A 56904-nucleotide genomic window follows, 5' to 3' on the forward strand; every position below is an offset into this window, starting at 1 on the left:
GGCGAGCATAGCCAGAATGAGCGCAACGCCGCGTTGCAGGCGCTGCGCGACGGGCGCGCGCGGGTGTGCGTGGCGACCGATGTCGCCGCGCGCGGCATCGACCTGCCGGGGCTGACTTTGGTCATCCATGTCGAGCTGCCGCGCGATGCCGAGGCGCTGCAGCACCGCTCGGGGCGCACCGGGCGCGCGGGGCAGAAGGGCACTGCCGTGCTGATCGTGCCCTATCCGCGCCGCCGCGCGATCGAACGGCTGCTGAAATCGGCGCGGATCGATGCCGACTGGACACCGCCACCGGGGCCGGAGGAAATTCTGGCCAGCGACCGGGCGCGGCTGCTGGAGGCGCTGCTGACGCCCGCCGAGCTGGACGAGGAAGATCGCGCACTGGGGGCAGAGCTGCTGGCCCAGCGCCCGCCTGAGGACATTGCGGCGATGCTGGTGCGCGCGCACCGGGCCGCGCTGCCGACCCCCGAAGAACTGGTGGAGCGCGGGCCGCTACGCGATGAGGGGCGGCCTGAGGGCAATCGCCGTGCGGGATTTGACGATGTCGTCTGGTTCCGGCTCGACATCGGCCGGCGGCAAAATGCCGATCCGCGCTGGATCCTGCCGCTGCTGTGCCGGCGCGGCCACATCACCAAGCAGGAGGTGGGCGCGATCCGAATTGGCCCCAACGACACCTATTTCCAGATTCCGCGCGCGCTGGCGGGCAAGTTCCAGGCCGCGCTGAAGCGCAGCACCAGCGACGATGGCGGGGTGATCGAACCAGCGCCCCAGGGGCCGGCGGCAACCCCGCGACACCCGCGCCCCAGCACGGCCCCGGCGCATGCCCGGCCGCGCAAACCCGTCGGCAACCGGGGCCCGCGCCGCTAGGGGTGATTGGTTCTGCTTTAAGCGGCAACGGCCCGCTTCCCGGGTGAGGGAGCGGGCCGGCAACGTGATTATTTCAGCCTAACTGAAACCAGGCCGAAATGGTCTTGCACCCCCGCCGGAACGCAACCGGGCGAGGGTGCAAGTAGTGCAAGGTGGGTCTAGCCGACCACCCTCAGATTTTTGCCGCCGACAGGATCGGCCCGCCCTTGCCGTTCTGCACCAGGATGGCGGTCTGCAGCCCGGCGGGTGCTGCCGGCAGGCTGTACTGCGCGGCCTTGCCCGACCAGCTGCCGATCTGGACCAGCTGCTTCACGATGTTGCGGTGGGGAATGTTGACGCCTTCATTCTCGCCGGCCTTCACCGCGACGTTCAGCGTGCGCGGGTCATAGCGCACGGCCCAGACGATGGCGTGCGCGGCCTTGCCGGCGCCGATGGCGACACCGCTGCCCTGTGCGGCGATGCTGGGGCCGTCCTTCACCACGTTGCGGGCGATGGCGGCGTTCAACTCGCTTTCATGGCTGCCGAGCACGGCATCACGGCCGTTTACGATCACCTGAGGCGTGGCCACCTGCGGCCGGCCGGCGGTGCGGGCATAATCCCATTGGCGCGCGGTATAGGCGGGATCGGCGAAAATGTCCTTCCAGCCCAGATCGTCCCAATAGGTGACCGCGAAGGACAGCGGGATCACGTCACGCCGGTCGGCCAGACGGTTCACCACCCGGTCGGCGGGCGGGCAGCTGGAGCAGCCCTGGCTCTGGTAAAGCTCGACCACGACCGGATGGGCCGGGTCACCCGTCTGGGCGACGGGGGCGCTGCGGGCGCCGGGCTGGTTGCTGGCAGGGGTCGCGACGGCGCCCGAACAGGCGGCCAGCGCAAGCGCGGGCAGGGTGGCAAGCAGGATGCGCATGGGGGCACTCCATTGGTTGGTGCAGGGGTTGCGGCATCAGCGCCGCACATCCCTCATTCGCAACCACGCGACGGCGGGTTACGCCGCTGTTGATTGCGCTTTGCCAATCACCAGCGCAGCAGCCGCGGCCCCACCAGTGCACCTGCCAGCATGGCCAGGCCAATGCCCAGCGAATACCAGGTCAGCGTGAAGATCGCGGTATGCTCGTCGCAGCTCAGCCCATAGAGCGTGGCCGCCGCCGCCCCCGCCGCCAGCCCGAGTGCGGCGCCCGTCACTCGCAGTCGCACCGGCGCCAGCGCGCGGAACGACCATAGCAGCCCGGCCAGGATCGGTATCGACAACAAACCCACCGTCACCGGGCAGGTCATTGCCGAATGGCCCATCATCATGTTTTCCCACTGGCTGACCGGGGTGGTGGCCAGTTCATAGCCGGCGCCCGCTGCCATCAGCGCAACCGGCACCACCGCAAACCACAGCGCGCGCGGTGCCCGGTCCGGCCGCGCCGCCTGCACCATGGCCGCCACGCCGACCAATGCGAGCGTGATCGTGTAGCTCCATTTCATCAGGAACGACCGGGTCATCATCGCGCTCGACATGTCGGGGCGCAGGCCGATGATCAGCACCGCCACCGCTGTGATCGCTGCACCCATGGCGAGCCCGGTCAGGATGCGCATTTCGACGGCATGGCGCCTGACCGGCCGGGTGTCATCGGCAAGTGCTGCAATCAGGTCGTCGGTACGCATGTTACTTGCCCTTCAGCCGTGCAGCGAGTGCCTTCAGCCCGCGATGCACGGAAATCTTCACATCGGACTCGCCGATGCCTTGGGCGCTGGCGGCCTCTGCAACGCTCAGTCCCTCGATCCGGGTGTGGCGAATGGCATCGGCCTGCTTTGCCGAAAGGCCACCCAGCAGCGCCTCCAGATCAAGCCTGGCCGATGCCGCTTCGTGCCCGTCCTCGGCAATCAGCACGGCTTCGAGCTCGTCGAACGGCACCGTCTGGCGGCGTCTGCGGAAATGGTCGATCAGCTTGTAGCGTGCCACGGCATAGGCCCAAGGCGCGAACGGACGGGTGCGATCATAGGTCGCGCGGCGCGTGTGAATCGCGATCAGCGTTTCCTGCACCAGATCCTCCACGTCATCCCCTGCACCGGCCAGCCGCCGCGCAAAAAACGATCGCAGCAGCGGCGCCAGCGCGGACAGAAGGCGGTTCTGGGCGGTTGCGTCACCGTCCAGCCCACGCACCATCCAGTCTTTCAACTGGTCGTCCCGCGCTTGGCGCTGCGGCTCCGATACTGCCATTCGGATTCCCTGTGCTGCCGGTTACACCGCTCGGACCCCGGGGCCTGTCTAGTCCAGCATCGCCCAATCGGTAAAGCCTGTGGGGGGCCGCGCTTTGCCAAGGATTGTTGCGACGGCCGGGCCTCGCTATCCCGGGGTCAAGCAATCAGGAGAGGATCATGCGCGAAGCCGCCATTGTCAGCACCGCCCGCACCGCCATTGGCAAGGCCTATCGCGGCGCCTTCAACGCGACCGAGGCGCCGGTGCTGGCCGCGCATGTGATGAACGCGGCGACCGAGCGGGCCGGCATCGATCCCGCCCGTATCGACGAGCTGTTCTGGGGCGTGGGCAATCAATGGGGAACGCAAGGCGGCAATGCCGGGCGGATGGGGGTGTTCGCCGCCGGCCTGCCGCTCAGCGTCCCCGCCTTCACGCTGGATCGCAAGTGCGGCTCGGGGTTGACGGCGGTGGCGCTCGCGGCGCGCTCGATCATGTGCAACGAGATCGACGTGGCGCTGGCCGGCGGCATGGAATCGATCAGCTTCACCGTCACCAAGGATGCGCCGCGCTATCTGAACCGCTCGGTCACTGATCGGGTGCCGGCGGCCTATGTGCCGATGATCGAAACCGCCGAAATCGTGGCCGAGCGCTATGGCATCACTCGCGAGGCGCAGGACCATTATGGCGCGCAGAGCCAGCAGCGCGCGGCGCGCGGGCTGGAAACGGGCGCCTTTGCCGAGGAGATCGTGCCGATCACCGTCGACCGCGCGATCATCGATAAGGAAGGCAACAAGGTCGGCACCGAGACGGTGACGGTGGCGCAGGACGAGGGCATTCGCCCCGGCACCAGCTATGAAGCGCTTGCCGGCCTGAAGACGGTGTGGCCCGGCGGGCAATTCTCCGGCCCCGGCCGCCACATCACCGCCGGCAATGCCAGCCAGTTGTCGGATGGTGCGGCGTGCCAGCTGCTGATGGACCGCAAGATGGCCGAAGCCGAGGGGCGCGAGATACTGGGCATTTATCGCGGGTTTCAGTCCGCCGGCTGCGCGCCCGACGAGATGGGCATCGGCCCCGTCTTCGCCATCCCCAAGTTGCTGGCGCGCGCGGGGCTTTCGGTTGCCGATATCGGGCTGTGGGAACTGAACGAGGCCTTTGCCTCGCAATGCCTGTATTGCCGCGACCATCTGGGCATCGATCCCGAAAAATATAACGTCAACGGCGGTGCCATCGCGATCGGCCATCCGTTCGGGATGACCGGCAGCCGCCTGGTCGGCCACGCGCTGATCGAGGGGCGCAAGCGCGGGGTGCGCTGGGTGGTCGTCTCGATGTGCACAGCGGGCGGCATGGGCGCGGCCGGGCTGTTCGAAATCGTCTGAGGCGCCCGCTTCCCCGCGCCAGCCGACCCGGCTAAGCGCGGCTGATGCCGGCCTCTCATCAGCCTGGAAACGAAGCGCCGGGCTGGTGGCGGCGGCGCGGCGCGGGGCTGCTGCTGGCGCTTGCGGTCGAGGCGCTGATCCTGCTGGCGCTGCTGAAGCTGGCCTGGCCCGACATCCCGCGCTTTGCCGGGCGCGCCGAAAAGACCTTCGAGCTGATCAACCCCAGCGAGGACCGGTCGGAGAAGCAGGCCGAAGCAACCAAGCAGCCCGAACAGGCCGAGCGCCGCGCTGCCCAGCCGCCGGCTGCGGCGCGCACCCCGCCGCCACCGCCCGAGACGACGCCATCGCCGACGCGGCTTGAGGACATTCCCGGCTTCATCAAGCTGAGCCGCGAGGAGTATCGCGCAAGCGACATCGGCAAGATGAAATCGGCCGACCCGCCGGCCGCACTGGCCGATGCCGGCGGCGGCGCGAGCGGCGACAGCGTGCCGGTGGGCAATGCTCCCAATGGCGAGCCGCTCTATCAGGCCGAATGGTTCCGCGAGCCCCGCCAGGCCGAACTGTCGCCCTATCTCGCCAAGGCGCGGACGATGCCCGGCGGCTGGGGGCTGATCGCCTGCCAGACGGCGCCGCGCAACCGCGTGGAAAACTGCCAGATACTGGGCGAGGCGCCGGCCGGGTCGCGCATGGGCTATCAGGTGCGCGAGGCCGCGTGGCAGTTCCAGGTGCGGCCCCCGCGCAAGGGCGGCAAGCCGCTGATCGGCGCCTGGGTGCGGATCCTGATCAGCTTGCGTGACGGGTGAAGCGGCGCCGCCTCAACGAACCAAAAACCCCTACTCCACCAGCCGTGTCTTGATGACCGGGTGGCTTTCCAGCGTGCGGTGGACCGGGCATTTGTCCGCAATCACCAGCAGCCGCGCGCGCTGCGCCTCGGTCAGCGCGCCGGTCAGCGTGATGTCGCGGCTCAGCACCTCGATCTTCGGCCGCCCCTCGCCGGGTTCGGCGCAATCGGCCGAATGGCAGCGCTGGTGGTCAAGCGTGACCGAGATCTGTTCCAGCGGAATCCCCTCGCGGTCGGCGACCAGCTTCACCGTCATCGCGGTGCAGGTGCCCAGCGCCGACAGCAGCAGGTCATAGGGGGTCGGCCCCAGATTGGCCCCGCCGACGGCCAGGGGTTCGTCGCCCAGAAAGCTGTGGCCCGACGAATCGACGATCACGGTGAACTTCGCGTCGGTGGAGGTGACGCGCACATGCCCCTCGTCGGGCAGGTCGACGGTGTCGGCCGGCGGCAGGAACGGCTCCACCCAGGCGGCGATGATCGCAGCGGCATAGCCCGCCGGGCCGGCCTGCGTCATCAGATGGTCCGCCCCGTCGAGCGAGACAAAGCTCTTGGGGTGTTTGGCAGCGGTGAAGATCGCGGCGGCATTTTCGATGCCCACGGTCGCGTCGGTCGGCGCGTGCAGCACCAGCAGCGCGCGCTTCAGCCGGGCGAGCCGGGCGGCCTGGTCCTGCCCCTCCACCGCGTCGAGGAAGGCGCTGCTGACGGTGAAGGGGCGCCCGCCAATGGCAATCTCTGCCAGGCCCTGTGCCCGCACCTGCTCGACACCGTCCCCCAGCTGGTGGAGGACATGCGCCGGATCGAACGGCGCGCCGATCGTCACCACGCCGCGCACCTCTGGGATATGTTCAGCCGCCGCGATCACTGCCGCGCCGCCCAGCGAATGGCCGATCAGGATCGACGGCGCGCCGATATCGCCGCGCAGAAAATCGGCGGCTGCCACCAGATCGCCGACATTGGCGGCGAAATGGCTGTCGGCAAACGCGCCTTCGGATTTGCCAAGGCCGGTAAAGTCGAACGCCAGCGTGGCGATGCCGCGTTCGGCCAGCGCCAGGCCGATCCGCCGCGCGCCATGGCTCTGGATCGTGCAGGTGAAGCAATGCGCGAACAGCGCCACCGCGCGCACCCGCCCGGGCGGCAGCTCCAGCCGGCCATGAAGCCGGGTGCCGGCGGCGTTGGTGAAGCTGACGTCGCGCCGCATGGCTTGTTCCTTCGTAAATCGCTAAACCATCAAAAGCTTATGGCAGCGGCGAAAGGGCGGCAAGATGGCGGGCACGGCATTGGTGACGGGCGCGTCGGCGGGGCTGGGCGAGCGCTTCGCCCGGGCGCTGGCAAAGGACGGGCACGACCTGATCCTGGTCGCCCGGCGGCGTGACCGGCTGGACGCACTCGCCGCCGAAATCAGCGCGCAGCAAGGGCGGCAGGTGCATGTCTTCGCGGCCGATCTTGCCGCGCCCGGCGCAGTCGACGCGCTGATGGCGGCAATCGCGGCGGCCGGCCTGCCGGTCAACACGCTCATCAACAATGCCGGGTTCGGCCTGCGCGGCGGTTTCACCCAGCTCGACCGCGCCCGCCAGCTGGAAATGATCGACCTCAACTGCCGGGTGCTGGTGGAGCTGTGCCACGCCGTGCTGCCCGGCATGGTGCAGATGCGCGCCGGCGGCATCCTCAACATCGCGTCGACTGCCGCGTTTCAGCCGGGGCCGTGGATGGCGGTCTATTATGCCAGCAAGGCATTCGTGCTGAGTTTTTCCGAAGCGCTGCATGAGGAAGTGAAGGGGCAGGGGGTGCGCGTTGCCTGCCTGTGCCCGGGCGCCACCCGCACCGAATTTGCCGATGTTTCCGACATGGCCAGTTCGCGGCTGTTCAAGATGTTCGCCGGCGACGCCGACGCGGTGGTGCGCGACGGCCTTTCGGCGCTGGCCGGCAATCGCGCGGTCAAGGTGTCGGGGCTGGTCAATCAGTCGATGGCGGCGTCGGTGCGCTTCACGCCGCGCCCGCTGGCACGCTGGCTGGCGGGCGCGCTGCAAAAGCCCGATTCATAAGGGGAGTACGCTCAGGCCGCGCAGCGCAGCCACAGCGCGGTCGCATCGTCGGAGGTCTTGAACCGCGGATAGCGCACGCAGTCGGCATCTTCGGCCTCGATCGCGCGCAGCCGGTGGCCGATGCCGGCCAGCCCTTCCCGGTGCAGCGCCGCCATCAGCGTGGCGGCGTCGATCGCGTCGAACTGGTCGATCAGCGCAGCGAAGCCGTCGGTCATCAGCAGCAGCTCGTCGCCATAGCCGCACGGCACGGTGCCGGTGCCCAGTCCGGCGACCCCGGCCAGATCGACGCTCAGCACCCGCCGACCAGGCTGCGCGCGCGTCGCCCGAAGGGAGGCGATGATCGGCGCCGGCCGGCTTTTCAGGCCCAGGCCATGTTCGGTGAGGCTGGCGGCGTGCGCCGCCTCATCCGCCTTGCCCTGTGCCAGCGGGCCGACCCGTTCGACGACATCGCCGCGCTTCACCAGCGCCGTGCAATCGCCGGCCCAGGCGAAATCGACGCGCCCCTCGCTGGCGCGCGCGGCCAGGAAAGAGGCACTGGGCAGCTCCCAGTCACCCAGCGGCGCGCGCGTGCGCACCGCCTCGAACCGGCGGGCGATCCGCGCGAACAGCCCCTTGCAGACCGCCTCCAGCCCGGCATCGCCGGCGGCGGCGAGCGCGGCATTGGCCTCCTGCGCGATCCAGGCCGCGCCGCCGCGCGTGCCGACCAGCCCGGGTTCGCCCAGATCGGTCGCGCCGTCGATCACCCAGGCCAGCGCATCGCCCGCGCCGGCGCGGTCGTCATTGGGCGTGAGCGGATCGCCGCACAGCGAAAGCGATTGCAGGACGTCGAAGCGCATGCTGGTGCCGTAGCGCCGGCGTGTTACGGATTGGGGACGGCGGTCTGCAGGGGATGGCAGGCATGGGCATGGCGCGACGGATATTGGCCTATGGCGCGGCGCTGGCGACGGCGGCGGTGGCGCTCGCCACGGTTGAATATCAGCGGCTGGTGCGGCCGGCCGCTGGCGACATGGCACTGTTTGTGATCGCGGCCGGCTTTCTGGCGCTGGGGGTATGGATCGGCGCGCGGGTGCTCGGCCATCCGGTGCCGCGCGCGCCGGGCAATCCGGCGGCGCAGGCCGGGCTAGGCATCAGTGCGCGCGAGCGGCGCGTGCTCGACCTGCTGGCGGCGGGACAGTCGAACAAGGAGATTGCCCGCACGCTCGGCATCTCGCCCAATACGGTGAAGACCCATGTCGCGCGGCTCTATGAAAAGCTGGGCGCGAAGCGGCGGACCGACGCGGTCGCACGGGCGCGGGGGCTGGGCCTGATCGACTGAAATCGCTGGCCGGATGCCCCAAATCACCCCTTTGGGCGATTGCGCCGGCGCGCGCGGTGCGCATCATCGCCGGCATCACAACCGCGCAAAGGGGGCATGGACATGATCAACCGCATGATCGCCTATGGGCTGGCCGCCGGGCTGCTGACGGGCGGCAACCTGTTCGTGACGCTGCTGCTGTGGCGCGGCGAGGATGTCGGCAGCAGCGGCGCGATCATCGGCTATACAGTGATGCTGCTGGCCTTTGCTGCGATCTTCGTCGCGGTGAAGCGCCAGCGCGATGTGGCGGGCGGCGGGGTGATCGGCTTCTGGCCGGCACTCGCGCTGGGGCTGGGGATCAGCGCGGTGGCCGGCATTGTCTATACGCTCGCCTGGGAAGCGGGGCTGGCAGTGACGGGCATCGACTTTGGCGGCGACTATGCGCGGGCGACCATTGCGGCGCGGCGCGCGGCCGGCGCCAGCGCGGCCGAACTGGCGAAGCTGACCGCCGAAATGAATGCCTTCCGCGCCAGCTATGCCAATCCGCTGATCCGCCTGCCGATGACCTTTGCGGAGATTTTCCCGGTCGGCGTGGTCGTCTCGCTGGTCGCAGCGGCGCTGCTGCGCAATCCCCGTTTCCTGCCGGCACGGCGCGCCGATGCCCGGCAGTCCTGAGTCCATTCTCCCCTCCCGCCTGCGGGAGGGGAGAATGGACGCCACTCGCCTCTGGGCGTTCTCAATCCGCGAACAGCAGCACCGGCGTTTCGAGCAGTTTCTTCAGCGCCTGGACGAAGCTTGCCGCGTCCCAGCCATCCACCACGCGGTGGTCGCAGCTGATCGACAGGTTCATCAGCTTGGCGCGGACAATCTCGTCGCCCATGAACACCGGCCGTTCGACAATCTTGTTGGGGCCGATGATCGCCACTTCGGGCCGGTTGATGACCGGCGTCGTCGCGATCCCGCCCAGCGGCCCGAGCGAGGTGACGGTCAGCGTGGAGCCGGACAGTTCTTCGGACTTTGCCTTGCCGGTGCGCGCGGCCTCGGCCAGGCGGGCAATCTCGGCCGCCAGCTGCCACACATTCTTGTCCTGCGCGTCGCGGATCACCGGCACCATCAGCCCGGCATCGGTCTGCGCCGCCATGCCCAGATGGACGCGGCCATGGCGCGTCACCACGCCCGCCTCGTCATCATAGCGCGCGTTGATCATCGGAAAGTCGGGAATGGTGCGGCAGATCGCGACGATCAGCAGCGGCAGCATGGTCAGCTTCGGCCGGTTGCCGCGATTGGCGTTCAGGTCCGCGCGCACTGCCTCCAGCGCGGTCACGTCGATTTCGTCGACATAGGTGAAATGCGGGATGTGGCGCTTGGCGGCGGCCATATTCTCGGCAATGCGGCGGCGCATGCCGATCACCTTCACCGGCTGGTCGTCGCGCGCGCGGCTGGCATGCGGCGCGTGATAGCCCTGGCCGCTGCTGTAACGCAGATAGGCGTCGAGATCGGCATGGCGGATGCGGTCGCCCTCGGCCGGCTTCACCTGTGCGAGGTCGATGCCGAGGTCCTTCGCGCGCGCCCGCACGGCGGGGGAGGCGAGCACCGGGAGGGCCGGGGCCGCCGGCGCTTCCGGGGCGGCGGGCGGCGGGGGCGGGGCAGGCGGCGCCTCCTGCACATCGCCCCCTCCACCCTGCTGCGCAGGGTCCCCCTCCCCGTGAACGGGGAGGATCGGAGTGCTGGCCGCCGCCTGTTCAGCGACGGGCTCCGCCTCGGCAGCTTCCGCGTCGCCCTCGGTTTCGATCACCACCAGCATCGCGCCGATCGGCACCTGCTCTCCCACCTCGCCGGCCAGTTCGACCACCACGCCGGCGACCGGGCTTTCCATTTCCACGGTCGCCTTGTCGGTCATCATGTCGGCGATCTGCTGGTCTTCCTCCACCCGGTCGCCGACGGCGACGTGCCACGCCACAATCTCTGCCTCGGCAATGCCTTCGCCGATATCGGGCAGGCGGAAAGTGAAACGACCCATCTGAACACTCCGTTCGTCTCGCGCGGGTGCCCCCACGCCATCATGTTGCGCGCTCGCCAGCTAGGGCGCGCCCGTCAATCCTTCAGCAGCTTCTTCAAGGCTTCGCCGATCCGCACGGGGCCGGGGAAATAGGCCCATTCCAGGCTGTGCGGATAAGGCGTGTCGAACCCCGTCACCCGTGCGACCGGCGCTTCCAGATGATAGAAGCAGCGCTCCTGCACCAGCGCGGAAAGCTCTGCACCGAAACCGCTGGTGCGGGTGGCCTCATGCACCACCATGCAGCGCCCGGTCTTCTTCACCGACGCCTCGATCGCCTCGATGTCGAGCGGCACCAGCGTGCGCAGGTCGATGATCTCCGCATCCACGCCGAGCGCCGCGGTCACCGCCACGCACACATGCACCATCGTGCCATAGGCCAGGATCGTCACGGCCTCGCCCGCGCGCACGACATTGGCCTGGCCCAGCGGAATGCGGTAATAGCCGCTGGGCACCGCGCCTGCCGGGTGCTGCGACCAGTTCTGCGCCGGCTGATCCCAATAGCCGTTGAACGGCCCGTTATAGAGGCGCTTGGGCTCGAAGAACACGACCGGGTCATTGTCCTCGATCGCGGCGATCAGCAGCCCCTTGGCATCATAGGGCGTGCTGGGGATCACCGTTTTCAGCCCCGCGACATGGGTGAAGATGCCTTCCGGGCTCTGGCTGTGTGTCTGGCCGCCGAAAATGCCGCCGCCCATGGGCGAGCGCACCGTGATCGGCGCGGTGAACTCGCCGGCCGAGCGATAACGCAGCCGTGCCGCCTCCGACACCAGCTGGTCCAGCCCGGGATAGATATAGTCGGCAAACTGGATTTCGGGCACGGGCCGCATGCCATAGGCGCCCATGCCGATCGCCACGCCGATGATGCCGCATTCGTTGATCGGCGTGTCGAACACGCGCGTCTTGCCATATTTGGCCTGCAGCCCGGCGGTTGCCCGGAACACCCCGCCGAAATAGCCGACATCCTCGCCCAGCACGACGACGCCCGGATCGCGCGCCATGGTGATGTCGAGCGCGGAATTGATCGCCTGGATCATGTTCATGCGGACGGTGTCGCCCGCGTCGCCGATCATCTCCGCCTCGATCATTTGTGCCGCCATGGCCGCCCCGATGCCTCTTCCTCTGCCAGCATCTGGTCGCGCTGCTCGCGCAGATGCCAGGGCAGTTCCTCGAACACGCCTTCGAACATCGTCTCGAACGGCTGGTGCAGGCCGTGGCCGAGAATGCCGTTGGTCTCCGCCTCCTTCTGCGCGGCCTTCACCATTTCGGCCAGTTCCTTGTCCTGCGCGGCATGGGCGTCCTCGTCCCATTCGCCAAGACCGATCAGATGGTCCTTCAGCCGGCGGATCGGGTCGCCCAGCGGCCAGGCGGTCGCTTCCGCGGCCGAGCGATAGGCGCTGGGGTCGTCGGAGGTCGAATGGCCCTCCGCGCGATAGGTGAACAGCTCGATCAGCGTCGGGCCATGGTTGGTACGCGCGCGCTCCGCCGCCCAGGCGGTGGCGGCATAGACGGCAAGCGCGTCATTGCCGTCAACGCGCAGGCCGGCAATGCCATAGCCCACCGCGCGCGCGGCAAAGGTGGTCGCCTCCGCCCCGGCAAAGCCCGAAAAGCTGGAAATCGCCCATTGGTTGTTGACGACGTTCAGGATCACCGGCGCGCGATAGACGCTGGCAAAGGTGCAAGCGGAATGGAAATCGCCTTCTGCCGTCGATCCTTCGCCGCACCAGGTGGCGGCAATGCGCGTGTCGCCGCGCGCGGCCGACGCCATCGCCCAGCCCACTGCCTGCGGATATTGCGTGGCCAGGTTGCCGGAGATGGTGAAGAAGCTCGCTTCCTTCGACGAATACATGATCGGCAGCTGCTTGCCGTCCAGCCGGTCGCCCTTGTTCGAATAGATCTGGTTCATCATGTCGACCAGCGACCAGTCGCGCGCGATCAGCAGCCCCTGCTGGCGATAGGAGGGGAAGCACATGTCGTCGCGGTCCAGCGCATAGGCGGCGGCGACCGCCACTGCTTCCTCGCCGGTGGACTTCATGTAGAAGCTGGTCTTGCCCTGGCGCTGGGCGCGGAACATGCGCTCATCAAACGCGCGGACCAGCGCCATGCTGCGCAGCATGCGCCGCAGCATGTCGGGCGACAGCTTGGGGTCCCACGGGCCGACGGCGCGGTCCTGCTCGTCGAGCACGCGGACCAGCGAATAGGCAAGGCCGGTAAAGCTCGACGGGTGGGCGCCGGTGTCCGGGCGCGGCTGGGCGCCGGCGGGCGGCACTTCCACATCCAGAAAGTCGACCGCGTCGCCGGGGCGGAAGCGCGGCTCCGGCACGTGCAGCGAAAGCGGCGGCAGATTGGCGCGCGGGTGGTCGCCGGACATGCGCTCTCCTAAAAGGCGGGACTCAAGGGGCGGGCCACGCCCCGGCGCGCTTTGCGGCCGGCGTCATAAAATTTCAACGGGTTTTTGTGGTGGCGGCCGCCGCCGGCTCTGCCAGCCCGAAAAACTCAGCGCCCGCCGAAATGGGCGAGTGCCGCGCGGGCAATCTCCTCGCCCCATTCCTGCACGAAATGGCCGCCGCCCTTGATCATCAGCGGCTCCGGGCAGCCGCGGATATTGGCCCGCAGCGCCGCCATCTGGGGCGGGCCGAGCACCGGATCGGCATCGCCCACCGCCATGAAGCAGGGACCGTCCCACTGGGTGGACCAGAACGCCACTGCCGCGCGGCCATAGGCGGCACCGGCCATGTCGGGGTCAACCGGCACCAGCGCCGGCCACACCTGAGCGCCCGCCTTGTAGCTGGCATCGGGATAGGGCGCGTCATAGGCGGCGATTTCGGCGGGCGTCAGGTGCGGCGTGCCGCGCGCGATGAGTGCGCCGATCGGCAGGTCGGGCGTCGACAGCGCATAGTTTTTCCACGCCATGAAGCCCGCGCCCGGCGACTGGCCGGTGCCGATGCCGGTGTTCATCACGATCAGCCGGGCAATGCGCGGCCGGATGCTCTCCGCGACGGGCAGCGTCAGGCCGATCAGCCCGCCCCAATCCTGCACCACCAAAGTGATATTGGTCAGGTCCAGCCGCTCGATCAGCGCGATGATGTAGTTGCGGTGGAAGTCGAAGCTGTAATCTTCCTGCCGCACCGGCTTGTCGGAGCGGCCAAAGCCGAAAAAGTCGGGCGCCACCACCCGCGCGCCGCTGTCCAGAAATACCGGGATCATGCGGCGGTAGAGATAGCTCCAGCTCGGCTCGCCATGCAGGCACAGGAACACCTGCTCCGCGTCGCGCGGCCCCTCGTCGATGCGCGCGGCGCGCATCCCCTCATAGCCGGGCAGGTCGTCGATATAATGCGGTGCCCAGGGGAAGCCCGGCAGGTCGGCGAAACGCTCATCGGGGGTGCGCAGGGTGTCGATCATGGGGAGGCTCTCCGAATCGTTTTTTGCCATCATTGGCTTGGCGGATGCGATGGGCAAGTTGTGCGCATCCGTCATGCCGGACCTGTTCCGGCATCCACCGGTGCGCCGGGTGTGCCGCTTGCCGCCAAAAGCACCGCAGTGGACCCCGGCACAAGGCCGGGGTGACGCAAGCCTTCGCTGCTAAACCGCGACCACCGTCTGCTCGATCGCGCCGAAAATGCTGTGGTGGCGGTCATCCTCGGCCCAGATGCGCACGGTGTCGCCGGCCTTCAGGAACGGGGTGCGCGGCGCGCCCTCGGCAATGGTTTCCACCGTGCGGATTTCGGCAAGGCACGAATAGCCGACGCCGCCCTGCGCAATCGGCCTGCCCGGGCCGCCATCCGCGCCCCGGTTGGAGACGGTGCCCGAGCCGATGATGGTGCCCGCGCCCAGCGCGCGCGTTTTCGCCGCATGCGCGATGAGGGTGCCGAAGTCGAAGGTCATGTCCACCCCCGCCTCCGCCCGGCCAAAGGGCTGGCCGTTCAGGTCGACGCACAGCCGGCGGTGGAGCTTGCCGCCCTGCCACCAGTCGCCAAGTGCATCGGGCGTCACGAACACCGGCGAAAAGGCGCTGGCGGGTTTCGACTGGAAAAAGCCGAAGCCCTTGGCCAGTTCGCCGGGAATGAGGTTGCGCAGCGACACATCGTTGGTGAGGCCGACCAGCCGGACCGCGGCGAGCGCTTCGTCGCGGCTGGCGCCCATCGCGACGTCGCCGGTCACCACCACCACTTCTGCTTCCAGGTCGCAGCCCCAGGCCTCGTCCTTCAGCGGAATCGGGTCGCGCGGCCCCAGAAACCCGTCCGACCCGCCCTGATACATCAGCGGATCGTGCCAGAAGCTGTCGGGCATTTCGGCGCCGCGCGCCTGCCGGACCAGCGCGACATGGTTCACATAGGCAGAGCCGTCCGCCCATTGATAGGCGCGCGGCAGCGGGGCGGCCGCGTCATGCTCGTGAAACCGCTCCAGCGGGATCGCCTGATGCGCCAGATCGGTCGCCAGCGCGGCAAGCGCGGGCTGCACCCGGTCCCAGTCATCCAGGGCGGCCTGCAGCGTCGGCGCGATATGGCCGGCATCGGCATACCAGGCCAGATCGTCCGACACGACGACCAGACGCCCGTCGCGTCCATGTTTCAGGCTGGCCAGTTTCATATCGCTCTCCCTTTTCCTATCCCTATCCCCGGGCGACGGGCGAAGTCGAGATGCGTTTGCGCCTCGGCCGCGCGCCCATACTGCCAAGGGGGATTGACCCGACCAGTTTCACCCAGCAACTTCTCCGCCAAACTTCACTGGAGAGAGAGATGCTCGACACCCTGCCCGGCCGCTTTGCCTATAATCAGGACCATGAGGCGTTCCGCCAGACGGTGCGCCAGTTCCTGCAGAAGGAAGGCGTGCCCAACGTCAACAAATGGGAGCAGGACCGGCTGGTCCCCAAGGAATTCTGGCGCAAGGCGGGCGAGGTGGGCATGCTGTGCCCCACCGTGCCGGAGGCTTATGGCGGCCTGGGCCTGGACTTTGGCTATAACGGCATCGTCAATGAGGAGATGGCGTATCTGGGCGTGCCGGCCGGGTTCACGCTCCAGTCCGACATCGTGTGCGACTATCTGGTCGCGTACGGCTCCGAAGAGCAGAAGGCGCAGTGGCTGCCGCGCCTCGTCTCCGGCGAGACGATCACCGCCATCGCGATGACCGAGCCGGGCACCGGCAGCGACCTTCAGTCGATCCGCACCAGCGCGGTGAAGGACGGCAATCATTACGTCATCAACGGCAGCAAGACGTACATCACCAACGGCCAGAATGCCGATCTGATCCTGGTCGTCGCCAAGACCGACCCCGACGCCAAGCCCGCTTACAAGGGCATGTCGATCATCCTGGTGGAAAGCGACCGCGAGGGCTTCAAGCGCGGCCGCAAGCTCGACAAGATCGGCCAGGATGCGGCCGACACCAGCGAGCTGTTCTTCGAGGATGTGCGCGTGCCGATGACCAACTGCCTGGGGCAGGAAGGCATGGGCTTCATCTATCTGATGAGCCAGCTGCCGCAGGAGCGGCTGTCGATCGCCATCGGCACGCAGGCGAGCGCGCAAAAGGCATTCGACGAGACGGTCGAGTTCACCAAGACGCGCAAGGCCTTTGCCGGCATGGTGTTCGATTTCCAGAACACCCGCTTCGTGCTGGCTGATCTGAAATCGAAGCTGCAGGTCGGCTGGGCGCATCTCGACTGGGCGATCAAGCGCCATCTGGCCAAGGAGCTGACGCCCACCGAAGGCGCCGCCGCCAAGCTGTGGCATACCGAGCTGCAATGGGAAGTGATGGACAAATGCCTGCAGCTGCACGGCGGTGCGGGCTATATGAACGAATATCCCATCGCCCGCATGTGGCGCGCGGCGCGGGTCAGCCGGATTTACGGCGGCACCAACGAGATCATGAAGGAACTGATCGGCCGCTCGCTCTGACGCGGGCATCGTCCGAAGCCTGATCCGTCAACCGGATTGGACGAAAAATGTCGTCCAATCCGGTTGACACTGGCAGCGTACGCGCCCAACACTCCCGCCTTCTCGCGCTCGACACATGGGAGAAGCGGATGGCGAACGGGGTCAGGCTGGCGGTCACGCTGGCAGTGGCGGCAGGGCTGGTGGCAGCGGGTACGCCGCCCGGCCAGGCCAAGGAAAAAGAAGCCCCGCCACCCAAGCCGTCCCCCGGCAAAGCCTATAGCCGCGATCCCTATCCCAGCACCTACAAGCCCTATGGCGGGGTGCCGACCGTCATCACCAACGTCACCATCTTCGATGGCGAGGGCGGCCGGATCGATCGCGGGCAGATTTTGTTCGCCGATGGCAAGATCGTCGCGCTCGGCGAAACCGTCAGCGCCCCTGCCGGTGCGACGGTGATCGACGGCACCGGCAAGGTCGTCAGCCCCGGCGTGATCGACATTCACAGCCATCTGGGCGACTATCCCAGCCCCCAGGTGCAGGCGCTGTCCGACGGGAACGAGGCGACCGGCCCCGTCACCGCCGATGTGTGGGCCGAACATAGCGTATGGCCGCAGGATGCGGGCTTTTCGCGCGCGCTCGCCAATGGCGGGGTGACGACGCTGCAGATTCTGCCCGGCTCCGCCAATCTGTTCGGTGGTCGTTCGGTGGTGCTGAAGAATGTCTATGCCCGCACCGTGCAGGGCATGAAGTTCCCCGGCGCGCCCTATGGCCTGAAAATGGCGTGCGGTGAAAATCCCAAGCGCGTCTATGGCAGCAAGGGGCGCCAGCCTTCCACCCGGATGGGCAATATCGCGGTCGACCGCGCCACCTGGGCGCGCGCCGCAGAGTATAAGCGGCGCTGGGACAAATATGAAAAGGATGGCGGCGATCCGCCCGCGCGCGACATTGCGATGGATACGCTGCGCGGCGTGCTGGCGGGCGAGATTCTGGTCCAGAACCACTGCTACCGCGCCGACGAAATGGCCATCGTGCTCGATATGGCCAAGGAGTTCGGCTATAAGGTGACCACCTTCCACCACGCGGTGGAAGCGTACAAGATCGCCGATCTGCTGAAGGCGAACGGCACCTGCGCGGCGGTGTGGGCGGACTGGTGGGGCTTCAAGATGGAGTCCTATGACGCGATCAGCGAAAACCTCGCCATCCTGCAGAACAGCGGCGCATGCGGCATGATCCATTCGGACGACGCCAACGGCATCCAGCGGCTCAATCAGGAAGTGGCCAAGGCGCTGGCCGCCGGCCGCCGCGCCGGGTTCGACATTTCCGACGCCACCGCCTGGACCTGGCTCACCTACAATCCGGCCAAGGCGCTGGGCATCGCCGACAAGACCGGTAGCCTGAAACCCGGCAAGATGGCCGATGTCGTGCTGTGGAACGGCAACCCGTTCAGCGTCTATGCCCGGCCCGAAAAAGTGTGGATCGACGGCGCGCTGCTCTATGACATGAACAATCCGGCGCTGCGCCCGGTTTCCGATTTCGAGCTTGGCCAACCCGGCGCGGGAGACGTGAAATGATCCGCTATGCATTGAGCTGCGCCGTGCTGGCGCTGGCCGCGCCCGCCGCTGCCCAGTCGGTGGCGATCACCAATGCCCGGCTGGTGATCGGCGACGGTTCCGCCCCCATCGACGGCGGCACCGTGGTCATCCAGGGCGGCCGGGTGACGGCGGCGGGCAAGGGCGTTGCCGTGCCCGCCGGGATCGAGGTGGTCGATGCCGGCGGCAATTATGTGACGCCGGGCATCGTCGCCGGCTTCACGCGGATCGGCATTGTCGAGGTCGACGCGGTCGACCAGACCAATGATTCGGGCGCGAACGGCTCCCCCTTCCACGCCGCGATCGACATTGCGCCGGCGGTGAACCCGCGCACCAGCGCGATCACGCTCAACCGTGCCGAGGGCATCACCCGCGCGATCGTGGCGCCGGAAGCGCGCGGATCGATCTTTGCCGGGCGCGGTGCCGTCATCCGGCTGGCAGTGGCCGGCGATCCGGTCAGCGCACCGCGTGCCTTCCAGTTCATGGAATATGGCGAAAGCGGCGCCGGTGCGGCCGGGGGCAGCCGCCCGGCGGCGCTGGCCGCGTTCAGGAACGCGCTGGCGCAGGCACGCGACTATGCCAGAGCCCCCGCCGCCTACCCGGACAATGGCCGCGATGCGCTGCTCAACCGCGCCGATGCGGCGGCCCTCCAGGGCGTGGTGATGGGCCGCGAGCCGCTCCTCATCCATGTCGAGCGCGCGTCGGACATGCTGGCGCTGATCGCGCTGCGCAAGGATTACCCGCTGCTCAAGATGGTGTTCGTCGGCGCTGCCGAGGGGTGGATGGTGGCAAGCGAGCTGGCCGCCGCCAAGGTGCCGGTGATCGCCTCCGCGCTCGACGATCTGCCGGAATCGTTCGAAAAGCTGGCCGCCACCCAGTCCAATGTCGGGCGGATGCGCGCCGCCGGCGTGCTGGTGGGCATCGGCACGATCAACGACAATGACGCGCGCCAGGCCCGGCAGGAAAAACAATATGCCGGCAATCTGGTCGCGCTGACCAAGGTGACCGGCGCGACCGGGCTGGACTGGAACGCCGCCTTTGCCGCGATCACCTCGAAACCCGCCGAAGCCATTGGTATGGCAGGAGAAATCGGCTCGCTGCGGCCCGGGCGGCGCGGCGATGTGGTGATCTGGTCGGGCGATCCGCTGGAACTGAGCAGCGTCGCCACCAAAGTCTATATCGATGGTGTAAATCAAACACTCCACACAAGGCAGGCCGAGCTCCTGAAACGCTATCGCCAGCCGCAGGAAGGCGCGCTACCAAAGGCCTATGAGCGCTGACGGATGAGCGTTGGCGCCGCCGTAATGGGGTGCCGATGCGTCTGGGTTGGCGGTGGACAGGATTGGGGCTGGCAGGGATCGCGGCGCTGCTTGCCGCGTGCAGCGGTAGCGGCGGCGGTGCCACGTCTGGCACGGGCGGCGGCACCACCGGCGGCGGCACGGCCGACACCTGTTCGCTCGTCGCGCGGCAGGACTGGGCCGCCGCCCAGCTGCGCGAATGGTATCTGTTCCCCGAAACGCTGCCCACCGCGCTCAGCCCGGCCGGGTTCAGCACCGTTGGCGACTATATCGACGCGCTGACCGCCACCGCGCGCGCCCAGCGCCGCGACCGCTTCTTCACCTTCATCACCTCGATTGCGGAGGAGAATGCATTCCTCGCCTCGGGCAGCAGCGCAGGCTTCGGCTTCCGCGTCTCCACCGACACGATTGCCCAGCGCGTGTTCATTGCCGAGACGTTTGAGGGGACCGCAGCGTTCGCAGCCGGGGTCGATCGCGGCGCGGAGATACTGGCGATCGGCACCAGCACCGCCACGCTGCGCGCCGTCAACACGATCATCGCGGCGGAGGGGAGCGCCGGCATCACCAACGCGCTGGGGCCGAGCACGGCGGGGCTCTCCCGCGTGCTGCGCGTGCGCGACACGGCCGGCACCCGCGACGTGACGCTGACCAAGACCGATTATGCGCTGCTCCCGGTATCGCCCCGTTATGGCGCGCAGATCATCAATGATGGCGCGCGGCGGGTGGGCTATCTGAACCTGCGCACCTTCATCTCCAGCGCCGACCAGCCGCTGCGCGACGCGTTCAACACTTTCCGCAACCAGGGCATCACCGACATCATCATCGACTTCCGCTATAATGGCGGCGGGCTGGTCTCGACATCGGAACTGATGGGCGATCTGCTGGGCGGCAACCGCGCCGCGTCAGAGGTGTTCAGCTTCACCACCTTCCGCCCGGAAAAGGCGGCCAACAACTCCACCCGCCTGTTCCGGCCGCAGCCCCAATCGGCAGCGCCGGTGCGGCTGGCGTTCATCGGCGCGGCCGGCACCGCCTCTGCCAGCGAGAATGTGATCAACAGCATGCAGCCCTATTTCCGGCGCAACCTGGCGCTGGTGGGCACCAACACCTTCGGCAAGCCGGTCGGCCAGATCGCGGTCGACCGGGCGCAGTGTGACGACCGGCTGCGCATCGTCGCCTTTGCCAGCCAGAACAGCGCGCGGCAGGGCGATTTCTATGACGGCCTTGCCCGCACGCTCGACGTGACGTGCCAGGCAGCGGACGATTTCTCACGACCACTGGGCGACCCGCAGGAGGCGTCGGTGCGGGCCGCGCTCAACTTCCTGGCCGGGCAGAGCTGCACCGCGATTGCGGCAGCGGGCGGCACCGGGCTGGAGCCGCAATCGGCCACCGCCACGCTCGCGCCGCCCCCGCCGCTGCTGCTGATGCCGGACCGGCCGGACCCTGCCCAGCGCTATGTGCCGGGGTTGTTCTAGCGGCCGTCGCCCCGGACTTGATCCGGGGCCCCGCTGCCTTGGTGACGGTGAAAGTGGTTCTGGCTGGAACCACCTCAGCGCTTCATCGCCTCCAGCAGGCGCTTCACTTCCTGCGAGCGGCCGCGTGGCAGCACGAGCACATCCTGCCCGCTCGCCACGATGATCAGGTCGCTCACCCCGACCGCGGCAATGCGCAGCCCGTCGGAGCGGATCAGGCAGCCGCTCGTGTCGAGCGCGACCACGTCGCCGCGACAGGCATTGCCGTCGCCATCGCAGTGCGAGAGCGCGTGCAGCGCGTCCCAGCTGCCGACATCGCTCCACCCCATGCTGACCGGCACACAGGCCACGCGCCCGGCCTTTTCCATCACCGCATAGTCGATCGAGTCGGCGGGCGACGCGGCAAAGGCGTCGGCATCGGGATAGATGCGGCTGCCCTGGTGGCGGGCGCGGTCCATTGCCTGGCCGGCGGAAACGCGCATCTGGGGCGCGTGCGCGGCCAGCTCACCCAGATAGATGTCGGCGCGGAACATGAAGATGCCGCCATTCCAGTAATGATTGCCGGCGGCCAGCATTGCCTCTGCCGCCGCGCGCGCGGGCTTTTCGACGAAGCGAGCCACGCGGTGCACCCCCGGCGCCACCTCATCGGCCGCCTGGATATAGCCATAGCCGGTTTCGGGCGCGTCGGGCGTGATGCCGAACGTCACCAGCCAGCCTTCGCGCACCAGCGGCAGCGCGCGCGCGATCGCGGCGTGGAAGGCGGCGACATCGTCGATCACATGGTCCGACGGCATCACCAGCAGCGGCGTTTCATCGCCGCCGGCGGCAATCGCGGCGAGCGCGATGGCAGGCGCGGTGTTGCGGCCGATCGGCTCCAGGATCAGCGCCGAGGCGCCGGCCGCCACCGCGCCCAGCTGCGCCTCGATCGTGTCGGCGTGAAAGGCATTGGCCACGACGATCGCCGGCGCGAACTGGGCATCGTCCGCCGTGCGGCGCGCGGTCAGCTGCAGCATGGTTTCGTCGGCAGTCAGCGGCAGCAGCTGCTTGGGGCTTTCCGCGCGCGACATCGGCCACAGCCGGGTGCCCGCCCCGCCCGACAGGATGACCGGCACCACTTTTGCAGACGACATATTCTTCCTCCCCCCGCACAAATCTGCGGCTGCATAGCGGCGGCCGCGCCATCCGCAAACCGGGCATTTTCGGCGGCGAAAAACTCTTCTCCGCGCAACGCTTTGTTCGGCAATTTGTGTCACGGTTGCGCGGCTGGTGTCGGATTTGTTTACACTCGCACGCTAAGGGGTTGCGGCATGATCAGGCTGTTCAAGCATTATGTGCCCAATGCCGTGCTGCTGCTGGGGCTGCTCGACATCATCGTGCTGATGGGCGCGGGCGAGCTGGGCTGGGTGCTGCGTGCCGGGCAGATCGGCATGGCGGTGGAGCCGATTGTGGCGCGCCTGCCGCAGCTGGGCGTGTTCGCCGCCACGCTGATGACGGCGATGATCGCGGTCGGCGTTTATGGCACCGATGCGCTGCAGTCGCTGCGCGTGGCGACCGCGCGGCTGATCGTGGCGGTGTCGCTGGGCGTCATCATTCAGGCGACCGTTTTCTTCCTGGTGCCGGAGCTGACCTTCTGGCGATCCAACCTGCTCTACGCGATGGCGCTGTCGATCCTGATGCTGCTGGCGCTGCGCATTCTGCTCGGCAAGACCTTGGGCAGCCAGGCGTTCAAGCGGCGCATCGTCGTGCTGGGCGCGGGCCACCGGGCACAGCGGCTGAAGCAGCTGTCGCAGCGGCCGGGCTCGGGCTTTGTCGTCGTCGGCTATATCTCGATGAGCGAGTCCGCCCGCGTGATTCCGGAGGCGATTGCCCGCGACGCCATCTATAATCTGGCCGACCATGTCGTGCTGCTCAACGCCAGCGAAGTGGTGCTGGCGCTCGAGGAACGGCGCAACGCCTTGCCGCTGAAAGACCTGCTGCGCATCAAGACCACGGGCGTCCATGTCAATGAAATCTCTACCTTTCTGGAGCGCGAGACGGGCCGGGTCGATCTCGACAGCGTGAACCCCAGCTGGCTGATCTTTTCGGATGGTTTCTCGTCCGGGCGGATGCTGTCGGGCGTGTTCAAGCGGTTGTTCGACGTTACCGCCAGCATCGTGCTGCTGATCCTCACCGCGCCGCTGGTGCTGGTGACGGCGATCCTGATCAAGCTGGAGAGCAAGGGGCCGGTCTTCTATCGCCAGCGCCGCGTCGGCCTGTTCGGCCAGGGGTTCGACATCGTCAAGCTGCGCTCGATGCGGCAGGACGCCGAGGTGGGCGGCAAGGCGGTGTGGGCGGAAAAAGACGATCCGCGCATCACCCGCGTCGGCCGCGTCATCCGCAAGCTGCGCATCGACGAACTGCCCCAGGCGTGGAGCGTGCTGAAGGGCGAGATGAGCTTTGTCGGCCCGCGCCCCGAACGCCCGCAATTTGTCGACGATCTGGAACAGAAGCTGCCTTATTATGCCGAGCGGCACATGGTGAAGCCCGGCATCACCGGCTGGGCGCAGATCAACTATCCCTATGGTGCTTCGATCGAAGATGCGCGCCAGAAGCTGGAATATGACCTTTATTACGCGAAGAATTACTCGCCCTTTCTCGACCTGTTGATCCTGTTGCAGACGATCCGGGTCGTGTTGTTTCCGGAAGGGGCGCGGTGATCCTTTGGGTTCATGCGCTGGCAGCGCTGCTGTTCGCGCTGCTGGCCCTGCGTGAGGGGCGCCGCGCGGGCAGCACGGTGCCGCGCCTGGCCTTCACCGTCGGCCTGGCGGCCACCGCGCTATGGGCGCTGGCGGTGGCCGGGATTGGTGCGGCAGACCCGATGGCAGCACTTGCCGAATCGGCGCGCAACCTGGCCTGGCTGGGCTTCATGTTCGCGCTCGTCCGGCGCGACCGCCGCGCGGCGGAGGAAGCGGCGATCCTGACCATCTATGGCGTCGCCGCGCTCATCGTGGTGGCGGGCGGCGTGCTGGCCGCGATTGCGGCGGCGCTGCCCCCGGCGCAGGCGGCCGCGCTGCAGCCGACAGTGGTCGTGTTCCGCATGATGGTGGCGGTGGCCGCGCTGCTGCTGGTCCATCAACTCCATCACGCCGTCGCCCCCGATGCACGGGCAGGTGTCCGCCTGCTCGTGCTGGCGCTGGCGGACATGTGGCTGGTTGATCTTGGTATCTACGGAATAGTCTATTTTGGTGCCGGCGGTGGCGATACGCTGGTGGCGGTGCGGGGTCTCGCGATGGTGCTGGTCGCGCCGATCTTTGCACTCGCGGTGCACCGCAATGGCGACTGGTCGCTCCAGCTGTCGCGCACCATGGCCTATCAGTCGCTCACGCTGGGCGCGGCCGGGCTGTATGTAATGGCGATGGCGATGGCGATGAGCGGCATCGCCACGCTGGGCGGCGCGCAGGCGCGGCTGATCCAGACCGCGTTCGTCTTTGGCAGCACCGCGGCGCTGTTCGCGCTGGTTTCCACGCCCTGGCTGCGGGCCTGGGCGCGGGTGAAGCTGGCCAAGCACCTGTTCCGCCACCGCTATGACTATCGCAGCGAATGGCTGCGCTTCACCGACACGCTGGGCGAGCCGGGCGCGGGCGCGCCGCCGCTCGACGAGCGCATCATCAAGGCGGTCGCCGACCTGACCGATTCGCCCGGCGGCCTGCTGCTGGTGCGCGACGGGGCGGGGCTGGTGCAGCGCGCCGCGTGGAACTGGCCCGGCGCGGAAGCGGCGACCGACGCCCGCCTGCCCGATTATCTGGCGGCCACCGCGCGGATCGTGGCGATCGACGATGCCCGCAGCGGCACCGGCGACGCGGCCGAGGCCGCCGCCGTGCCCGCCTGGATGTGCGAGCGCAGCGATGCCTGGGTGCTGGTGCCGCTCATCCATTTCGGCCGGCTGACCGGCGCCATCCTGCTCGCCCGTCCGCCGATCGACCGCCGGCCGGACTGGGAGGACCTGGACCTGCTGCGCCTGGCCGGGCGGCAGGTGGCAAGCTATCTGGCGGAGGCGCGGGCGCAAGGCGCGCTGGCCGAGGCGGCGCGGTTCGACGAGTTCAACCGCCGCTTCGCCTTCATCCTTCACGACATCAAGAATCTGGTCAGCCAGCTGAGCCTGGTGGCCCGCAATGCCGAACGCCATGCCGACAATCCGGATTTCCGCCGCGACATGGTGGCCAGCCTCAACGAAACAACGGCGCGGATGAACAGCCTGCTGGCGCGGCTGTCGCAGCATCATCAGCGCAGTGCCGAGCCGCTGGCCCCGGTGCCGCTTTGGCCGATCATCGAGCGCGTCGCCGCCCGCCGGCGCGAGCATCCGGTGGTGGCGGGCGGCCTGCGCGATGCGGTGGTGCTCGCCGATCCGGCCCGGGTCGAGCAGCTGCTGGGCCATCTGGTGCAGAACGCGGTGGAGGCGAGCCCGGCCGCCGCGCCGGTGGCGATCGATGTCGCCGAAGCTGCCGAGGGCATCACCATCAGCGTCGTCGATCAGGGGGCGGGGATGAGCGCGGCGTTCATCCGCGATCAGCTGTTCAAGCCTTTTGTCTCGACCAAGTCGGGCGGGTTTGGCCTGGGCGCCTTCGAGGCGCGCCAGCTGGCCGAGGCAATGGGCGGCAGCGTGAGCGTCGACAGCCGCGAAGGCGCCGGCACCCGCTTCTGCATCACGCTGCGCGCCGCCGACAAGCGCGCGTCCCGGCTGGAGGAGGCCGCATGAAGAAACTCCTGATCGTGGAGGACGATCTGGGCCTGCAGCGCCAGCTGCGCTGGGCCTATGAAGGCTATCAGGTGCTGAGCGCCACCGACCGGGCCGGCGCCATCGACGCGCTGCGCGCCGAGGAGCCCGAGGTGGTGACGCTGGACCTGGGCCTGCCGCCCGATCCCGACGGCACCAGCGAAGGCTTTGCGACGCTGGCCGAGATTTTGCGGCTGAAGCCCGATACCAAGGTGATTGTCGCCTCCGGCCATGGCGCGCGCGACAGTGCTCTGCGCGCCATCGCCGAAGGGGCGTGGGACTTTTACCAGAAGCCGATCGACATCGACGCGCTGGGCCATATCGTTGCCCGCGCCTTCCATGTGCAGGCGCTGGAGGCGGAGAACCGGCGGCTGGCGGCGGCCACCGGCGGAGCGGGGCTGGGCGGCATCATCACCGCCGCGCCCGAGATGCACAAGGTGACCCGCACCATCGAACGGGTCGCCGGCGCCGATGTCTCGGTGATGCTGCTGGGTGCAAGCGGCACCGGCAAGGAATTGCTGGCCCGCGGGCTGCACGCCGCATCGCCGCGCGCCAAGGGCGCCTTCGTTGCGATCAACTGCGCGGCGATCCCCGAGACGCTGCTCGAAAGCGAGCTGTTCGGGCATGAAAAGGGCGCCTTTACCGGTGCGGTGAAGACCACCGAGGGCAAGATCGAACAGGCCCAGGGCGGCACGCTGTTCCTTGATGAAGTGGGCGACATTCCGCTGCCGCTGCAGGTCAAGCTGCTGCGCTTCCTGCAGGAGCGCGTGATCGAGCGGATCGGCGGCCGCCGCGCGATTGCGGTCGACACCCGCATCGTCTGCGCGACGCACCAGAATCTGGAAGCGATGGTCGCCGACGGGCGCTTCCGCGAAGACCTATATTACCGCCTGGCTGAAATCGTCGTGCGCATTCCGTCGCTGGCCGAGCGGCCGGGCGACGCCGTGCTGCTGGCGCGGCATTTCATGGCCAAGCACGCCAAGGCAATGCACTCCCCGGTCACCGGTCTGTCGGCCGAGGCGTGCGCCGCGATCGAGGCATGGGGCTGGCCCGGCAATGTGCGCGAGCTGGAAAACCGGCTGAAGCGCGCGGTGATCATGGCCGAGGGCAAGAGCCTCAACCCCGCCGATCTGGACCTGCCCGAGCCGGAGGCGCCGCTGCCGCTCAACCTGAAGGCGGTGCGCGAGGCGGCCGACCGTGCTGCCATCACCCAGGCGCTGGCGCGCACCCAGGGCAATATTTCGACCACGGCCAAGCTGCTCGGGATCAGCCGGCCGACCCTTTATGACCTACTGAAGAGCTATGACCTCCATGCCTAAGCTGTTCAAACTGGGCGCGATCGGCGCCGTGGCCGCGATTGTCGCAGGCGGCGCCGTCTATGCCGCGCGCTCCACCGCCAGCGAGAGCGTCGACCCGCGCGCCGCGCTCGACAAGAGCATGGCGCTCTTCAACCGGGGCGAGGCAACCGCAGCGCGCAGCTGGGCGCTGAAGGCCGCGCGCGCTGCGCCCCGGTCCGGCCTTGCCCATGCGGTGCTGGCGCGCACCTATCTGGCGCTGGGCGAGGGGCTGGCGGCGCAGGCCGAACTGGGCCGCGCCAAGGCCGCCGGCTTCGACATGAGCCGCACCCACCAGCTGATGGCCGAGGCACTGCTGCTGCAGGGGCAGCCCGACCGCGCGCTGGCCGAGGCGGCGAAGGCACCGCCGCGCTATGCCGGCTATGCCCTGCGCGTTGCCGCCCGCGCGCTTGCCGCCAAGCGCGACATGCCGGGTGCACAACGGCTGCTCGCCGGGGTGCTGGCGGCCGATGGCGGCAAAAGCGCCGCCGCCTGGGCCGATCTGGCGCGCGTACGCCAGCTGAGCGGCGATATCGGCGGTGCGATCATCGCCGCCGGCCGCGCGCTGCAACGCGACCCGAACAATGTCGACGCGCTCACCCTGCGCGCCGAGCTGGTGCGCGGCCAATATGGGCTGGTCGCCGCGATTCCGTGGTTCGAGCGCGCGCTGAAGGTCGACCCCTGGCGGCATGACACGCTGATCGAATATGCGGCAACACTGGGCGATGCCGGCCGCTACCGGGCGATGCTCGATGCGACCCGCCGGGCGCTCGCCGCGCGGCCGGGCAGCCCGCGCGCGCTTTATCTTCAGGCGGTGATGGCGGCGCGGGCCGGCAATACCGAACTGGCGCGCAGTCTGCTCCAGCGCACCGGCGGCGGGCTGGATGGCCAGCCGGGGCCGCTGCTGCTTTCCGGCGCGCTCGATTATGCCGATGGCGCCTATCAGCAGGCGATCAACCGCTGGCGCGCGGTGCTGAACATGGCGCCGATGAACCTGGAGGCGCGGCGCCTGCTGGGCGCGGCGTTGCTGCGCGCGGGCGACAACAAGGGCGCGCTGGCGGTGCTGCGGCCGATCGCGCTGCGCGGTGACGCCGACAGCTATACGCTCGCCTTGGTCGGCCGCGCGTTCGAAGCAAATGGCGAGCGCGACTGGGCAGCAACCTATCTCGACCGTGCCGCCATCCCGGCGCTGACGGCAGCGACCCAGTTCGGCATCGACGACGACCTTGCCCAGCTGCGCCTTTCCGCCGAGCAGGCGCCCGCCAACCCCATCGTCCAGATCGAATATCTGCGCGGGCTGCTGTTCCGGGGCCAGACGGCGAAGGCGCTGAGCCGGGCACAGGCGCTGGCCCGCACCTATCCCGGTGCCCCGCAGGCGCATCTGCTGGTGGGCGATGTGATGATGGCGCTCGGCCGGCCCGAGGAAGCCTCGCGCGCTTATGCCCGCGCCGCCGATCTGCGCTTTGACGAGCCGACCATGCTGCGCGCGGTGGAGGCGCTGCAACGCCTGCGCCAGCGCGACAAGGCGGCAACCGTGGTCGCGCTCTATCTGGCGCAGAACCCGGGCAACATCGCGGCCCGCCGGCTGACCGCGCACTGGCAGATCGCCACCGGCGCCTGGGATGACGCGATCGACACGCTGGAGGGGCTGCGCGGCGACCTGGGCAATCGCGATCCGGCGCTGCTGGCGGAACTGGCGGTTGCCTATGCCGGCAGCGGCGAGGATGAGGTGGCCGAACTCTATGCCGCCAATGCCTATCGCCTGGCGCCGATGAACCCGGCGGTGGTGGACAGCTATGGCTGGGCGCTGTTCCAGCAGGAAGCGCTCCCGCAAGCGGTGGAGCTGCTGACCAAGGCGGTGTCGATTGCGCCCCGGCACGCGCTGCTTCGCTGGCACCTGGCACAGGCGCTCGCCGAAAGTGGTGACGCAGCCGGCGCCCGCACCCATGCCCAGGCCGCGCTTGCCGACCCCGGTTTTGAGGATGCAGCGGCCGCTCGCGCACTGCTCAAGGTTCTGGACGCTAAGGGTTAATACCGGGTCCGTTACAATTCACGGCGTAGGTGGTTGACTCAGGCCGCATCTGCGCGCCCTGTACGGCCGCATCATGAAGAAAATGGCGATCACCGATTTGCCCGGCGCGTTTCCACCCGGGCCGGCGCGATGGCTGGTGGCCGTGGCGATTGGCGGTGCGTGCGGTGCGGCGGTGGGGCTGCTGCGGCTGACGCTCACTGGGTTGATGCCCGGCGTCGCGCCCTTTGCCTTTGTCTATCCCGGCGTGATGCTGGCAACGTTGATGGGCGGTTGGCTGGCCGGGCTGGTCACGGCCGCGCTGACCATCAGTTTTGCCTGGTTCTGGCTGATGGCGCCGGCCTCCACCGCTGCCATCACCCAGCCGCAACCGACGCTGATCGTGGTGATAACGGCGGCCACGCTGACGCTGGTGGTGGCCGAGCTGTTCCGGCGCCTGGTCAATGCCGCTGCCGCCGAACGCGACCGCCAGATCGCCGAGCGTGACCTGTTCCTCGCCGAGTTCGAGCACCGGGTGAAGAACAACTTCGCGACGGTTGCCAGCCTGCTCGAGCTGCAGCGCCGCCGCGCCGATCCGGCCGCGGCCGAGGCGCTGTCCGCCGCGCTCAACCGGGTGGAAAGCATCGCCCGCGCGCACCGCTATCTCTATCGCGGCCCCGCCGGGCCGGGCACGGTCGAGATGCGCGATTATCTGGGCGACCTGTGCAAGGCGCTGGGCATGGCGCTCACGCTCGGCAACCGCATCACGCTCGATTGCCAGAGCGACAGCGCTGCTTTGCCACGCGACCGGGCGGTGTCGATTGGGCTGATCGTCAACGAACTGGTGACCAACGCCGCCAAGCACGCCTTTGTCGGGCGCGACAATGGCCGCATCGCCGTGAGCTTCCGCCTGATCGCCGACGGCTGGACGTTGAGCGTCAGCGACGACGGCATCGGCATGGCCAGCACCCAGAGCGGCGATGCAGCGCCCGAAGGGGGGCTGGGCATCCGCCTGATCGACGCCTTTGCCCGGCAGGCGGGCGGCACCATGGCCTTTGCCAGCGATTCGACCGGCACCCGCGCGGTGTTGACGGTGGCGGGTTAGGGGGAGCGGGCCAGTGCCGCCTCAGCCCAACTTCTAACCCAGCGCTTCCACCTGCTCGGCCAGCGCCAGCCAGCGTTCCTCGGCGGCATCCTTTTCGCGGCGCGCGGCAGCGATGGCCTGCGTCAGCGCGGCAAAGCGCGCTGGATCGCGGGCATAAAGTGCCGGGTCCGCCAGCGCCGCCTCGTCGCGCGCAATCGCTGCGTCCAGTTCTTCGATCCGCCTGGGCAGCAGGTCGTAGTCGCGCTGATCCTTGTAGCTGAGCTTCACGCGGGCGGGTGGCGGCGGCGGGGGAGGGGTGGGCGCCGCCTTGGCGGGGGCACGCCTGGCGGCCTGGGCCGGGCGGCGCTTTGCCTCCCAATCGGCATAGCCGCCGACAACGATATCGACCGTGCCCGTGCCATCCAGCCCCAGCGTGATCGTTGCGGTGCGATCCAGAAAATCCCGGTCGTGGCTGACGATCAGCACCGTGCCGTCATAATCGGCGATCACTTCCTGCAGCAGGTCGAGCGTTTCCAGGTCGAGGTCGTTGGTCGGCTCGTCGAGCACCAGCAGGTTGGAGGGGCGGGCAAATTCGCGCGCCAGCAGCAGGCGCGACCGCTCGCCGCCCGACAGCGTGGCGATCTTCGCGTCGGCGAGGCCAGGGTCGAACAGAAATTCCTTCAGATAGCCGGCGACATGCTTCTTCGCGCCCAGTACCTCGATCCAGTCGCCGCCATCGGCCAGCACGTCGCGCACGCTCTTTTCCGGCGCCATCAGCCGGCGCTGCTGGTCGATGACGATGCCGTCGAGCGTCTTGGCGCGGCGCACCTCGCCGGCATCGGGCGCCAGTTCGCCGGTCAACAGGCGGATGAGCGTCGTCTTGCCCGCGCCGTTGCGGCCAACAATGCCGATCCGGTCGCCCCGGGTGACGCGCAGATTAAGGTCGCGGATGATGACGCGGTCGCCAAAGTGCTTGGTCACGCCCTTGGCGTCGATGACGATCTTGGTCTTGGTGTCGTCGGCACCGATGGAGAGGTTGGCGGCGCCTTGCGGCCCCAGCATCGCGGCGCGCTGCGCCCGCATTTCGTGCAGCTTGGCCAGCCGGCCCTGGTTGCGCCGGCGGCGCCCGGTCACCCCGCGCTGCAGCCAATGCTCCTCCAGCTTCAGCCGCGCATCGAGCCGCTCGGCCTGGCGCGCCTCCTCGGCATAGACCTGTTCGGTCCAGGCTTCGAACCCGCCAAAGCCGATCTCGGCACGGCGAATGGTGCCCCGGTCGAGCCACAAGGTCTGCCGCGTCAGCCGGGTCAGGAAGGCGCGGTCGTGGCTGATGGCGATGAACGCCCCGGCAAAGCGCGCCAGCCAGTTTTCCAGCCATTCGATCGCGGCGATGTCGAGATGGTTGGTCGGCTCGTCGAGCAGCAGCACATCGGGCTGCTGCGCCAGCGCGCGCACGATCGCCGCGCGCCGCCGCTCGCCGCCGGAAGCACGCGCCGCCTCGCGCGCCAGGTCGATGCCCAGCTGGTCGGCAATCGCGTCCGCTTCATGCGGGGGGGGGGCGTCGGCCCCGGCCAGCACGAAATCGCGCAAGGTGGCAAAGCCCGCGACCGACGGGTCCTGCTCCAGCAGCACCACGCGCGTGCCCGGCACGATGGTGCGGCGCCCTTCATCCCCCTCGATCGCACCGGCGATCAGCTTCAGCAGCGTGGTCTTGCCCGCGCCGTTGCGCCCGATCAGCGCCAGCCGGTCGCGCGCGCCGACATACAGGTCCAGCCCCCGGAACAGCCAGCCCGACCCCTGAACCAGGCCAAGATTTTCATAGGAGAGGACGGGTGCTGCCATGCCGCCCGGTTAGGGGTGTTGCACGCGCCCGGCAAGGGCGGGGCAGGCCGGCTCGGTCAGTGTGAACTGCGGAACGCCGGCGGTCACCGCCATGGTGCCGCATGGCAGCAGATCGGCGGGAAGCTGCGCCAGCCCGTCGCGCGACAGCCAGGCGGCGGTGCGCGCCAGCACGCCGGGCAGTGCGCGCTCGATGGTTGCCTCCATGCGGGGGCGGTCGCCAAGCCCGCCGGCACGATTGACCTGGATGAGCAGGGCGAGCAGCCCCGGCTGGCCGGCGGCACGCAGCTGCGCGTCGATGATCGTCGCGGTCAATTGCCCCTCGTCATAGGGAAACTGCCCGGCGGCCTGATCGGTCCAGAAGCGGTCGAAGCGTTGTTGCGGGGTCAGTGCCAGCGCGGGCGACGTCGCGTGCCGCTTCAGCACCTCGTTAAGCTCCTTGGTCCAGCGCGCCGCGTCCCAATCGCCGGTGCGCAGCATTGCCTGCGCGCTGAACCAGTCGTTAAACCCTTCCGTCAGCCAGTAGCGCGCGGCGTCGTCGGCCTCCGGGCTGAAGAACCAGCGATGGGCATATTCATGGCCCAGCAGCCGGGGCAGGCCGGAAAATGGCAGATTGGCGGTGCCTTCCAGCGCGAAACCGGCCGTGCGCCCGGTACCGCCATAGCTCAGGCGCTTGCCGCTGGGATTGGTGAGCGGCGTCAGCGTAACCAGAAACGGGATGGGCGCTGCGCCGAGCATCGCATTCTCGGCCTGCAGCACCGCCTGGGTGTGGTCTGCCAGCTGGGCATCGGTAAAGCCCCAGCGCCCCAGCAGCGCGAAGCGCAGCGGCGCACCCGCGACCGAGCGCTCGATCAGCCGCAGGTCCCGGCCGCCGATGAAAATGCTCTGTGCGGCCTGGCTCGCGGTCAGCTTTGGCACCATGTCCAGATTGCTGGCGACCCGCCATCCGCGCGGCACCGTGCCCCAGCGAAAGCGCGCGGGTGCATTGTCGCGGCCCGTGGGGATCACGATGACGCCCTCGCCATGCAGGCTGAACCAGCCGCGCTCGATCCAAGGCAGGGCCTTCAGATATTCCGGGCCGGGCGGCATCGGGTCCGGGTCGGTCACGCGGTAGCGGATGGTGATCAGCGCGCCGGGCTTGTGGCGGACATGTTTGCGCTCGGGGCGGTCGGTATCGGCCATCGTGCCGCCGGTCACGTGCCAGCCGTTCAGGTTGCGCCACAACGTGTCGCTGCCGGCCCATTCGCTGGGCAGGTCAAGGTCGGTCCCGCCATCGGCATCGCCGGTAAAGCGCAGGGTTATCGTCACCACCGGGCGCGCCTGCGCGCTGCCGATGTCGATGCGATAGTCGATCGGTCGCGCAATCGCGGCGGCGGGCGTACCCAGCAACAGGGCGGCGAGCAATGATTTCATCGGCATATCCCGCGCACGGCCCCGTCTTTCATTCATTGGCTATTCAATGCGGGCGCCCTATGCAAACGCCACGATGATGATGCGTGCTGCCTTTCTGACCATTGCTCTGTCGGCTCTGCCCGTGCTGCCGGCCGCTGCCGCCGACCAGCGCGGTGAGCGGATGGAGCTGATGGAGCAGACGCGCCAGGGCAAGCTCATTCCGGTGCGCGAGATCGAGCGGCGCATCGTGCCTGGCGTTCCGGGCGCGCAATATCTGGGCTTCGACTTCGATTCAGCCAGCGGCATTTACACCCTCAAATTCCTGCGCAATGGAAATGTGATCTGGGTCGAGGTCGATGGGCATAGCGGCCAGGTGATCGGGCGCAGCGGCAACTGAGCCGTGCGCAAACGAGAGGGTGAAGCGACATGCGCGTTTTGATCGTCGAGGACGAACCGAACCTGGGCCGGCAACTGAAGACGACGCTGGAGGGCGCGGGCTATGCGATCGACCTGGCGACCGATGGCGAAGAAGGGCATTATCTGGGCGCCAACGAAGCCTATGACGCGGTGGTGCTGGACCTGGGCCTGCCCGAGATTGACGGGCTGACCGTGCTCGACCGCTGGCGCAAAGAGGGGCGCACGATGCCCGTGCTGGTGCTCACCGCGCGCGACAGCTGGTCGGACAAGGTTGCCGGGCTCGATTCGGGCGCCGACGATTATGTCGCCAAACCCTTTCAGTCGGAGGAGCTGATCGCGCGGCTGCGCGCGCTCATCCGCCGCGCGTCCGGCAATGCCTCGTCGGAACTGACGGCGGGCGATGTGCGGCTCGACACACGTTCGGGCCGCGTCACCCGCGCCGGCGAGCCGGTGAAGCTGACCGCGCAGGAATATAAGCTCCTGAGCTATCTGCTCCACCACAAGGGCAAGGTGGTCAGCCGTACCGAGCTGATCGAGCATATCTATGATCAGGATTTCGACCGAGATTCGAACACGATCGAGGTGTTCGTCACCCGCATCCGCAAAAAGCTGGGGCAGGACGTGATCACCACGATCCGCGGGCTTGGCTACAGCCTAGAGGATCCGAATGGCTGACGCGCCCGCCCCGGCCGAGCTTGCCGACGCCGGGGCCGCGCCCGACCGCAGCCGCGGCACCGGCTCGCTCAGCCGGCGGATGATCCTGATTGCGGGCGTCTGGATCACGCTGCTGCTGGGCGTTGGCGGGGTAGCGCTCGACCGGGTGCTGACCTCCGCCATCACCCGCAATTTCGACGATCAGCTGGAATATGTGCTGACCTCGCTCATCGTGTCGGCCGAAATCGGGCCGGAGGGCGAGGTGATCTTCACCCGCGAGCCCGCCGACCAGCGCTTCATCGAGGCTTATTCCGGGCTCTACTGGCAGGTCAGCGCGCGCGGGCGCGACGATTTCCCCTCGCGCTCGCTGTGGGACCGGCGGCTGCGCTATGGCAGCGAGCATAACGACGTGCAGGTGCACCTCTATGACAGCGGCCAGTTCGCCGACGAGCCGCTGCGCGTGGTGGAGCGCGACGTGGTGCTGCCCGGCTCCAAGGTGCGCTGGCGGTTCAAGGTCGCGGCCCGGCGCGACGAGCTGGATGTGCAGATCGGCGCGCTGCGTCGCACGCTGGTGGTCAGCTTCCTCTCGCTGGCGGCGGGGCTGCTGGCGCTGTCGGCGCTGCAGGTCTTCTATGGCCTGCGTCCGCTGCGCCGGGTGCGCGCCGAAATCGCCCGGATGCGCAGCGGCTCCACCCGCCGGATCGACGCCGCGATGCCCGACGAGGTGATGCCGATGGTGGAGGAGCTGAACGGCCTGGTCGCGCATAATGAGCGCCAGGCCGAGGAAGCACGCCGCCAAGCCGGCAATCTGGCGCATGCGCTGAAGACGCCGCTCACCGTCATCATGAACGCCGCGACCGCCAAGGCCGGCGATCTCGATACCACCGTCATCCGCGAAGCGGCGACGATGCGGCGCCAGGTCGACCATCACCTCGCCCGCGCGCGCGCCGTTGGCCGGCGTGGCCATGCGCACAGCCGGGCGGCGGTGTGGGCCAGCCTTGAATCGGTCGAGCGCGCGGTCGCCCGGCTCTATCCGCAGGTGCGCTTCGATGCCGATGGCTCGCGCGACCTGAACGTCCATGTCGAGCGGCAGGACCTGGACGAGATGCTCGGCAACCTCATTGAAAATGCCGCGAAATATGGCGGCGGCAGCGTGTTCGTGACGGTGCGGGCCGATGGCCGCTTCGTCGAATGCCTGGTGGAGGATGACGGCGCCGGCATTGCCCCGGCCGACCGCGACCGGCTGTTCGACCGCGGCGTTCGGCTGGACAGCGGCAAGCCGGGCACCGGGCTGGGCCTCGCCATCGTGCGCGACGTCGCCGAAATCTATGGCGGCGCGGTTTCGCTGGAGGAGAGCGAGGATCTGGGCGGGCTGCTCGTCCGCCTGCGCCTGCCGGCCGCACCCGGGCCGGCCGGCGCAGGCGTGCAGGGCTGAGCCGCTTAGGTTTGTTTCAGTTTCACTGAAACCGTGACGGCACCAGCCCGCTCCCCCCACCCGGCCGCCCACGATGGTATCCTTGATGGGTGGCCGGGTGGGGGAGCGGGCCGGCACCGCCTCAGCAAAGCTGAAAAAGACCCTAGGCCGCCACCTTCAGCGCCCGCATCGCGTCCGCCGCATAGGCGATGCTCGCCTTGCGGGCCTGATGATCGAACACGGAGCTGGCGATCATCAGTTCATCGGCGCCGGTGCGGGTGAGGAAGGCGCCGATCTGGCGGGCGAGCGTCGCCGGGCTGCCCACCGCTGAACATTGCAGCACATGGTCCAGCATCGCCCGGTGCGCGGGCGGCAGGTTTTCGCGATAGCCCGCCACCGGCGGCGGCAGCGCAATCGGCTGGCCGGTGCGCAGCGCGACAAAGGCCTGCGCCTGCGAAGAGGCGATCAGTTCGGCCTCCGCATCGGTCGCCGCGCCGAAGATGTTGAACCCCGCCATCACATAGGGCTGCGCGAGCACGGCCGACGGGCGGAAATGGCGGCGATAGATCAGCAGCGCCTCATCCAGCGCATCGGGCGCGAAGTGCGAGGCAAAGGCATGGGGCAGGCCCAGCGCGGCGGCGAGCTGCGCGCCGTACAGGCTCGACCCCAGAATCCACAGCTGCGGCCGCGCGCCCGCGCCCGGCATGGCGCGGATGCCGGTGCGGCCGTCATCGGCGAAATAGCTCTGCAGCTCGACCACGTCGCGCGGAAAGCCGTCCGCATCGCCGGCGAGCGTGCGCCGCAGCGCCTGCGCCACCCGCATGTCGGAGCCCGGCGCGCGCCCCAGCCCCAGGTCGATCCGCCCGGGAAACAGCGCGTCGAGCGTGCCGAACTGCTCGGCAATCGCCAGTGGCGCATGGTTGGGCAGCATGATCCCGCCCGCGCCCACCCGGATGCTGCGCGTGGCGGCGCCAACATGGCCGATCACCACCGCGGTGGCCGCGCCGGCCAGGTTCATGCCGTGATGCTCCGCCACCCAATAGCGCGTAAAGCCCAGGCTTTCGGCGTGCCGCGCCAGGTCCGCCGCATTGGCCAGCGCCTGCGCCACGCTGCCACCTTCGACAACGGGGACCAGATCGAGAAGGGAGTATTGGGTCATGGTGGGAAGATGGGGGAGATTGGGGCGCGGCGCTAGGGGCTGTGGGGTGGTGGGGGCTGGGGTTGGTGTCACGCCGGACTAGCGTTTAAACACGCAACCGCGAGCGATTGCCCTTAGTGGATCGCCGACAGTCAGCTATCACCGAAATTGAGTTCGATCAGCCTCGTGATCAGATCTTCATCGAGGTTCATAATGGCCTCAGCCACCCTATGATGCCCCTTGGCCGCCGCTAATGCGGATACAGCCGAAAGAAGCGTGGACTCGTCCCAATCTTCGCTACTGTGCACCGCAACGCAGTCCGTCAGACGTGACAGGGCGTCATGATAAGCATTCGCCAAATCAGTCGGAATAGGAGGACCCTTTCCGCTATGGCGTGCAATCTCAATCGCGGCTGGTAGCTGAAAGAAGCTGAAATCTAATGGCCCAGCCGCGTTGCGGGCGATCTCGACGATGTGCGGGAGGGCAGCATAGGATGCGTCATAAACGTCGCCCTGGTGGCATAAGCTCGACCAAAGCGTGAACCACGGCTCACTGTCGTATGTGATCTTCGGACCAGTCGCGCCAGCAAGTTGCCGCAGGAGTTCCGGGACGTCACTAGCACTGCCGTAGGCATGCGATAGCGTCTCCCAGCGCGGATCATCTAGTTCAATCATAGCCTAGTCTAATCGACGTGCCTTATGTGGGCAAATGGGGCGAAGGCCGAACGGCTAAAGTATACGTCTACAGGCTAATGCAGCAGCCGTCATTGCGAGCGTAGCGAAGCAATCCAGCCCCCGGCGACCACGAATTGGATTGCTTCGCTGCGCTCGCAATGACGGACCTGGCGGCAGGGTACACCCCCGCTTGCCCCCATCCGCCGCGCCGCCTAGGACCAGCGCCATGCTCGCGCGCCTGGCCCCGATCCGGAACTGGATCTTCGATCTCGACAACACGCTCTACCCCGCGCGCACCAATATCGCCGGGCAGATGGACGCGCGGATCACGCAATATATCGCCGATCTGCTGGGGCTCGAATGGGCCGAGGCGCGCACGCTGCAGAAGAAATTCTTCCATGAAAAGGGCACCACGCTCGCCGGGCTGATGGCTGATCATGGCGTTGATCCCTATCATTATCTCGCCTTCGTCCATGATCTGGAGATGGACGTGTTGGAGCATGATGCGCCGCTGGTCGCCGCGATTGCCCGGCTGCCGGGGCGCAAGCTCATCTTCACCAATGCCGATGCGCCCTATGCGTCGCGGGTGCTCGACCGGCTGGGCCTGTCCGACAGTTTCGAGGCGATCCACGACATCCACGCGACCAATTACGTCCCCAAGCCCGATCCGCAGGTCTATCGCGGGCTGTGCGATGCCTATGATCTGGACCCGGCCGAAAGCCTGTTCGTCGAGGACATGGCGCGCAACCTGGCGCCGGCCAAGGCAATCGGCATGACGACGGTGTGGATCGACAATGGGTCCGAACAGACCGCCGATGCCGCGCGCGATTTCATCGATTTCACGATCACCGACCTCAGCCACTGGCTGCACGAGATTCTGGAGGACGCATGACCGACCCGCTGCAAGTGACGATCGACGCTGCCTGGGAGGCGCGCGACACCATCGGCGCCGATACGCGCGGCGATGTGCGCGAGGCGGTGGAGAGCGCGCTGGCGCTGCTCGATTCGGGCGCGCGCCGCGTGGCGGAGCCCGATGGCGCCGGCGGCTGGCGCGTCAACCAGTGGCTGAAAAAGGCGGTGCTGCTGTCGTTCCGGCTGAACGACATGGCGACCATTGCCGGCGGCCCCGGCGGCGGCGCCTGGTGGGACAAGGTGCCCAGCAAATTCGCCGCCTGGGCGGCCGATGATTTCCGCCAGGCCGGCTTTCGCGCGGTGCCGGGCAGCATCGTGCGGCGCGGGGCGTTTGTGGGCAGGGGCGCGGTGCTGATGCCCAGCTTCGTCAACATCGGCGCGCATGTCGGCGAGGGCACGATGGTCGACACCTGGGCAACGGTGGGCAGCTGCGCGCAGATCGGCGCGAATGTGCACCTGTCGGGCGGGGTCGGCATTGGCGGCGTGCTCGAACCGTTGCAGGCTGATCCGGTGATCATCGAGGATGACTGTTTCATCGGCGCGCGCAGCGAAGTGGTGGAAGGCGTGCGCGTGGAGCGTGGCGCGGTGCTTTCCATGGGCGTGTTCATCAGCTCGACGAGCAAGATCATCGACCGCGCGACGGGTGAGTTGTTCGTCGGCCGGGTGCCCGCCTATTCGGTGGTGGTGCCGGGCACGCTGCCGGGCAAGCCGCTTCCCGACGGATCGCCGGGGCCGGGCCTGTCCTGCGCGGTGATCGTGAAGCGGGTGGACGCGCAGACCCGCGCCAAGACCGCGATCAACGAGCTGCTGCGCGACTGATGCGCTGGGCGGCGCCCCTTGCCCTGCTGCTGCTGGGCGCCGCCCCCGGGCTGCCGATCACCGCGGCGCAGGTGGTCGCCACCCTCCCGCACGACCCCGGTGCCTATACCGAGGGGCTGTTCATCGACCGGGGCGAGCTGTTCGAAAGCACCGGCGAGGTCGGCCGGTCGAGCGTGCGCAAGGTGAAGCTGGAAACCGGCGCGGTGCTGGCGCGCGCCACCGTGCCGCCGCCCTATTTCGGCGAAGGCATTGCGCCCTGGGGCGACCAGATCCTCAGCCTCACCTGGAAGGACGGCGTCGGCTTTCGCTGGTCGCGCGACGGGCTGAAGCGCATCGGCCGGTTCAGCTATCGCGGCGAGGGCTGGGCGCTGACCAGCGACGGGCAGCAGCTGATCATGTCCGACGGCACGGCGGTGTTGCGCTTTGTCGATCCGGCGCAGTTCCGCGTCACCCGGCGGCTGCGCGTCACCGCTTATGGCCAGCCGGTCACGCAGCTGAACGAGATCGAGTATGTCGATGGCGAAATTCTCGCCAATGTCTGGCTGACCGACACCATCGTGCGGATCGACCCCACCACCGGTGCGGTGAAGGGGCTGATCGACGTGAGTGCGCTGCACGCCCAGGCCGGCGTGACCGGCTATGACGATGTGGCCAACGGCATCGCCTGGGACGCGGAGCGCCGCCGCCTGTTCGTCACCGGCAAGCGCTGGCCCTATCTGTTCGAGATCGCGCCGCCGCCACGGGGGTGAACCCCTCGACAAGCATGGCCCCGCCGCCTATCGCCCCGGTTCATAGAATTAGGGGAGTAAGGCATGCCCAAGGCCAGCAAGGTTCTCGACCGGGTGCTCGTGCTCGAAATGGTGCGCGTGACCGAAGCAGCGGCAATCGCAGCCGCAAAGCTGATCGGGCGGGGTGACGAAAAGGCCGCCGACGCCGCCGCCGTGGAGGCCATGCGCGAGGCGCTGAACAATCTTTACATGGACGGCACCGTGGTGATCGGCGAGGGTGAGCGCGACGAGGCGCCGATGCTGTTCATCGGCGAAAAGGTGGGCTCCGCCATCGGCAAGGGGCCGAAGATCGACATCGCGCTCGACCCGCTGGAAGGCACCACCATCACCGCCAAGGCCGGGCCGAACGCGCTGGCCGTGCTGGCGATTGCCGAGGAGGGGTGCCTGCTCAACGCCCCCGACGTCTATATGGAAAAGATCGCGATCGGCCCGGGCTACCCCGCCGACCTGATCGACCTGGACAAGACGCCGACCCAGAATGTGAAGGCGCTGGCCAAGGCCAAGGGGGTGAAGGCGAAGGACATCATCGCCTGCGTGCTCGACCGGCCACGCCACGAACAGCTGATCAAGGAACTGCGCAAGCTGGGCTGCGGCATCGTGCTCATTCCCGATGGCGATGTCGCGGGCGTCATCGCGACCACCAACCCCAATACCAATATCGACATCTATATGGGCCAGGGCGGCGCGCCGGAGGGCGTGCTGGCAGCCGCCGCGCTGCGCTGCGTCGGTGGCCAGTTCAAGGGGCGGCTGGTGTTCCGCAACGATGACGAGCGCGCCCGCGCCGCCAAATGGGGCGTCACCGATCTCGACAAGCAATATGACCTGAAGGAACTGGCGCGCGGCGACTGCATCTTTGCCGCCACCGGGGTGACCGACGGCTCGCTGCTGGGCGGGGTGAAGCGGCTGGGCGGCAAGCTGACCACCGAAAGCGTGGTGATGCGCGCCAGCAGCGGCACCGTGCGCTGGGTAAAGGGCGAACGGCGGGTGGATTGAGGCTTTTGCCGGCGTAGGGAGCAACCGCCCCGAGCGCGGATCACGCTACTCCTCCTCCCCTTCAGGGGAGGAGGTCGGGAGGTGGGGCCTTGAAGCGGAGTCCGGCGCTTTTTGAGACGCCCCACCCCAACCCCTCCCCTGAAGGGGAGGGGCTTTGGGCCATCATGCGACGGGCAACACGCGGTATTGCTCCACCAGCGCGCGGACGTCGACGCGGGCTTTCAGCCGTGCCGCGAGCAATGCGGTCCCGCTGATCTTGCGCTGCGCGAACAGCATGTCGACGGGCGGGATGTGCCAGCTGGTCCGGTCGGCGGCGATCACCTGCCCCTCCTCGCGCAACGCGCCCACAAAGGCGCGGTCGCCGAAATCGAACGGCCCTTGCGGGTTCATTTCGTGCAGGATCACGTCGATGATCCGGTCAACCGCGGCACGGTGGCGCTGAACCGCCGCTTCACCCAGGAAACCCGCCGCCACCGCCGCCTCGCGCGCGGCGTCGCGCTCGCCGTCCAGCCCCGCCATCAGCAGCCGGTGATAGCCTGTGCGCGTCGCCGCGCTAACCGGCCGCGCGGCGCCGAAATCGAGCAGCACCAGCCGGCCGCTCGCCGCCTGATAGCGGTAATTGGCGAAATTGGGGTCAGTCTGCATGATGCCGAACGCGAACAGCTCGCGCAGCACCAGTTCGATCAGCGTGCGCATCACGGTGTCGCGCGTGTCCTGTGGCGCGTCTGCCAGGGTTTCGATCGGCGCGCCCTCGACAAAGCTCATCGCCAGCACCCGGTCGGTGGTGAAATCGGCGGCAAGGCTGGGCACCACGAACCGCGCATCGCCGGCGAGCAGCTCGCCAAAGCGCGCCATCTGCGCGCCTTCGCGCTGGTAGTCGGCTTCCTCGTGCAGCTGGCGCTTGGCCTCGGCCAGCAGCGGCGCCACCTCCAGCTCGCGCGGCAACAGGCCGGAGAGGCGCAGCAGGGTCGCGACATTGTCGACATCGGCGTCGATGCTCTCGCGCACGCCCGGATACTGGATCTTGATCGCCAGCTCGCGCCCGTCGCGCGTGGTGGCGCGGTGCACCTGGCCGATCGAGGCGGCAGCGATCGGGCTCGACCCGAAATTCAGGAAGCGCGTGCGCCAGTCCTTGCCCCATTCGCGCGCCAGCACCGCTTGCAGCTGGGCAGGCGGCATGTGGTGCGCGCGGTCGCGCAATCGGGCCAGAATGTCGCTCAGCTCGCGCGGCAGCATGTCGCCCGCGTCCATCGAAATCATCTGCCCCAGCTTCATCGCCGCGCCGCGCAGGTGCGACAGCTGGTCGGCAACGCGGGCGACATTGCCCGGCGTCAGCAACAGGTCGCGCATCGCCGGCCGCTCGCCATCGGCCAGCCGCCGTACGCCCTCGCTCACCACGCCGCTGGCGACGCCGCCGGCCAGCCGCCCGAACACCCCCAGCCGCGACAGCCGGCCGCTGGGCACGGCGCGGGCGCGCTGGGTAAAGCTGTCATCGGCCAAGCGGGGCTCCTTGCTGGCTGGCGGTGGATCGGGCGCGACCGGAAGGAGCCGGCACCATCGCCGATATGGGGAGTGTGGCGGGGTGATCAATCACTTCCGTTCGCCGATTGCGCGGGTTAGGCTGATGCCAAAGCCATTCGAGGATTTCGCCATGCGCCGTGCCGCCCTTGCCCTGCTGCTTGCCACCGTTCTTGCCCCGGCCACGGCACCCGCTCAGACGGCACCCGCCACGGCGGCAAGCCAATCCCCCTTCACCTATGAAAAGCTGATGGTGCCGATGCGCGACGGGGCGCGGCTGGAAACCGTCATCCTGCGCCCGCGCGATGCCAAGGGGCCGCTCCCCATCCTGTTCCAGCGCACGCCCTATGGCGTTCCCCAGGCCGCGCCGCCGGCGGTGCCGGCCAGCTTCGCCGCGCTGGTGAAGGACGGTTACATCTTCGTCTTCCAGTCGATGCGCGGGCGGTTCGGGTCGGACGGCAAGTTCACGCTGTCGACCGCGGTCACGCCCAAGGGGCCGGACGAGGCAACCGACGCCTATGACGCGATCGACTGGCTGGTGAAGAACCTGCCCGGCAATAATGGCCGCGTCGGCATGTGGGGCATCAGCTATCCCGGCTTTGCCGCCGCGATCCCGCTCGCCAGACCGCACCCCGCGCTGAAGGCAACCAGCCCGCAGGCCGCCTGGATCGATTACTGGCAGAATGACGACCTGCACCGCTGGGGCGCGCTGCGGCTCAGCTACATGGCCGACTGGGTCTATTCGCTGCAGGCGGACAAGGGCGATGCCGGCGAGTTCACCTATGACAGCGTCGACACCTATGACTTCTTCCTGCGCGCAGGGTCGGTGGAGGCGCTGGAAAAGCGCTATGTGCAGGGCAAGAGCGCGATGATCACCGCGCTGATCGAGCACCCCAATCACGACGAATTCTACACCAGCCAGCGCTGGGCCGATGCGCTGGGCAAGACGACCGTGCCGACGCTGAATGTCGCCGGCTATTGGGATCAGGAAGACCCCTGGGGCAGCTGGCAGATCTTCCGCAAGCAGCGCCAGAACGACCCGAACAACCTGTCGCAGATGGTCGCCGGCCCCTGGGCGCATGGCACCTGGAGCCGCCCGGGCGAGCACAAGCTGGGGTCGATCGATTACAAGGTCGATTCGTCGACCCGCTTTGTCGAGGAGATTCAGGCGCCCTTCTTCCGCCATTGGCTGCACGGCAAGGGCGCGCCGCCACAGGGGCTGGTGAACAGCTTCCAGTCCGGCTCATGGACGTGGCGGCGCTATGACCGCTGGCCATTGGCAGAGGCGACCGCGACCACGCTGTGGCTGCGCGCCGACGGCTCGATCTCGTGGCAGGCGCCGGCGCCGGGCGAGGGGTGCCGCAGCTATGTGTCGGACCCGGCCAATCCGGTGCCGTTCCGGGAGCGGCCGATCTCGCCCACCTATCCGCGCCCCGAATGGCGCTGGTGGGAAGCCGCAGACCAGCGCTTCGTCGATCATCGCCCCGATGTGCTGAGCTATGTCTCCGCCCCGCTTGACGCGGACGTGACGGTGACCGGCGAGATTCTGGCGCAGCTGCAGGCCGCGACCAGCGGCACCGACAGCGATTTCGTCGTGAAGCTGATCGACGTGTTTCCCGACGATTATGAAAAGCTGGACAATGCCGCCCCGCTCGGCGCCTATCCGCGCCAGCTGAACGGCTATCAGCTGCCGGTGGCGATGGAGGTGCGGCGCGGGCGCTTCCTGAAAAGCGACGTCACGCCGCAGCCGCTGGTGCCGGGTCAGGTGACCGCGTGGGACGTGCCGCTGCGCGAGCATGACCATGTCTTCAAGAAAGGGCACCGGATCATGGTGCAGGTGCAGTCGAGCTGGTTCCCGGTGATCGACCGCAACCCGCAGAAATTCGTGCCCAACATCGCCAAGGCCGCACCTGAGGACTTTGTCCGCGCCGAACAGCAGGTCTGCCCTGGCTCGAAGATCGTGCTGCCGGTCGTGCGGTAGGGCGACGCCTGCCCAGCACCCGTCACCCCGGACTTGTTCCGGGGTCCACCGCCGGGCGAGGCGCGCCCAGCGTGGTTCTTCACCCACGGTGGATGCCGGAACAAGTCCGGCATGACGGATAACGAATGCGCCCCTCCCTCAGCTCTTCAGCCGCCAGCCGGTGCGGAACACGGCCGCCACCGCGGCCAGGCACAGCAGCAGAAACAGCCCGGTCATCGCAAGGCTGAGGCCGATCGACACGTCGCCCTTGCCGAAAAAGGTCCAGCGGAACCCGCTGATCAGATAGACGATCGGGTTGAACAGCGCCGCCGTGCGCCATGCCGGCGGCAGCATCGAAATCGAATAGAAAGTGCCGCCGAGGAAGGTGAGCGGGGTGACGACAAGCAGCGGAATGATCTGGAGCTGCTCAAAGCTGTTCGCCCAGATGCCGAGCACGAAGCCGAACAGGCAAAAGGTGACCGCCGTCAGCACCATGAACGCGACCATATAGACCGGGTGCGCAATCGGCAGCGCGACGAACAGATGCGCGGTCGCCAAGATCACCAGCCCCAGGATCATCGATTTGGTCGCCGCCGCGCCGACATAGGCAATCACCGTTTCGACAGGGGACAGCGGCGCCGAAAGCAGCTCGTAAATCGTGCCCGACCATTTGGGCAGGTAGATGCCGAAGCTGGCATTGCCGATCCCCTCGGTCAGCATCGACAGCAGGATCAGCCCCGGCACGATGAACGCGCCATAGGGCACGCCGTCAATCGCATCGATCCGCCCGCCGATCGCCGAGCCGAACACCACGAAATAGAGCGCGGTGGTGATGACCGGGGTGAGCAGGCTGGTCGCCAGCGTCCGCCGGAAGCGGGCAAGTTCGAAGCGATAGATGGCGGCAATGCCGTGCCAGTTGATGCCGGTCATGCCGCCTGCTCCCCGTGCAGCAGGCCGACGAAAATGTCCTCCAGCGAGCTTTGCGCGGTGTTCAGGTCGCGATAGCCGATGCCCGCGTCGCCCAGCGCGCGCAGCAGCCCGGCAATGCCGGTGCGTTCGCTGCTGCTGCCGTCGAATACATATTCAAGCTCGGCGCCGCCATTTTTCAGCACCGGCGCCCAGTCGGCGAGCGCCGGCGGGATCGCGGCGAGCGGCTCGGCCAGCGCCACCGTCAGCGTGCGCTTGCCCAGCTGCTTCATCAGCGCGGCCTTTTCCTCGACCAGGATCAGCCGCCCTTTCAGGATGATGCCCACCCGGTCGGCCATTTCCTCGGCCTCCTCGATATAATGGGTGGTCAGGATGATCGTCGTTCCCTGTTCGCGCAGGCGCCGCACCAGCGCCCACATGTCGCGGCGCAGCTCGACATCGACGCCGGCGGTCGGCTCGTCGAGGAACAGGATGTCGGGCTCATGCGCCAGCGCCTTGGCGATCAGCACGCGCCGCTTCATGCCGCCCGACAGCGCCATGATCTTGGCATCGCGCTTGTCCCACAGCGACAGGTCGGTCAGCACCCGCTCGACATGCGCATCGTCGCGTCCGCGCCCGAACAGCCCCCGGCTGAAGCGCACCGTGTCGATCACTTTCTCGAACGCGTCGGTGGACAGTTCCTGCGGCACCAGGCCGATGCGATAGCGCGCCTGGCGATAGTCGCGGCCAATGTCGAACCCGGCCACGCGCACCTCGCCGCTGCTGGGCGTCACGATGCCGCAGATGATCGAGATGAGCGTCGTCTTGCCAGCACCGTTCGGCCCCAGCAGCGCGAAAATCTCGCCGCGCGCAATCTCCAGGTCGATCCGCTCCAGCGCCTTGACGCCGGAGGCATAATTTTTGGCCAGGCCGCTGACGGAAAGAATTGGGTCCAAGGGGGCGCGGCCTTTTATATGCAGGTGTCGCGGGTGATAGGCGCCGGCTCCCGTGCCATCAACCGGCGCGGCGCTGGCTGCGCGCGTCCGCCACCATCGCCTGAAGCTGGGCGAGCGACAGCGCGGACGAGACGACCTGATCGCCGATCACCCAGCTGGGCGTGCCGGTCATCCCCAGCTTCTGCATCATGGCGATATTGGTAGACAGTTCGCCATCGACCCGCGCGCTGCTGACGACCTTGTCCACGGCGCCCTCATCGACCCCGGCCACGCGCAGCGCCTGGGTAATGGTCTGTTCGCTCACCGGGCCGGCGCCGTACAGCGCTTCGTGAAACTGGTGGAAGCGGCCCTGCTGCGCGGCGGCGAGGCTGTACCGCGCGGCGACTTCGCTCGCCTGAGACAGGACGGGCAGCTCGCGGAACACCACCCGCACCATCGGGTCGCGCGCGATCAGCTGCTTCAGCGTCGCCAGATTGCGCCGGCAATAGCCGCAATTATAATCGAAATACTGCACCACCGTCACATCGCCGCGCGGATTGCCCGCCCACGCATTGCCGAACGGGGTGACGATTGCGGCGCGGTTGGCGCCGACCAGCTTTGCCGTGTCGCGCGCGCGATAGGCATTGGCCGCCTCCACCAGCACATCGGGATGTTGCGCCAGATAGTCCTTCACATATTGCCGCGCGTCCCCCTTGCCGGCGGCTGCCGGGGACAGGCGGTGGACACCCGCCACCGCCCCCGCGCCGATCAGGCCGGCGACCAGGGCAACCAGAATCATTGCGCCAAGGGAACCCGGTTTCATCGTTTCTTCTTGCCTGCGTCCTGCATCTGGTTGGCGGCGGTAATCGCAATGTCCTGCGCGCGGATCCAGTCCGGCGTGTTGGGGGGAAGCCCGGCGAGCGCCCCGCGTGCGCTATAGGCAGCGGTGCGCAGGTCACCCATCAGGCTGGCGCGTTCAGCCGTTGCCAGCATCGCGCGCGCGGTATCGCCCTTGCGCTCATAGATCACGCCCAGCTGATACCAGGCAAAGGGATTTTCATTGTCGCGCCCCACCGCGATGCGCAGCACCCGTTCGGCCTCCGCATAATTGGCGGTGTCTTCGCTGGCGATCAGCGCATGGCCGAAGGTGGTGGCGATCAGCGGCGAATAGCTGGTCCGCTCGGTCGCTTCGCGCAGCGGGATCAGTGCCTCGCGCGGCTTGCCCGATTCGAGCAGGATCTGCCCCTTCACTTCCAGGAAATAGGGGTCGTGCGGCGAGCGTGCGACCAGCGCGTCGGCCTCGGCATTGGCTTTTTCGGGAAAGCCGCCTTTGTGATAGGCATAAGCGCGCGCATAATGCGCATAAATGCTTTGATTTTCAGGCGGAAATTCCTGAAGCGTGCGGTTCATCTCGTTGACATAGCCAGCGAGTTTCGCGCGGATGCGACGGAAGCTTTCCTCGATGCGCGGATCGGACGGCTTGTTCCAGGCGGGCGCCCCTTTCAGGCTGTCGGTCAGGTTGGCGATGCGCTCGCTGGAGACCGGGTGCGACAGCATGAAGCTGTCCTTGCGGCTGATGCCATAGCGATATTCAAGCTGGGTCAGCTTGCCGAAGAAGCTGAGATAGCCTTTGCCGGTGATGCCGGCGTCGTTCAGAAAGCGCGCGCCGGCGGCATCGGCGGATGCTTCCTGATCGCGCGAGAAGGACAGATAGTTCAGCTGGGCGGCCTGCTGACCCGCGCCGAACACCGCCGCCGCCGCTTCGCCCGCGCCCGCCAGGGCCGCCGCCACGCCCAGCACCATCGACAGGATCGAAATGCCCAGCGCCGGGCGAAAACCGCGATCGCCCAGCGGCACATGGCCGCCGACGATATGGCCGATTTCGTGCGCGATCACGCCCTGCACTTCGTTGGCGTTGTCCGCGCCCTGGATGGTGCCCGAATGGATGAACACCGTCTGCCCGCCGGCGACAAAGGCGTTGAGCGAAGGATCGTTGATCATCACCACCTGCACATCCTGCGGGCGCAGGCCGGCGGCAATGACGATGGGGCGCGACAGATCGGCCAGCCAGGCCTCCGTCTCCGCATCGCGCAGGATTGACTGTGCCTGTACCGGCTGCGCCAGCGCGGCCAGTGCCAGCATCAGGCCTGCGACGAACTTTCTCATGGCGCCGATATCGGCCAAAACCCGGTCCAGTTCAACGCGTCCGGGCCTTTCGTACAATTTTTTGGTCCCGTCCCTGGGGCTGCGGCCGACGCTGTCGGCCGGCCTTGGGGACGGGACCGGATGATCAGGCGCCGAAGGTGCGCCGCCACCAGCCTTCGCGCTTGGGGGCAGCGGCGGGTTCGTCGCCGGTCGCGGTGGCCGGTGCGGCCGGGGCCGCCTCGGTCGCGGTGTCCGCATCGCTGGCGGCCGCCACTGGGGGGTCGGCTGGCTCGGCGGGTGCTGCCTGGCTTGCCGGCTCGGCCGCGTCTGCCGCGATCGCCTTGCGGCGCGTCGTGCGGCGCTTCGGCGCAGCCTCGGCCGGCGCCTCGTCCGCCGGTGCTGCTTCCGCTTCGGCAGGCGTCTCGGCCGGTGCTAGGGCATCGTCCTTCTTGCGCCGGCTCCGCTTGGGCTTTGCTGGCGCCTCGACGGTCGTTTCCGCCTCGGCGGGTGCGGCGTCGGTCGGAGTCTCGGCATCGGCAGCGGCGGCCTTGCGGGCACGCCGGCGCTTGGGTGCGGGTGCGTCGGCGGCGGGCGCTTCGTTGGCGGGGGCTTCTGCCGGCGCATCGGCCGTCGCGTCCGCTGCCGGCGCCGGTGCATCCGCCTCTTCGGCGTCGCCGGCCTGGGCCGTCATCCCGGCGTCGCTGCGACCTTCACCGCCCCGGCGACGGCGGCCGCGACGGCCCCGGCGGCGGCGCGGGCCGCCCTCGTCATCGCCCGACACGGGTTCGCCGGCATCGGCCGTAGCGACTGCTTCATCACCGTCACCATCCTCGTCGTCGCCGGCAGAGCCCTCGGCGCCCTCGGTCAGCCGCTCGCCCTCGGCACCGCTACGACCCCGGCGACCACGCCGACGGCGCCGCTTGCGGCGGCCGCCCTCGCGTTCATCACCGGCTTGACGCTCGTCGCGGGTATCCACGAGTGTGTCTTCTTCGTCTTCCTCGATCTCGTCTTCGATCTCCAGATCGGCGTCATCCTCCGGCTCGATCCGCGCCGGCTCGAAGCGCGGGGCATAGGCCGGCGGCGGCCCCGATGCTTCCACCGACATGCGCGCGCCCTCGCGCTCGCCATCGGGCGCCACCTCGATCACGACGCCATAGCGCACCTCGATCTCGGCCAGTTCGGCGCGCTTGCGGTTGAGGAGATAGAAGGCCGCTTCCTGGCTGGCGCGCAAGGTCAGCTGCGAGCCGCGCCCGCGCGCCGCCTCATCCTCCAGCAGGCGCAGCGCCGACAGCCCGGCGGAAGAGGCGGTGCGCACCAGCCCGGTGCCCTCGCAATGCGGGCACTGGCGGGTGGACGCTTCCAGCACGCCGGTGCGCAGCCGCTGGCGGCTCATTTCCATAAGCCCGAACGAGCTGATCCGCCCCACCTGGATGCGGGCGCGGTCGTTCTTCAGCGCCTCCTTCATCGCCTTTTCGACTTTGCGGACATTGGAATTATTGTCCATGTCGATGAAGTCGATGACGACCAGGCCGGCCATGTCGCGCAGGCGCAGCTGGCGGGCGATTTCCTGCGCCGCTTCCAGATTGGTGGCGGTCGCGGTCTGCTCGATATTGTGCTCGCGGGTGGAGCGGCCGGAGTTGATGTCGATCGACACCAGCGCCTCGGTCGGGTTGATGACCAGATAGCCGCCCGATTTCAGCTGAACGACCGGGTGGTACATCGCCGCCAGCTGATCCTCGACATGGTTGCGCTGGAACAGCGGCACCGGGTCCGAATAATGCTTCACCCGCCGGGCATGGCTGGGCATCAGCAGCTTCATGAAGTCCTTGGCCTGGCGATAACCCTCGTCGCCCTCGACGATCACCTCGTCGATATCCTTGTTGTAGATATCGCGCACGGCGCGCTTGATGAGGTCGCTGTCGCCATGGATCAGCGCGGGCGCTGCAGAGGCAAGCGTCTTTTCGCGGATCTCGTCCCACAGCCGGGCCAGATAGTCGAAGTCGCGCTTGATCTCGGTCTTGGTGCGCTGCAGCCCGGCAGTGCGCACGATGCAGCCCATCGACGGCGGCAGCTTCATTTCCGCCATGATCGACTTCAGCCGCTTGCGGTCGGCCGCGTTCGAGATTTTCCGGCTGATGCCACCGCCATGCGAGGTGTTGGGCATCAGCACGCAGTAACGGCCGGCAAGGCTGAGATAAGTGGTGAGCGCCGCGCCCTTGTTGCCGCGCTCTTCCTTCACCACCTGGACGAGCAGCACCTGGCGGCGGCGGATCACGTCCTGAATCTTGTAGCGCCGGCGCAGGTTCATGCGGCGCTGGCGCAGCGCCTCTACCGCGTCTTCCGATCCGCCGGCACTGCGCCGGGCCGGGCGTTCGCCATCGTCATCGCCGCTATCGGCCGGGGCTTCGCCCTCGTCCTCGTCACCGTCATCGCCGTCGTCGCTCTCGGCGTCGCGCAGCGCGGCTTCCTCGGCGGCATGCTCGGCCTCTTCGCGCAGCAGCGCCTCGCGGTCTTCCTTGGGGATCTGATAATAATCGGGGTGGATTTCGCTGAAGGCGAGAAAGCCGTGGCGATTGCCGCCATAATCGACGAACGCGGCCTGGAGCGACGGCTCGACCCGCGTCACCTTGGCGAGGTAGATATTGCCCTTGAGCTGCTTGCGCTCAGCCGATTCGAAGTCAAACTCCTCGATCCGGTTTCCCTTGACGACGGCAACGCGGGTTTCCTCCCGGTGCCGTGCGTCGATCAACATGCGCATGGTCATCAATAAATCTCCGAGCGCGCCGGGCGGGCATTGAGCCGCCGGGCGCGCGATTCTGGTCTGGGGCAGGGGGCGCGGCCAGGCCGCTTGCCCCGGTCGCCCGGGTGGGGTGTGAAGCGATGTGCGCCGCCACGACCGGCAGGCCCCATGGACCCGCCATCCGCACACCAGCACCCGCGTCGGCCAGAGCCGGACGGTGTGCAAGGGTGAGAAAAGCCGTCATTCGCGTGCGTCAACCTGAACTAAACCGTGCCGGGCGGGGTGCAGATGGCCACGCCGGAGCACGTTGGCGTCGGGCACAGCGCACCGGGTGCAAAGTGCCGACGCAAACTGCGTAGCATCCCCCACATGCTTGAGCAACCGGCATGAATTTGCCGGCAAAGGCGGCAAGAACATGCCGAACGGCCGGTTAACCCCAAACTTTAGCCGCGACTTCAGCCGGCGCGGCTAATCACATCCTCGATCAAGGCGTTAGCAAGCGGGATAAACCTCCCATGTCTTTTCACTGGACCGGCGGCACCGGTGCGCGGCAATACCGGCCGATGGCAATGGTGCTGACCTTCCTCGCCTTTTTGCTGGGTGGCCCACCGGCCTGGGCGTCAAGCGTCGAGCGTGTCGATGTACGCCCCGACCGTATCACCATTCGTTTCGATGCCCGGGTGGGCGCGGTTTCCGCCGTCATGCTGGACGGGCCGCAGCGCATCGCGGTTGACGTGTCGGGCGCGCGGCCCGGCGGCGATCTGGGCGCTGTTGGTGGCCCGGTTGCGCGGGTTCGCCAGGGCGCGCAGGAGGATGGCGCGCGCATCGTGTTCGATCTGGCCGCGCCGGCGGTGGTTACCGAAGGCCGGTTTGACAGCAACCGTCGCACGCTGACGCTGGCGCTGCGCACGGTGGACGATGCGGCTTTCGCGCGTGCGGCGGCTGAGGGGCGGCTGAGCCTGTTGCCGCCCTTTGGCTATGGCGGGGCAACGCCTGCGGGTTATTCCGTGTCGGTGCCGGTGCCCGCGCCGGCGCGGGCGGTCGGCCTGCCGCGCATTTATGGCGACGATGACAGCCGCCCGCTGGTGGTGATCGACGCCGGCCATGGCGGGGTCGATCCCGGCGCGATCGGGCCGAGCGGCCTGCGCGAGAAGGACGTGACGCTGGCCACCGCCAAGGCCATTCGCGACGAGTTGCTTGCCTCCGGCCGGGTGCGCGTGGCGCTGACGCGCGAGGATGATCGCTTCCTGGTGCTGCAGGAGCGTTATGGCATCGCGCGCAGGTTGAAGGCGGACCTGTTCATTTCAGTCCATTGCGACAGCGTCGGCACCGGCGAGGCGAGCGGCGCGACCGTCTACACCCTGTCCGAAGTCGCCTCCGACAAGGAAGCGGCCCGGCTCGCTGCGCGCGAGAACAAGGCCGACATCCTGCAGGGCGTGAATCTGGCCAGCACGTCTGCCGACGTGTCGACGCTGCTCATCGACCTGACGCAGCGCGAGACGATGAACAACTCGGCGAGTTTCGCGCGGTTGCTGGGGCGCGAGGCAAAGCCCCTGATGCCGGTCAAGCCCAATTTCCACCGCATGGCCTCGCTCGTCGTGCTGAAGGCGCCCGACATGCCGTCGATCCTGTTCGAGACGGGCTATATCTCCAACCCGCGCGACGCCGCCTTCATTGCCTCGCGCGAGGGGCGTGCAGCGATTGCCGAGGCAGTGCGGCGCGCGGTCGACATTCATTTCGCCCGCCGGATGGCCGCGCGCTGACGGCATCAACCCGGCCTTCCCCGGCGGCGCCGCTGCCCGCATTTGCGGCAGGGCGCGCCGGGGGCGGCTGGCAAGTCCGCCGAATCTTGCTACAGCCCGGTTCATATGGCTGATGCGGACACTGTCAATTTTCGTCTGTTGCGCGACGCGCCGGGCTGGCGCGACCGGCTGGCGCTGCTGTGGCAGCGCTGGTGGGTGAAGCTGGCGGCCGTGCTCGGTGTGCTGGCGCTGCTGGCCTATGCCATTTTCTGGCTGCTGTTCGCGCGTGATCTGCCTTCGGTCGACAAGCTGCGCACCTATGAGCCGCCGCTGCCCACCAATGTGCGCTCGATCGATGGCACGCCGATCCACAGCTATGCGCGCGAGCGCCGGGTCGAGCTGGCCTATGACGAATATCCGCCGCTGCTCGTCCGCGCCTTTCTGGCAGCGGAGGACAAGACCTTTTTCGAGCATCACGGCGTCGATTATCCCGGCACGCTGGGCGCGGTGATCGACTATGTCAGCAAGCTTGGCACCGGCAAGCGCGCCCGGGGCGGCTCCACCATCACCCAGCAGGTGGCCAAGAACCTGATCATCGGCAACGAATATTCGCCAACCCGCAAGATCAGGGAAGCAATCCTGGCCTATCGGATCGAAGATACGCTGACCAAGAAGCAGATTCTGGAACTGTACCTCAACCAGATCCCGCTTGGCCGCAATGCTTATGGCGTGGCAGCGGCAAGCCATGCCTATTTCGACAAGGAGCTGAACGCGCTGACGCTGGGCCAGATGGCCTATCTGGCCATCCTGCCCAAGGGGCCGGCGCTGTTCGATCCGTTCCGCAATACCGAGCGTGCGCTGGAACGGCGCGACTATGTGCTGCGCGAGATGCTGAAGAACGGCTTTATCGACCAGAACCAGTTCGACCAGGCACGCGCCGAGCCGATCGGTGCCGTCCGCCGCCAGACGCCCAAGTTCGAACGCGTCGGCGGTTATTTCGTCGAGGAAGTGCGCCGCCAGCTGATCGACAAGTTCGGCGAAAGCGAGCGCGACGGGCCGTTCAGCGTCTATTCGGGCGGGCTTTGGGTGCGCACCTCGTTCGACCCGCGCCTTCAGCTGCTGGCGCAGGAGGCACTGCGCGACGGCCTGCTGCGCTATGACAGCGGCCGGGGCTGGTCCGGCCCGATCGGCAAGGCGGATTGGGCGGGCGGCGATGCCACGGGGCGGGGCTGGCTGCAGCCGCTGCTCAACACCAATATCGGGCTCGACTACAAGGATTGGCGCGCGGCGCTCGTAGTGGCGGTCGGCGCGGGCGAGGCGCAGCTGGGCTTTGCCGATGGCAGCACCGGCACCCTCCCGCGCTGGGCCGCGCAGATGCCGGTGCGTGGCGAGGGCGGCACCGCCTTTGCCCGGCTGAAGCCCGGCGACATCATCGCCGTGGCGCCCGAAGGCGGTGTCTTCGCGCTGCGTTCGGTGCCGCGCATTTCGGGTGGCTTCGTGGTGGAAGAGCCGGGCAGCGGTCGTGTGCTTGCGATGCAGGGCGGGTTCGACGCGCGGCTCAATTCGTTCAATCGCGCCACCCAAGCGATGCGCCAGCCGGGCTCGACCATCAAGCCGATCGTCTATTCCGCGGCGCTCGAAAACGGGATGACGCCCGCGACGCCGATCGTCGATGGGCCGTTCTGCGTCTATCAGGGCGCGCGGCTGGGCCAGAAATGCTTCCGCAACTTCGGCGGCGGTCAGGGGTCGGGCAGCCACACCATGCGCTGGGGCATCGAACAGTCGCGCAACCTGATGACGGTGCGTGCGGCGAGCACCATCGGCATGGACAAGGTGGTGGACACCATCAACCGCATGGGCGTGGGCAAATATCCGCCCTATCTGGCGATCGCGCTTGGTGCGGGCGAGACGACGGTGCAGCGCATGGTCAATGCCTTCTCGATTCTGGCGAACCAGGGCCGCGGCCACCCGTCGACCCTCATCGATTTCGTGCAGGACCGGCACGGCAAGGTGATCTGGCCGGAAAACTGGCGCCCCTGCGACCGCTGCAACGCGCCCGACTGGAACGGCAAGCCGATGCCGCGGCCGGTGGTGCGCCAGCGTCAGGTGATCGACCCGATTACCGCGTTCCAGATGGTGCACATCACCGAAGGCGTCATCCAGCGCGGCACCGCGACCGTGCTGCGTGACCTGGGCCGGCCGATGATGGGCAAGACCGGCACCTCCACCGGCCCCACCGACGTGTGGTTCATCGGCGGCACGCCGCAGCTGATCGGCGGGCTCTATATCGGCTATGACCAGCCCCGCAATCTGGGCGGCTATGCGCAGGGCGGCACGCTGGCGGCGCCAATCTTCAAGCAGTTCGCGCAAAAGGCGTTCGAGGGGATGCCGGTGGTGCCCTTTGCAGCCCCGGCGGGCACCCGCTTCGTGCGGATCGATCGCGCCTCCGGCAAGCCGGTGTTCGGCGGCTGGCCGGGCACTGACCCGCAGGCCGGGCTGATCTGGGAAGCGTTCAAGCCTGAAAGCGAGCCGCGCCGCGCCACGCTGCGCCCCGCCGATCAGGCCGCCGCCGCCCAGGCCGCGCGCGAGGCAAAGCCCGTCGAGCGGCAGGAAAGCCGGCCGCGCGACAGCGATTTCTTGCAAAGAGAGGGCGGAATCTACTAGCGCGCGGGGCTGGAGATTATTTCGCCCGTGCTCCGGTGCGGCCGGAGCCTCGCTGCGGTGATGGACGCGAACCTGCCACCACCGCCAGGGCACCGATATTGAGAGGTTGCATTCCCATGCGCGCCGAAGCGCAAGCCCATGTCGACAGCATCAACGAATCGCTCGCGCTGCTCCGCCGTTTCCTGGACTGGGATCGGGCGCTGCGCCGGCTCGACGAGCTGAACGCGCGGGTCGAGGACCCGACGCTGTGGAACGATGCCAAGGCCGCGCAGGAAGTGATGCGCGAACGCCGCCGGCTGGACGAGGCGATCTCGGCGACCCGCGCCATCGAGCGCGAACTGACTGACACCGCCGAACTGATCGAGCTTGCCGATGCGGAAGGCGATGCCGAACTCGCCGATGAGGGCGTGGCGGGGCTCGCCGCACTTGCCGAGCGTGCCGCCGCCGACAAGGTGAAGGCGCTGCTGTCCGGCGAGGCGGATGCCAACGACACCTATCTGGAAATCAACGCAGGCGCAGGCGGCACCGAGAGCCAGGACTGGGCCGAAATCCTGCAGCGCATGTACACCCGCTGGGCCGAGCGCCATGGCTATAAGGTGGAACTGGTCGATTATCATGCTGGTGAACAGGCCGGCATCAAGAGCGCGACGCTGCTGATCAAGGGCGAGAACGCCTATGGCTATGCCAAGACCGAAAGCGGCGTGCACCGGCTGGTGCGCATTTCGCCCTATGATTCGTCGGCGCGGCGGCACACCAGCTTTTCCAGTGTCTGGGTCTATCCGGTGATCGACGACAATATCGACATCGAGATCAACGACAGCGAGCTGCGCATCGACACCTATCGCGCGTCGGGTGCTGGCGGCCAGCACATCAACACCACCGATTCGGCGGTGCGCATCACCCATTTGCCGACCGGCATCGTGGTTGCCTGCCAGAACCAGCGCAGCCAGCACAAGAACCGGGCCGAAGCCTATAACCAGCTGCGCGCCCGTCTTTACGAGCATGAGCTGCGCAAGCGTGAGGAGGCCGCCGACGCGGTCAACGCCACCAAGACCGATATCGGCTGGGGCCACCAGATCCGCTCCTATGTGCTGCAGCCCTATCAGCTGGTTAAGGACCTGCGCACCGGCGTTACCTCCACCAGCCCGGGTGACGTGCTCGACGGTGCGCTTGACCCGTTCATGGCCGCTG

General features: G+C 68.0%; 47 protein-coding genes (1 of these 47 only partly in view). 26 read left to right on the top strand and 21 right to left on the bottom strand.

Annotation, left to right across the window (positions count from 1 at the left end; all coding sequences use genetic code 11):
- On the top strand, positions 1 to 867 hold an 867-nt coding region (locus K2Y03_RS06795), incomplete at its 5' end, for a helicase-related protein (RefSeq protein WP_294089474.1).
- Between the two features lie 172 nt (positions 868 to 1039).
- Here the strand turns inward: K2Y03_RS06795 and K2Y03_RS06800 are convergent.
- The 3 genes from K2Y03_RS06800 to K2Y03_RS06810 all read right to left on the bottom strand — a co-directional run bounded on the left by K2Y03_RS06800 (position 1040) and on the right by K2Y03_RS06810 (position 3073).
- Positions 1040 to 1774 carry a thioredoxin family protein gene (locus tag K2Y03_RS06800; RefSeq protein ID WP_294089475.1) on the bottom strand — a complete coding sequence of 245 codons (735 nt, stop codon included), beginning with the start codon at positions 1772 to 1774 and terminating at the stop codon, positions 1040 to 1042.
- Positions 1775 to 1881: 107 nt separating this feature from the next.
- The gene (locus K2Y03_RS06805) at positions 1882 to 2517 is read right to left on the bottom strand and encodes a DUF1109 domain-containing protein (RefSeq protein ID WP_294089478.1); all 636 of its coding nucleotides are present in this window, start codon (positions 2515 to 2517) and stop codon (positions 1882 to 1884) included.
- Between the two features lies 1 nt (position 2518).
- Positions 2519 to 3073 (bottom strand): sigma-70 family RNA polymerase sigma factor, encoded by a 555-nt coding sequence (locus tag K2Y03_RS06810; protein WP_294089481.1) that lies wholly within the window; start codon positions 3071 to 3073, stop codon positions 2519 to 2521.
- Between the two features lie 158 nt (positions 3074 to 3231).
- Here K2Y03_RS06810 and K2Y03_RS06815 point away from each other — a divergent pair, with 158 nt between their 5' ends.
- Together K2Y03_RS06815 and K2Y03_RS06820 are read left to right on the top strand one after the other, a co-directional pair.
- Complete coding sequence (locus K2Y03_RS06815) at positions 3232 to 4428, top strand: acetyl-CoA C-acyltransferase (RefSeq protein ID WP_294089484.1); 1197 nt, start codon at positions 3232 to 3234, stop codon at positions 4426 to 4428.
- Between the two features lie 44 nt (positions 4429 to 4472).
- Positions 4473 to 5231: a hypothetical protein gene (locus K2Y03_RS06820; RefSeq protein WP_294089487.1), complete on the top strand. Its 759-nt coding sequence runs from the start codon at positions 4473 to 4475 to the stop codon at positions 5229 to 5231.
- 30 nt (positions 5232 to 5261) lie between these two features.
- On the opposite strand, the gene K2Y03_RS06825 is transcribed toward K2Y03_RS06820, so the two are convergent.
- Positions 5262 to 6467 (bottom strand): bifunctional alpha/beta hydrolase/OsmC family protein, encoded by a 1206-nt coding sequence (locus tag K2Y03_RS06825; RefSeq protein ID WP_294089489.1) that lies wholly within the window; start codon positions 6465 to 6467, stop codon positions 5262 to 5264.
- Positions 6468 to 6531: 64 nt separating this feature from the next.
- Here K2Y03_RS06825 and K2Y03_RS06830 point away from each other — a divergent pair, with 64 nt between their 5' ends.
- The gene (locus tag K2Y03_RS06830; RefSeq protein ID WP_294089490.1) at positions 6532 to 7311 is read left to right on the top strand and encodes an SDR family oxidoreductase; all 780 of its coding nucleotides are present in this window, start codon (positions 6532 to 6534) and stop codon (positions 7309 to 7311) included.
- Positions 7312 to 7322: 11 nt separating this feature from the next.
- On the opposite strand, the gene K2Y03_RS06835 is transcribed toward K2Y03_RS06830, so the two are convergent.
- Positions 7323 to 8147 carry a protein phosphatase 2C domain-containing protein gene (locus K2Y03_RS06835; protein WP_294089491.1) on the bottom strand — a complete coding sequence of 275 codons (825 nt, stop codon included), beginning with the start codon at positions 8145 to 8147 and terminating at the stop codon, positions 7323 to 7325.
- A gap of 53 nt (positions 8148 to 8200) precedes the next feature.
- On the opposite strand from K2Y03_RS06835, the gene K2Y03_RS06840 reads away from it, so the two are divergent.
- On the top strand, positions 8201 to 8626 hold the full coding sequence (locus tag K2Y03_RS06840; RefSeq protein ID WP_294089493.1) for a response regulator transcription factor: 426 nt from the start codon (positions 8201 to 8203) through the stop codon (positions 8624 to 8626).
- Between the two features lie 102 nt (positions 8627 to 8728).
- Positions 8729 to 9280: a DUF4199 domain-containing protein gene (locus K2Y03_RS06845; RefSeq protein WP_294089496.1), complete on the top strand. Its 552-nt coding sequence runs from the start codon at positions 8729 to 8731 to the stop codon at positions 9278 to 9280.
- 61 nt (positions 9281 to 9341) lie between these two features.
- Here K2Y03_RS06845 and K2Y03_RS06850 read toward each other — a convergent pair whose 3' ends face one another.
- The 5 genes from K2Y03_RS06850 to K2Y03_RS06870 form a co-directional block, all read right to left on the bottom strand.
- Entirely contained in the window at positions 9342 to 10625 is a 1284-nt protein-coding gene (locus K2Y03_RS06850; RefSeq protein ID WP_294089499.1) for a dihydrolipoamide acetyltransferase family protein, read from the bottom strand.
- Between the two features lie 74 nt (positions 10626 to 10699).
- The gene (locus tag K2Y03_RS06855) at positions 10700 to 11704 is read right to left on the bottom strand and encodes an alpha-ketoacid dehydrogenase subunit beta (protein WP_294089572.1); all 1005 of its coding nucleotides are present in this window, start codon (positions 11702 to 11704) and stop codon (positions 10700 to 10702) included.
- Between the two features lie 41 nt (positions 11705 to 11745).
- A complete protein-coding gene (locus K2Y03_RS06860) occupies positions 11746 to 13032 on the bottom strand; it encodes a 3-methyl-2-oxobutanoate dehydrogenase (2-methylpropanoyl-transferring) subunit alpha (RefSeq protein WP_294089501.1) in 1287 nt (428 codons plus the stop codon).
- Between the two features lie 125 nt (positions 13033 to 13157).
- Positions 13158 to 14063 (bottom strand): haloalkane dehalogenase, encoded by a 906-nt coding sequence (locus K2Y03_RS06865; protein ID WP_294089503.1) that lies wholly within the window; start codon positions 14061 to 14063, stop codon positions 13158 to 13160.
- 180 nt (positions 14064 to 14243) lie between these two features.
- On the bottom strand, positions 14244 to 15251 hold the full coding sequence (locus K2Y03_RS06870; RefSeq protein WP_294089504.1) for a fumarylacetoacetate hydrolase family protein: 1008 nt from the start codon (positions 15249 to 15251) through the stop codon (positions 14244 to 14246).
- Between the two features lie 149 nt (positions 15252 to 15400).
- Between K2Y03_RS06870 and K2Y03_RS06875 the strand changes: the two genes are divergently transcribed.
- The 4 genes from K2Y03_RS06875 (at position 15401) to K2Y03_RS06890 (ending at position 20890) form a co-directional block, all read left to right on the top strand.
- Positions 15401 to 16552, top strand: a complete 1152-nt coding sequence (locus K2Y03_RS06875; RefSeq protein ID WP_294089505.1) for an acyl-CoA dehydrogenase family protein — start codon at positions 15401 to 15403, stop codon at positions 16550 to 16552.
- Positions 16553 to 16680: 128 nt separating this feature from the next.
- Complete coding sequence (locus tag K2Y03_RS06880) at positions 16681 to 18102, top strand: amidohydrolase (RefSeq protein ID WP_294089506.1); 1422 nt, start codon at positions 16681 to 16683, stop codon at positions 18100 to 18102.
- Positions 18099 to 19400 (top strand): amidohydrolase family protein, encoded by a 1302-nt coding sequence (locus K2Y03_RS06885; RefSeq protein WP_294089507.1) that lies wholly within the window; start codon positions 18099 to 18101, stop codon positions 19398 to 19400. The genes K2Y03_RS06880 and K2Y03_RS06885 overlap by 4 nt, the downstream gene beginning before the upstream one ends.
- A 35-nt stretch (positions 19401 to 19435) precedes the next feature.
- On the top strand, positions 19436 to 20890 hold the full coding sequence (locus K2Y03_RS06890; protein WP_294089508.1) for a S41 family peptidase: 1455 nt from the start codon (positions 19436 to 19438) through the stop codon (positions 20888 to 20890).
- Positions 20891 to 20964: 74 nt separating this feature from the next.
- On the opposite strand, the gene K2Y03_RS06895 is transcribed toward K2Y03_RS06890, so the two are convergent.
- Positions 20965 to 22017: a mannose-1-phosphate guanylyltransferase/mannose-6-phosphate isomerase gene (locus K2Y03_RS06895; protein WP_294089509.1), complete on the bottom strand. Its 1053-nt coding sequence runs from the start codon at positions 22015 to 22017 to the stop codon at positions 20965 to 20967.
- A gap of 177 nt (positions 22018 to 22194) precedes the next feature.
- On the opposite strand from K2Y03_RS06895, the gene K2Y03_RS06900 reads away from it, so the two are divergent.
- The 5 genes from K2Y03_RS06900 to K2Y03_RS06920 all read left to right on the top strand — a co-directional run bounded on the left by K2Y03_RS06900 (position 22195) and on the right by K2Y03_RS06920 (position 30087).
- Positions 22195 to 23583, top strand: a complete 1389-nt coding sequence (locus K2Y03_RS06900; protein ID WP_294089510.1) for a TIGR03013 family XrtA/PEP-CTERM system glycosyltransferase — start codon at positions 22195 to 22197, stop codon at positions 23581 to 23583.
- A complete protein-coding gene (prsK, locus tag K2Y03_RS06905; RefSeq protein ID WP_294089512.1) occupies positions 23580 to 25622 on the top strand; it encodes an XrtA/PEP-CTERM system histidine kinase PrsK in 2043 nt (680 codons plus the stop codon). The genes K2Y03_RS06900 and prsK overlap by 4 nt, the downstream gene beginning before the upstream one ends.
- Complete coding sequence (gene prsR, locus K2Y03_RS06910; RefSeq protein WP_294089514.1) at positions 25619 to 26959, top strand: PEP-CTERM-box response regulator transcription factor; 1341 nt, start codon at positions 25619 to 25621, stop codon at positions 26957 to 26959. The genes prsK and prsR overlap by 4 nt, the downstream gene beginning before the upstream one ends.
- Positions 26952 to 29006 (top strand): tetratricopeptide repeat protein, encoded by a 2055-nt coding sequence (locus K2Y03_RS06915; protein WP_294089516.1) that lies wholly within the window; start codon positions 26952 to 26954, stop codon positions 29004 to 29006. Before prsR ends, K2Y03_RS06915 begins: the two co-directional genes overlap by 8 nt.
- Positions 29007 to 29088: 82 nt before the next feature.
- Positions 29089 to 30087 carry a sensor histidine kinase gene (locus K2Y03_RS06920; protein ID WP_294089518.1) on the top strand — a complete coding sequence of 333 codons (999 nt, stop codon included), beginning with the start codon at positions 29089 to 29091 and terminating at the stop codon, positions 30085 to 30087.
- 33 nt (positions 30088 to 30120) lie between these two features.
- Here K2Y03_RS06920 and K2Y03_RS06925 read toward each other — a convergent pair whose 3' ends face one another.
- Both K2Y03_RS06925 and K2Y03_RS06930 read right to left on the bottom strand, forming a co-directional pair.
- The gene (locus K2Y03_RS06925) at positions 30121 to 31905 is read right to left on the bottom strand and encodes an ABC-F family ATP-binding cassette domain-containing protein (protein WP_294089522.1); all 1785 of its coding nucleotides are present in this window, start codon (positions 31903 to 31905) and stop codon (positions 30121 to 30123) included.
- A 9-nt stretch (positions 31906 to 31914) separates the two neighbouring features.
- Positions 31915 to 33315 carry a hypothetical protein gene (locus K2Y03_RS06930; protein WP_294089524.1) on the bottom strand — a complete coding sequence of 467 codons (1401 nt, stop codon included), beginning with the start codon at positions 33313 to 33315 and terminating at the stop codon, positions 31915 to 31917.
- A 79-nt stretch (positions 33316 to 33394) separates the two neighbouring features.
- Between K2Y03_RS06930 and K2Y03_RS06935 the strand changes: the two genes are divergently transcribed.
- From K2Y03_RS06935 to K2Y03_RS06945, 3 genes are read left to right on the top strand one after another with little or no spacing between them, the layout of a single operon-like run.
- A complete protein-coding gene (locus K2Y03_RS06935) occupies positions 33395 to 33691 on the top strand; it encodes a hypothetical protein (protein WP_294089526.1) in 297 nt (98 codons plus the stop codon).
- 29 nt (positions 33692 to 33720) lie between these two features.
- Positions 33721 to 34386, top strand: a complete 666-nt coding sequence (locus tag K2Y03_RS06940; protein ID WP_294089527.1) for a response regulator transcription factor — start codon at positions 33721 to 33723, stop codon at positions 34384 to 34386.
- Positions 34379 to 35800 carry a HAMP domain-containing sensor histidine kinase gene (locus K2Y03_RS06945; RefSeq protein ID WP_294089529.1) on the top strand — a complete coding sequence of 474 codons (1422 nt, stop codon included), beginning with the start codon at positions 34379 to 34381 and terminating at the stop codon, positions 35798 to 35800. Before K2Y03_RS06940 ends, K2Y03_RS06945 begins: the two co-directional genes overlap by 8 nt.
- Before the next feature lie 142 nt (positions 35801 to 35942).
- Here the strand turns inward: K2Y03_RS06945 and K2Y03_RS06950 are convergent, their stop codons facing one another.
- Both K2Y03_RS06950 and K2Y03_RS06955 read right to left on the bottom strand, forming a co-directional pair.
- The gene (locus tag K2Y03_RS06950) at positions 35943 to 36938 is read right to left on the bottom strand and encodes an LLM class flavin-dependent oxidoreductase (RefSeq protein WP_294089530.1); all 996 of its coding nucleotides are present in this window, start codon (positions 36936 to 36938) and stop codon (positions 35943 to 35945) included.
- Between the two features lie 131 nt (positions 36939 to 37069).
- The gene (locus K2Y03_RS06955) at positions 37070 to 37591 is read right to left on the bottom strand and encodes a hypothetical protein (RefSeq protein ID WP_294089531.1); all 522 of its coding nucleotides are present in this window, start codon (positions 37589 to 37591) and stop codon (positions 37070 to 37072) included.
- Positions 37592 to 37817: 226 nt separating this feature from the next.
- Here K2Y03_RS06955 and K2Y03_RS06960 point away from each other — a divergent pair, with 226 nt between their 5' ends.
- From K2Y03_RS06960 to glpX, 4 genes are all read left to right on the top strand, one after another.
- On the top strand, positions 37818 to 38483 hold the full coding sequence (locus tag K2Y03_RS06960) for a pyrimidine 5'-nucleotidase (RefSeq protein WP_294089532.1): 666 nt from the start codon (positions 37818 to 37820) through the stop codon (positions 38481 to 38483).
- Positions 38480 to 39322 (top strand): 2,3,4,5-tetrahydropyridine-2,6-dicarboxylate N-succinyltransferase, encoded by an 843-nt coding sequence (gene dapD / locus K2Y03_RS06965; protein ID WP_294089533.1) that lies wholly within the window; start codon positions 38480 to 38482, stop codon positions 39320 to 39322. Before K2Y03_RS06960 ends, dapD begins: the two co-directional genes overlap by 4 nt.
- Positions 39322 to 40071 carry a glutaminyl-peptide cyclotransferase gene (locus tag K2Y03_RS06970; RefSeq protein ID WP_294089534.1) on the top strand — a complete coding sequence of 250 codons (750 nt, stop codon included), beginning with the start codon at positions 39322 to 39324 and terminating at the stop codon, positions 40069 to 40071. The genes dapD and K2Y03_RS06970 overlap by 1 nt, the downstream gene beginning before the upstream one ends.
- A 63-nt stretch (positions 40072 to 40134) precedes the next feature.
- Entirely contained in the window at positions 40135 to 41103 is a 969-nt protein-coding gene (gene glpX, locus K2Y03_RS06975) for a class II fructose-bisphosphatase (RefSeq protein ID WP_294089536.1), read from the top strand.
- A 162-nt stretch (positions 41104 to 41265) separates the two neighbouring features.
- Here the strand turns inward: glpX and K2Y03_RS06980 are convergent, their stop codons facing one another.
- Entirely contained in the window at positions 41266 to 42603 is a 1338-nt protein-coding gene (locus K2Y03_RS06980; protein ID WP_294089537.1) for an AarF/ABC1/UbiB kinase family protein, read from the bottom strand.
- Positions 42604 to 42727: 124 nt separating this feature from the next.
- Between K2Y03_RS06980 and K2Y03_RS06985 the strand changes: the two genes are divergently transcribed.
- Positions 42728 to 44602: a CocE/NonD family hydrolase gene (locus tag K2Y03_RS06985; RefSeq protein ID WP_294089538.1), complete on the top strand. Its 1875-nt coding sequence runs from the start codon at positions 42728 to 42730 to the stop codon at positions 44600 to 44602.
- A 138-nt stretch (positions 44603 to 44740) separates the two neighbouring features.
- On the opposite strand, the gene K2Y03_RS06990 is transcribed toward K2Y03_RS06985, so the two are convergent.
- The 5 genes from K2Y03_RS06990 to K2Y03_RS07010 all read right to left on the bottom strand — a co-directional run bounded on the left by K2Y03_RS06990 (position 44741) and on the right by K2Y03_RS07010 (position 51331).
- On the bottom strand, positions 44741 to 45511 hold the full coding sequence (locus tag K2Y03_RS06990; RefSeq protein WP_294089540.1) for an ABC transporter permease: 771 nt from the start codon (positions 45509 to 45511) through the stop codon (positions 44741 to 44743).
- Positions 45508 to 46443, bottom strand: a complete 936-nt coding sequence (locus K2Y03_RS06995) for an ABC transporter ATP-binding protein (protein ID WP_294089542.1) — start codon at positions 46441 to 46443, stop codon at positions 45508 to 45510. The genes K2Y03_RS06990 and K2Y03_RS06995 overlap by 4 nt, the downstream gene beginning before the upstream one ends.
- 58 nt (positions 46444 to 46501) lie before the next feature.
- Entirely contained in the window at positions 46502 to 47221 is a 720-nt protein-coding gene (locus K2Y03_RS07000; protein ID WP_294089543.1) for a DsbA family protein, read from the bottom strand.
- 20 nt (positions 47222 to 47241) lie between these two features.
- The gene (locus tag K2Y03_RS07005) at positions 47242 to 48588 is read right to left on the bottom strand and encodes a M48 family metalloprotease (RefSeq protein WP_294089544.1); all 1347 of its coding nucleotides are present in this window, start codon (positions 48586 to 48588) and stop codon (positions 47242 to 47244) included.
- A 124-nt stretch (positions 48589 to 48712) separates the two neighbouring features.
- Entirely contained in the window at positions 48713 to 51331 is a 2619-nt protein-coding gene (locus K2Y03_RS07010; protein WP_294089545.1) for a ribonuclease E/G, read from the bottom strand.
- Positions 51332 to 51870: 539 nt separating this feature from the next.
- Here K2Y03_RS07010 and K2Y03_RS07015 point away from each other — a divergent pair.
- The 3 genes from K2Y03_RS07015 to prfB all read left to right on the top strand — a co-directional run.
- On the top strand, positions 51871 to 53070 hold the full coding sequence (locus K2Y03_RS07015; RefSeq protein WP_294089574.1) for an N-acetylmuramoyl-L-alanine amidase: 1200 nt from the start codon (positions 51871 to 51873) through the stop codon (positions 53068 to 53070).
- A 105-nt stretch (positions 53071 to 53175) separates the two neighbouring features.
- Complete coding sequence (locus tag K2Y03_RS07020; RefSeq protein WP_294089546.1) at positions 53176 to 55713, top strand: transglycosylase domain-containing protein; 2538 nt, start codon at positions 53176 to 53178, stop codon at positions 55711 to 55713.
- Between the two features lie 116 nt (positions 55714 to 55829).
- A protein-coding gene (gene prfB / locus K2Y03_RS07025) for a peptide chain release factor 2 (RefSeq protein WP_294089547.1) crosses the window boundary here: on the top strand, positions 55830 to 56904 show its 5' portion. It continues 53 nt past the right edge of the window; 1075 of the gene's 1128 nt are visible here — the first part of the coding sequence; its start codon is at positions 55830 to 55832; its stop codon lies off the right edge, out of view.

This window comes from Sphingomonas sp. (assembly GCF_019746015.1).
GTDB lineage: Bacteria > Pseudomonadota > Alphaproteobacteria > Sphingomonadales > Sphingomonadaceae > Sphingomonas.

Coding starts and splice junctions, on each gene's coding strand:
- K2Y03_RS06800 (WP_294089475.1), bottom strand. CDS start 1,774: ATGCGCATCCTGCTTGCCACCCTGCCCGCGCTTGCGCTGGCCGCCTGT.
- K2Y03_RS06805 (WP_294089478.1), bottom strand. CDS start 2,517: ATGCGTACCGACGACCTGATTGCAGCACTTGCCGATGACACCCGGCCG.
- K2Y03_RS06810 (WP_294089481.1), bottom strand. CDS start 3,073: ATGGCAGTATCGGAGCCGCAGCGCCAAGCGCGGGACGACCAGTTGAAA.
- K2Y03_RS06815 (WP_294089484.1), top strand. CDS start 3,232: ATGCGCGAAGCCGCCATTGTCAGCACCGCCCGCACCGCCATTGGCAAG.
- K2Y03_RS06820 (WP_294089487.1), top strand. CDS start 4,473: ATGCCGGCCTCTCATCAGCCTGGAAACGAAGCGCCGGGCTGGTGGCGG.
- K2Y03_RS06825 (WP_294089489.1), bottom strand. CDS start 6,467: ATGCGGCGCGACGTCAGCTTCACCAACGCCGCCGGCACCCGGCTTCAT.
- K2Y03_RS06830 (WP_294089490.1), top strand. CDS start 6,532: ATGGCGGGCACGGCATTGGTGACGGGCGCGTCGGCGGGGCTGGGCGAG.
- K2Y03_RS06835 (WP_294089491.1), bottom strand. CDS start 8,147: ATGCGCTTCGACGTCCTGCAATCGCTTTCGCTGTGCGGCGATCCGCTC.
- K2Y03_RS06840 (WP_294089493.1), top strand. CDS start 8,201: ATGGCAGGCATGGGCATGGCGCGACGGATATTGGCCTATGGCGCGGCG.
- K2Y03_RS06845 (WP_294089496.1), top strand. CDS start 8,729: ATGATCAACCGCATGATCGCCTATGGGCTGGCCGCCGGGCTGCTGACG.
- K2Y03_RS06850 (WP_294089499.1), bottom strand. CDS start 10,625: ATGGGTCGTTTCACTTTCCGCCTGCCCGATATCGGCGAAGGCATTGCC.
- K2Y03_RS06855 (WP_294089572.1), bottom strand. CDS start 11,704: ATGAACATGATCCAGGCGATCAATTCCGCGCTCGACATCACCATGGCG.
- K2Y03_RS06860 (WP_294089501.1), bottom strand. CDS start 13,032: ATGTCCGGCGACCACCCGCGCGCCAATCTGCCGCCGCTTTCGCTGCAC.
- K2Y03_RS06865 (WP_294089503.1), bottom strand. CDS start 14,063: ATGATCGACACCCTGCGCACCCCCGATGAGCGTTTCGCCGACCTGCCG.
- K2Y03_RS06870 (WP_294089504.1), bottom strand. CDS start 15,251: ATGAAACTGGCCAGCCTGAAACATGGACGCGACGGGCGTCTGGTCGTC.
- K2Y03_RS06875 (WP_294089505.1), top strand. CDS start 15,401: ATGCTCGACACCCTGCCCGGCCGCTTTGCCTATAATCAGGACCATGAG.
- K2Y03_RS06880 (WP_294089506.1), top strand. CDS start 16,681: ATGGCGAACGGGGTCAGGCTGGCGGTCACGCTGGCAGTGGCGGCAGGG.
- K2Y03_RS06885 (WP_294089507.1), top strand. CDS start 18,099: ATGATCCGCTATGCATTGAGCTGCGCCGTGCTGGCGCTGGCCGCGCCC.
- K2Y03_RS06890 (WP_294089508.1), top strand. CDS start 19,436: ATGCGTCTGGGTTGGCGGTGGACAGGATTGGGGCTGGCAGGGATCGCG.
- K2Y03_RS06895 (WP_294089509.1), bottom strand. CDS start 22,017: ATGTCGTCTGCAAAAGTGGTGCCGGTCATCCTGTCGGGCGGGGCGGGC.
- K2Y03_RS06900 (WP_294089510.1), top strand. CDS start 22,195: ATGATCAGGCTGTTCAAGCATTATGTGCCCAATGCCGTGCTGCTGCTG.
- prsR (WP_294089514.1), top strand. CDS start 25,619: ATGAAGAAACTCCTGATCGTGGAGGACGATCTGGGCCTGCAGCGCCAG.
- K2Y03_RS06915 (WP_294089516.1), top strand. CDS start 26,952: ATGCCTAAGCTGTTCAAACTGGGCGCGATCGGCGCCGTGGCCGCGATT.
- K2Y03_RS06920 (WP_294089518.1), top strand. CDS start 29,089: ATGGCGATCACCGATTTGCCCGGCGCGTTTCCACCCGGGCCGGCGCGA.
- K2Y03_RS06925 (WP_294089522.1), bottom strand. CDS start 31,905: ATGGCAGCACCCGTCCTCTCCTATGAAAATCTTGGCCTGGTTCAGGGG.
- K2Y03_RS06930 (WP_294089524.1), bottom strand. CDS start 33,315: ATGAAATCATTGCTCGCCGCCCTGTTGCTGGGTACGCCCGCCGCCGCG.
- K2Y03_RS06935 (WP_294089526.1), top strand. CDS start 33,395: ATGCGTGCTGCCTTTCTGACCATTGCTCTGTCGGCTCTGCCCGTGCTG.
- K2Y03_RS06940 (WP_294089527.1), top strand. CDS start 33,721: ATGCGCGTTTTGATCGTCGAGGACGAACCGAACCTGGGCCGGCAACTG.
- K2Y03_RS06945 (WP_294089529.1), top strand. CDS start 34,379: ATGGCTGACGCGCCCGCCCCGGCCGAGCTTGCCGACGCCGGGGCCGCG.
- K2Y03_RS06950 (WP_294089530.1), bottom strand. CDS start 36,938: ATGACCCAATACTCCCTTCTCGATCTGGTCCCCGTTGTCGAAGGTGGC.
- K2Y03_RS06955 (WP_294089531.1), bottom strand. CDS start 37,591: ATGATTGAACTAGATGATCCGCGCTGGGAGACGCTATCGCATGCCTAC.
- K2Y03_RS06960 (WP_294089532.1), top strand. CDS start 37,818: ATGCTCGCGCGCCTGGCCCCGATCCGGAACTGGATCTTCGATCTCGAC.
- dapD (WP_294089533.1), top strand. CDS start 38,480: ATGACCGACCCGCTGCAAGTGACGATCGACGCTGCCTGGGAGGCGCGC.
- K2Y03_RS06970 (WP_294089534.1), top strand. CDS start 39,322: ATGCGCTGGGCGGCGCCCCTTGCCCTGCTGCTGCTGGGCGCCGCCCCC.
- glpX (WP_294089536.1), top strand. CDS start 40,135: ATGCCCAAGGCCAGCAAGGTTCTCGACCGGGTGCTCGTGCTCGAAATG.
- K2Y03_RS06985 (WP_294089538.1), top strand. CDS start 42,728: ATGCCAAAGCCATTCGAGGATTTCGCCATGCGCCGTGCCGCCCTTGCC.
- K2Y03_RS06990 (WP_294089540.1), bottom strand. CDS start 45,511: ATGACCGGCATCAACTGGCACGGCATTGCCGCCATCTATCGCTTCGAA.
- K2Y03_RS07000 (WP_294089543.1), bottom strand. CDS start 47,221: ATGATTCTGGTTGCCCTGGTCGCCGGCCTGATCGGCGCGGGGGCGGTG.
- K2Y03_RS07005 (WP_294089544.1), bottom strand. CDS start 48,588: ATGAGAAAGTTCGTCGCAGGCCTGATGCTGGCACTGGCCGCGCTGGCG.
- K2Y03_RS07010 (WP_294089545.1), bottom strand. CDS start 51,331: ATGACCATGCGCATGTTGATCGACGCACGGCACCGGGAGGAAACCCGC.
- K2Y03_RS07015 (WP_294089574.1), top strand. CDS start 51,871: ATGGCAATGGTGCTGACCTTCCTCGCCTTTTTGCTGGGTGGCCCACCG.
- K2Y03_RS07020 (WP_294089546.1), top strand. CDS start 53,176: ATGGCTGATGCGGACACTGTCAATTTTCGTCTGTTGCGCGACGCGCCG.